Genomic DNA, 50,363 nt, shown 5'->3' with positions numbered 1-50,363 from the left:
CGGGAGGACCCACTCAACCGTTCGGGAGGACCCACTCAACGGTCCGGGAGGACCCACTCAACGGTCCGGGAGAGCGTCAGATGGCCGCGGACTCGGCGGCACGGCGGAGCTGCTCGCGCCGGGCGTGGGTGAGGGCCTCGACGGTGAAGGCGACCAGCGCCACCCAGACCAGCGCGAAGCCGGCCCACCGGCCGGGCGGCATGTACTCGTGGAAGTAGAGGACGCCGAGCAGGAACTGGGCGATCGGGGTGAGGTACTGCAACAGACCCAGCATGGTCAGCGGGATCCGGGTGGCGGCGGCACCGAAGCACAACAGCGGCACCACGGTCACCACGCCCGAGCCGATCAGCAGGGTCGTCAGCGTCGGTCCCTCGCCGACGAAGTGGCCACGCCCGAGGGCACCCAGCCAGGCGACGTACGCGAGCGCGATCGGCGCGACCACGGCCGTCTCCACGGTGAGGCTCTCGATGGCGCCGGCGTCGGCGCGCTTCTTGAGCAGACCGTAACTGCCGAAGGAGAGGGCGAGGCCGAGCGCGATCCACGGCGGCCGGCCGAGATCGAGAGTGAGTACGACGACCGCCAGGGCGGCGACCCCCAGAGCGGCCCACTGCATCGGCCGGAGCCGCTCGCCGAGCAGCAGCACGCCGAACAGGACGGTGACGAGCGGGTTCACAAAGTATCCGAGGGATGCCTCGACGACGTGACCGCTGTTGACCGCGCCGATGTAGATCAACCAGTTGAGGCTGACGGCGACGGCAGCCAGCGGGAGGATCCGCATCCGGCGCCGATCGGCCAGCAGTGCACGCAGCCGGCTCCAGCGGCGTAGCGCGACAACCAGCACACCCATGACCACCAGGGACCAGAGCAAGCGGTGCGCGAGGATCTCGCCGGCCCCGGCCGGCTCCAGGAGCGGCCAGTACAGGGGGAAGAGTCCCCAGATGCCGTAGGCCGCGAAGCCGAATGCCACTCCCCTGCGCTGCTCCGACACCCGATGAGGGTACGCCGCACGGTCGGGGCCGCGGCCCCCAACCCCGATCCCCGCACGGTCTGAGTAACGTCTCGCGCGACACCGAGTCTTGAGGAGGCACTCATGCGACTGGCCACCATCGCCGCATCGCTGGCCGCCCTGGCAGCGGTCCCTCCACGAGGGCGACTACACCCTCCGGTACCACGACCAGACCAGGCTCACCCGGGTCGTGCGCTTCTGACCCTCTGGCCCACGTCCGGAAGGCCGCGAGCTGTCGCGGGTCGCGCCGTAAGCGCAGTTCAGTCGACCAGTTCGGACTCGCCTGCCGCGTCCAGGATGGTCTGGAGCATCCGGCGGAACTCGACCGCGTCGTCGTCGGTGAGACCGGCGGTGAGCACCGGTTCGAGCCCGTCCACCTTCGGACGCAGGTCGGCCAGCTTCGCCCGGCCGTCCGCGGTGAGGGTCAACACCTTGCGTCGCCGGTCGGTCGGGTCCTGCTCCCGGGCGATGAGGCCACGCCCGGTCATCCGGACCACGAGGTCGGCGACCGTCGAGCGGTCCAGCACCAGTTCGGCGCCGAGTTCGGCCTGACTCGCGCCGGGTCTGGCCCGCAGCACCGAGAGGACGGCGTACTGGACGCTGGTCACCTGGGTGGAGACGTCGCGCTGCCAGACCGCCGTGTGCACCTGCTGGGCACGTCGCAGCAGGTGCCCGGTGTGGCGGACGAGCGGCTCGCCGACCGGCTCTGCTGGGGTCATCGCGCGGCCGGAACGGTGAGCAGGTCCGCGAAGAAGGCGCTCAGCTCGGCGTACCCGTCGAGCGGGAGCACCTGGGCGACGTACTGGTCGGGGCGCACGAGGACCAGGGCGCCCTCGGCGCGCGAGACACCGCGCAGGTCGAAGATGTCCGGGCCCGACTTCAGGTCGGGCGCGAACGCCTTCTCGTAGTCGGTGAGGCCGAGCCGGCCGGTCGCCGGACGCAGGAGGTGCGGCAGGCCACCGAAGTCGATGTCCGCATGCGGCCGCTGCCAGATCCCGCGTACGTCGATCACGGCGTCGAGGTCCGCCCCCTTCGGGGAGTGCCGGACCACGGGCGACTCCTCGGCACTGACCAGCCACTCGCACAGCTCTTCGAGCCTGGTGCCGGCTGCGTCGGCGAAGGCGTAGAGACGCCAGCGACCGTCGGCCGCCGCACAGTGCCCCAGTTCCATCCTCTTGCCGTCCGCGACCCGCACGACCGGCGCGGAGTGGAAGCGGGTGCCGACCTCGAAGCCGGTCGCCAGCTGCTGATGCTCGCCGGTGCCGGTGAGCCGGGACGGGGTGTAGCGGACCGCGACCCCCGCGGTGTACCGGCCCTGCCGGACGAAGTAGTCGCTGACCTCCGCGGCCGAGGCGCTGTCGACGGCCCCGCCCGCGAGCATGGCCGACCACTCCTTGTCGAAGTCGATCAGCTCCTGGGCCACCGGCTGACGCTCGGCGGAGTAGGTCTCCAGCAGGCTGGCGTCGCTGCGCCCCTCGAGCACCGCGGCCAACTTCCAGCCCAGGTTGAACGCGTCCTGCATGGACACGTTCATGCCCTGGCCGGCCTTGGCACTGTGCGTGTGGCAGGCGTCGCCCGCGATGAAGACGTGCGGCCCACGGTCGCTACCCCGGCCCGCGACGTCGTCGAACCCGTCGGTGAGCCGCTGGGCCACCTCGTAGACGGAGAACCACACGGTCTCCTTCACCTCGAGGGAATGGGGGTGGAGCGCCCGGTTGGCGACCTCGGCCACCTGCTCCGCGCTCATCCCCCGGATCTCCTCGCGGTTGTCCTCGGTCACGACGCCGAGGTCGACGTAGAGGCGCACCAGATGGCCGCCCTCACGAGGGATGAGCAGGATGCTGCCGCCCGCGGCGGACTGGATCGCCGCCTTGAACCGGATGTCGGGGAAGTCGGTGGAGGCCAGGATGTCCATCACGCCCCAGGCGTGGTTGGCCCGGTCGCCGACCAGTTCGCGGCCGATCGCCTTCCGAACGCCGCTACGGGCGCCGTCGCAGCCGATCACGTACGACGCGCGGACGGTGCGGGTGGTGTCGTCGGTGACATCACGCAGGGTGACGGTGACCGGGTGGGCGCCGTCCTCGGCCACCTCCAGGTCGATGAACTCGAGCCCGTAGTCGGGCGCCAGCCTCGTCGGCGAGTTCCGCATCGCCTGGAGGAGATACTCATGGATCCGGGCCTGGTTCATGATGACGTGCGGCATCTGGCTCAGCCCGTCCTCGACGTCCTGCACCCGGCCGGTGCGCACGATGTGGTCGCGCCGCCCCTCGGCCGGTCCCCAGAAGACGGTCTCGTTGACCCAGTAGGCCTCGTGCAGCAACTGCTCGGCGAAGCCGAAGCCCTGGAACATCTCGATGGTGCGGCACGCCACGCCGTCCGCCTGGCCCATCTCGAGCGGTCCGGTACGCCGCTCGACGATCCGGGTGGTGATGCCCGGGAACCGGGCCAGTTGGGCGGCGAGTACCAGACCGGCGGGGCCGGTGCCGACGATCAGCACATCCACCGAGTCGGGGAGGAGGGTGGGCGCCGGCCGGTCGGCGGGCACCACCGCCGGGTCGCCAGGGTGGAATCCGTCTCGGTAGTACTGCATCGCGCTGCTCCTCCGGGTGTGGTGACCGACAAATATAGTCAGTACACCAACGATTCTGCCAACGAGGGTGACGAAGCCCCTCGGCACCGGCCTCAGCTGGTGCGCACCGCGACGATGTCGGCGAAGGCCTCCAGGGCGGACCGGACCGGCCCCTCGGGCAGCGCGCCGAGGACCTGCTTGGCCTCGGCGGCCCGGGCGACGACGTAGGCACGGGCCTCGGCCATGGCGGGGTGCGCACGCAGCAGGATGAGCGCCTCGGCGAGGTCGGCGTCCTCGGACAGATCGGTGTCGAGCAGCTCGATCAACCGAGCGTCCTCGGCGCGCGCAGCACGCCGGGCGAAGAGCACGGGCAGGGTGGGCACGCCCTCGCGCAGGTCGGTGCCGGGGGTCTTGCCCGACTCCTCGGACTCGGAGGCGATGTCGAGGATGTCATCGGAGATCTGGAAGGCGGTGCCCACGATCTCGCCGTACGCCGTCAGGGCCCGCGTGATCTCCTCCGACGCACCGGAGAACATCGCGCCGTAGCGGGCCGAGGTGGCCAGCAGCGCGCCGGTCTTGCCGGCCACCACCTCCAGGTGATGGGCGACCGGGTCGGCGTCGGGACCGGGCGCCACGGTCTCGAGGATCTGGCCCTCGACCAGCCGGGCGAAGGTCTCCGCCTGGATCCGCACACCCTCCGGGCCCAGCTCGGCGGTCAGCTCCGAGGAGCGGGCGAAGAGGAAGTCGCCGGTGAGGATCGCGACGTGGTTGTCCCACCGCGCGTTGGCGGTGTCGGCGCTACGGCGTACGAGCGCCTCGTCCATCACGTCGTCGTGGTAGAGCGAGGCCTGGTGCACCAGCTCGACCGCGCAGGCCGCGGTGAGCACCTCCTCGGCGTCGGGGTGCGGGCCGGTCTCCGCCGCGAGCAGCACCAGCAGCGGCCGGAACCGCTTGCCCCCCGCGGCCAGCAGGTGCGTCGCCGCCTCGGTGACGAAGGGGGCCCGGCTCTGCACGTGGCCGGCCAGGGCCTTCTCCACCAGGTCGAGTCGGCTGCGCAGACGCTGCTCGACCTCCGGGTCGGTGACCGGGAGGGCGAGCGCGGCGGTCGAGGGAGTACTCACCTGATGAATGATCCCGCATCGGCCAGCAGAGCGAGAACCGGGCCGGGCAGGACACCGAGCAGCACGGTGCCCAGCGCGCACACGCCGATCACCAGCGAGGTGAGCGGGGAGGGCACGGTGACCGCCGCCGGCTCCACGCCGTCGACGGGATCGGTGAAGAACATCAGCCAGATGAACCGGACGTAGAAGAAGACCGCGACCACGCTGGCGGCGATCGCGACCAGCACCACCGGCCAGGCCCCGGCCGCGAGGGCGACCTCGAAGACCGCCCACTTGCCGACGAAGCCGGCCGTCAGCGGGATGCCCGCCATCGAGAGCAGCAGGAACCCGAACACACCCGCCAGCACCGGCGCCCGCTTGCCCAGGCCCGCCCAGCTGGCGAATCGGGTCGCCTCTCCCCCGGCGTCGCGCACCACCGTGACGATGGCGAATCCGCCGACCGTCGCCAGCGAGTACGCCGCCAGGTAGAACAGCACCGCCTGGAGCGAGCTGATCTCGGAGGGCCCGAGGTCCGCCGGGGCCTGGACCCCGAGCAGGCCGGTCAGCAAGAACCCGGTGTGCGCGATCGCCGAGTAGGCCAGCATCCGCTTGACGTCGGTCTGCACGATCGCCAGCGCGGACCCGAGCAGCATGGTCAGGATCGCGACCACCCAGATCATCGGCTGCCAGCTCCACCGGTCGTCTCCGAGCGCCACGTAGAAGAGCCGCAGGAGGGCACCGAAGGCGGCGATCTTGGTGCAGGCCGCCATGAACGCCGTGACGGCGGTCGGGGCGCCCTGATACACGTCCGGGGTCCAGGCGTGGAACGGCACCGCACCCACCTTGAACAGCAGCCCGACCGACATCAGGCCCACCCCGAGCAGCAGCAGGTCGTGGTTGCCGATGTCGGAGTTGATCGCCTCACTGATCGCGGCCAGGTCCATCGACCCGGCGTACCCGTAGACCAGCGCCATGCCGTAGACGAAGAAGCCGGAGGAGAAGGCGCCGAGCAGGAAGTACTTGAGCGCCGCCTCCTGGCTGAGCAGCCGGCGGCGGCGCGCCAGCCCGCACAGGATGTAGAGCGGCAGCGAGAGCACCTCGAGGGCGACGAACATCATCAGCAGGTCGCTGGAGGCCGGGAAGAGCATCATCCCGCCCACCGCGAACAGCATCAGCGGGTAGACCTCGGTGTGCTCCAGCCCGCGACTCGACGCGTCGCGCTCGGCCGCGGTGCCCGGAAGCGCCGCGGCCTGACCTGCGAAGACCGAGACCCCGGCGTGGACCCGCCGCTCGGCGAAGAGCATGGCACCGGCCAGTGCGAACACGAGGGTGAGCCCCCACAGGAACACGCTCGGACCGTCGACCGCGAGCGACCCCTGGGAGGTGATCAGCCCGCGGGCGGCCCCGTCGGCCACCACCTGGAGGCGTACGCCGACCACGACCGTGCCGACCAGGGCGACCCCGAGGGCACCGATGGCGAGCACCGCCTGGGTCACGAAGCGGCGTTCGCGGGGCACGAAGGCCTCCACCAGGATGCCGACCAGTGCCACCCCGAGCACGACCATCAGCGGCCACAGCTCGGCGTACTCCAGGCCGGGTGCGGAGAACGGCTCCATCAGTGCCCCTCCTCGGTGGTGGTGTCCTCAGCGATGGCGACGGTGGGGCCGTCCTGTTCCACGCCGACGTGCTCGATGAGCTGGTCGACGGTCGGATTGACCACGTCCAGCAGCGGGCCGGGCAGGAAGCCGAACAGCACCAGCGCCAGTGTCAACGGCGCCAGGACGCCGATCTCCCGACGGCCCAGGTCGTTGACCGCGACCGGTTCGGCCGAGGCCGGTTCGGCACCGATCCCGGGCGGGGAGGTGCCGTCGGCCTGGCCGGCAGGACCCCCGCCACCGGCGGCGCGGCCGCCCCAAGGTCCGGTGAAGATGCGCTGGTAGGCCCAGAGCACGTAGATCGCGGCGAGCACGATGCCGGTGACGGAGACGACGCCTGCCAGCCAGTGGTAGTCGAAGGCGCTGATCATCACCATGATCTCGGAGACGAACTGGGAGAGCCCGGGGAGACCGGCGGTGGCCAGACCGGCGACGAGGAAGAGCCCGGCCAGGATCGGGGCCCGGCTCTCCACACCGGTCATCTCCGAGATCAGGCTGGTGCCGCGGCGCTGGATCAAGAACCCGGCCGCCAGGAAGAGCGCGGCGGTGGCGACACCGTGGTTGACCATGTAGAGGACCGAGCCGGAGCCACCCTCGGGCGTGAGCGTGAAGATGCCCAGGGTGATGAAGCCGAAGTGGCTCAGCGAGGTCAGGCCGATCAGGCGGAGCAGGTCGTCCTGACCGATCGCCAGGAACGCGCCGTACACGATCGAGATCAGCGCCAGCACCACCACGACCGGGGTCGCCCAGGCGCTCGCGTCGGGCAGCAACCCGAGGCAGAAGCGCAGCATGCCGAAGGTGCCGATCTTGTCCAGGATGCACACCAGCAGCACGCTGGTCGGCGGGGTGGCCTTCTCGGTGGTGTCCGCCAGCCAGGTGTGCAGCGGGAAGATCGGCGCCTTGACCGCGAACGCGATGAAGAACCCGATGAAGAGCCACCGCTGGGTGGTCTCGGAGATGTCCAGGGCGGCCAGGTCGTCGATGAGGTAGGACGGCGACCCGGCGTTGGCGGAGACGACGTAGAGGCCGATCACCGAGGCGAGCATGACCAGCCCGCCCCCGAGCTGGTACATCAGGAACTTCAGCGCCGCCGCACCGGACCCGGAGCGGCCGTAGCTCCCGATCAGGAAGTACGCCGGCACCAGGGTGGCCTCGAAGAAGACGTAGAACAGGAAGACGTCGGTGGCACAGAAGACCACCAGCGAGAACGCCTCCAGCGCGAGCGCCCAGGCGAAGAAGCCGGCGCGATCCGTGTCGCGCCAGGAGGCCAGCAGTACGATCGGCACCAGGACCACGGTGAGCGCCACCAGCAGGACGCCCAGACCGTCGAGCCCCAGGGCGTAGTGGACGCCGAAGGCACCGATCCACTCGTGCGTCTCGGTGAGCCGGAAGCCTTCGCCGTCGCCGGAGTTGTACGCCGCCACCGCGACGACGCCGAGCACCAGGGTGAGCAGGGCGCCGCCCATGGCGACCGCCCTGGCGCGCGCGCCGGCGAACGCCGTCGCCAGCGCCGCGACGAACGGGACCACCCAGAGCAGGGTCAGCAGCGGAAAACTCATCGGATCCCCCTCGTGAGGGTCACAGCGGAGGGTCGCCGACCCGCTCGCCCCACCTCATGGCTCAGGTTGGACGGCACCGCGCGACAGCGGGTCGCGCGCCTCGACACGGCACTCATGCGAGATTCACCGCCAGCAGGGCCGCGATCACGACGACCGCGCCGGTCAGCACGGAGAGCGCGTAGCTGCGGACGTAGCCGTTCTCGAGGCGGCGGAGCACCCCCGCGATCGCGCCGACCGCGACCGGGCCCCCGGTGAGGACGCCGTCGACGACGTGCTTGTCGACGTCGACGACGGTGCGCGTCACCGTGGCTCCGGGACCCACCACGAGCGTGTCGTTGATCTGGTCGCCGTAGAGGTCGTTGCGCCCGGCGGTGACCGCCCAACCGAGCGGGCCGTGCGGTTCGGGCGGAGCCTCCGGGACACTGCGGCGGCCGAACATCAGCCAGGCGCCGGTCACGCCGACCGCCACCACCGCCACGGTGAGTACCGAGACGGCCCACGCCGGGATCGGCGGTGCCGCGTGCTCGGCATGGCCGACCACGGGGGTGAGGAAGTCGGAGATCCAGTTGCCCAGGATGAGGACGCCGCCGAGTACGGAGAGCGCGGCGAGAGCCACCAGCGGACCGGTCATCACCGCCGGCGACTCGTGCGGGTGCACCCCGTCACGCCAGCGCCTCTTCCCGAAGAAGGTCATCAGCATCAGCCGGGTCATGTAGAAGCCGGTGATCCCGGCACCCAGCAGCGCGAGCGATCCGACCAGGAGGTTCTCGGCCAGGGCGGTCTCGATGATCTTGTCCTTGGAGAAGAACCCCGAGAAACCCGGGAACCCGATGATCGCGAGGTACCCCATCGCGAAGGTGAGGAAGGTGACCGGCATCGGCAGCCGCAGTCCGCCGTACCGTCGCATGTCGACGTCGTCGTCCATCGCGTGCATCACCGAGCCGGCGCCGAGGAACATGTTGGCCTTGAAGAAGCCGTGCGTGAGCAGGTGGAAGATCGCGAAGGCGTAGCCCGCGACGCCCAGGCCGGCGCCGAGCATCATGTAGCCGATCTGACTCATCGTGGAGCCGGCGAGCACCTTCTTGACGTCGTCCTTGGCACATCCGATCACCGCCCCCCACAGCAGGGTGACGACGGCGACCACGACGACCACGGTCTGGGCCGCCGGGGCGAGTTCGAAGACGAAGTTGGAGCGCACCACGAGGTAGACGCCGGCGGTGACCATGGTCGCGGCGTGGATGAGTGCCGACACCGGGGTCGGGCCCTCCATCGCGTCCAGCAGCCAGGCCTGCAGCGGCACCTGGGCGGACTTGCCGCAGGCGCCGAGCAGGAGGAGCAGCCCCAGGATCGTCATCGTCGTCTCGGAGGCCTCGGGCGCGCCGGCGCTGATCACCGCGAAACTGGTCGACCCGAAGGTGACGAAGGCGAGCATGATCGCGGTCGAGAGGCCCATGTCGCCGACCCGGTTGATCACGAAGGCCTTCTTCGCCGCCGCTGCCGCCGACGGCTTGTGCTGCCAGAAGCCGATCAGCAGGTACGACGCCAGGCCGACCCCCTCCCAGCCGAGGAAGAGCACCAGGTAGTTGTCCGCCAGCACCAGGGTGAGCATCGCGGCGAGGAAGAGGTTCAGATAGGCGAAGAACCTGCGCCGCCGCGGGTCGTGCGCCATGTAGCCGATCGAGTAGACGTGGATCAGGCTGCCGACGCCGGTGATGAGCAGGACGAACAGGATGCTCAACGGGTCGAGCAGCAGGTCCATGCCGACGCTCAGATCGGAGGTCTCGAACCAGGTCCACAGGTGCTGACCGACCTGCCGGTCGTCCTCGGCCCGGCCGAGCATCGCCACGAACATCGCCACGCCGAGCACGAAGGAGACGATCGGCAGCGCGGTGGCCAGCAGGTGCCCCCAGGCGTCGGTACGCCGGCCGCCGAGTAGCAGGACGACGGCGCCGAGCGCGGGCAGGGCGATGATCAGCCACATCAGCCCGAAGACGCCGGAGGCCTCGGTAGGAGCGACCACCGGGACGTGCTCGGCGGCGGAGAGGATCACGGTGTTCATCGCGCGCTCACCACTTCAGCAGACTGGCGTCGTCGACCGAGGCCGAGTGACGGGTGCGGAAGATCGTCATGATGATCGCCAGTCCGATCACGACCTCGGCCGCGGCGACCACCATCACGAAGAAGGCGGCGACCTGACCGTCGAGCCCGCCGTGGTGGTAGGCGAAGGCGACCAGCGCGAGGTTGCCGGCGTTGAGCATCAGCTCGACGCACATGAACACCACGATCGCGTTGCGTCGGATCAGCACCCCGACGGCCCCGATGCTGAACAGGATCGCGCTGAGCACGACGAAGGGGGTCACGCTGTCCATCAACTCTCCTCTCCCTGCTCACCCGCGTCACCGGTCACGGCTGCGTCCTCGTGCCCGTCATCGGGGTCGGATACGCCCGGCGGGGCTGCGGCCCGGCCGTCGGCGTCGTCGGCCGGACGTGTCCAGGCCCGCTCCTCGATCTGCGCCTCGACGAGCTCGGCGGCCGGACTCTTCGGCCCCGGCCCCTGCTCGCCGCCGTCGCCCGAACCGGGCGAGGACGCGAACCCGCCGACGTCCCGGACGCTGCCGCGGGCGACCAGCACCCGCGGCACCGAGCCGGGGACGGTGCCGCCGTCGGGCAGCAGGGCCGGAGTGTCGACGGCGTTGTGACGGGCGTAGGTGCCGGGGGCGGGCAGGTTGCCGAGGTGAACGCCGCGCTGACTGAAGTCTCGGACCCGCTGCGCGGCCAGGTCGGCCTGGGAACGCTTCGGCTCCAGCCGCTCCTTGTGGGCCAGCACCATGGCGCCGACCGCGGCGGTGATGAGCAGGGCCGCGGTGACCTCGAAGGCGACGACGTACCGGCTGAACAACAGATCGGCGATCGCGCGGATGTTGTCGCTGCCACCGGCCGCCCCCAGCGACTGGGCGGCTCCCAGACCGAGTTGGCCGAATCCGAGCAGCAGCAGCACGAGCAGGAGGATTCCGACGACGCCGGCGCTGAGTCGCTGGCCGGGGATGGTCTCGACCAGCGAGTCGGAGGCGTCGACGCCGACCAGCATCACGACGAACAGGAACAGCATCAGGATCGCGCCGGTGTAGACGACGATCTGGACGGCGAAGAGGAACGGCGCCTCGAGCACCGCGTAGAGCACGGCGAGGCTGATCATCACGACCGCGAGCAGGAGCGCCGCATGCACGGCTTTGCGCACGAACAGCAGACCGAGAGCGGCCAGCACCAGCACCGGTGCCAGCACCCAGAACGCCGTCATGCGCCGGTCTCCGTGGCGTCGACCGCCGGATCCTTGGGCCACTCCTCCCCCGGCGCAGCACCGGCCGCCGCGGGCGTCCACCGCGTGCCCGGTTCCTCCCGTTGCGCGCGGGTGGCGTCGCGGTAGTAGTCGCTCTCGTCCTCACCGAGCCGCATCGGGTGCGGCGGCGACTCCATGCCGGGCAGCAGCGGTGCGAGCAGATCCTGCTTCTCATAGATCAGGTCGGCCCGGTTGTCGTCGGCGAGTTCGTATTCGTTGGTCATCGTCAGGGCCCGGGTCGGGCACGCCTCGACGCACAGTCCGCACAGGATGCAGCGCAGGTAGTTGATCTGGTAGACGCGGCCGTACCGCTCGCCGGGGCTGAAGCGCCCCTCCCCGTCCTCGGAGTCGTCGTTGTCGGCCCCCTCGACGAAGATCGCGTCCGCCGGACAGGCCCAGGCACACAGCTCGCAGCCGACGCACTTCTCCAGCCCGTCCGGCCAGCGGTTGAGCTGGTGACGGCCGTGGAAGCGGGGGGCGGTGGGCTGCTTCTCGAAGGGGTACTGCTCGGTGACGGGCTTCTTGAACATCGTCGAGAAGGTGACGCCGAACCCGGCGACCGGGTCCCAGACGCTCTCCTTGACGCGCTGCCCGACGCCTGGCTTCTGCTCCTCGCTCATCGGGGGTCCCCGTTCGGAGCGGAGCGGAGCGGGCATTCGAATGGCGTGTTCATGGGGTCTCCTCAGCTGTCGCTGTGGTGGTACTGGTGCGCTCGCGGGCCGGCTCGGGGGGGAAGGTGAGCGGCGGCGCCACACCCTGGACGGCGCCGCCGGCGGGCATCGGCGGTACCGGGAAGCTGCGTGCTCCCTGCTGGCCGGGGGCGGTGGCCGGCACCGGGGTCCTGTCACCGGCCCCGGCCTCCGGCGTACTCGCGGGTCTGTCCTCGCCGCCCACGAAGAACAGGGCGATCAGGGCCACGAGTGCGATCCCGGCCAGGATCAGGCTGGTCTGAGTGGAGAAGCCGTCGAGCTCGTTGCGCGCCACCCGGACCACGGCCACGCCCACGATCCAGACCAGCGAGACCGGGATCAGGACCTTCCAGCCGAGCGCCATGAACTGGTCGTAACGCATCCGGGGCAGGGTGCCCCGCAGCCAGATGAAGACGAAGATGAAGAAGAGCACCTTGCCGAAGAACCAGAGCACCGGCCAGTAGCCCTGGTTGGCGCCGGCCCACACCTCGTCGATCCAGAACGGCGCGTGCCAGCCACCGAGGAACAGGGTCGTCGCCAGCGCCGAGACGGTCGCCATGTTGATGTACTCGGCGAGGAAGAAGAGGGCGAACTTGAGGCTGGAGTACTCGGTGTGGAAACCGCCGACCAACTCGCCCTCGGCCTCCGGGAGGTCGAACGGGGCGCGGTTGGTCTCGCCCACCATCGCGATCACGTAGATGACGAAGCTGGGCATCAGCGTCAGGCCGAACCAGACGTTGTCCTGAGCGGCCACGATCTCGCTGGTCGACAGCGACCCGGCGTGCATGAAGACGGCGATCAGGGCGATGCCCATCGCGACCTCGTAGGAGATCATCTGGGCGCTGGACCGCAGACCACCGAGCAGGGAGTACGTCGACCCGCTGGCCCAGCCGCCGAGCACGATGCCGTAGATACCGATGCTGGCCACCGCCATCACGAACAGCACCGCGACCGGCAGGTCGGTGAGCTGCAGCGGGGTGGTGACACCGAACAGGTTCACCTCGGGGCCGAACGGGATCACGCTGAAGGTCACGAAGGCGGGCACGCAGGCGATGATCGGCGCGAGGACGAAGACCACCTTGTCGGCGGCCCGCGGAACGATGTCCTCCTTGAAGGCCAGCTTCACGCCGTCGGCCAGGCTCTGCAACAGCCCGAACGGACCGTTGACGTTGGGGCCGATGCGGTGCTGCATCCGCGCCACCACCCGGCGCTCCCACCAGATGTTGAACAGGGTCAGCAGCACCAGCACGACGAAGATCGCCAGCACCTTGATCCCGATGATCCACCACGGGTCGTGGCCGAACATCTCCAGCATCAGCGCTCACCTCCGGTCAGGGACACCCGGGAGCCCGGGCTCGCCAGCCCGGCCAGCACCCCGGTGCCACAGGAGTTGGCCGGCACCCAGACGGTGCCCTCGACCATGCCGTCGACCACCTCCACCGGGAGGGTGAAGGAGCCTCGATCGCCACTGACGGTGACCAGGCCCTCGTCGGGCGCTGGGTCGAGGGCGGCGTACGTCGCTGGGCTGACCCGGGCCACCGCCGGCCGGGCGGTGGCGGCGAGGTGCTTGTCGCCCTCCTGCATCGACCCGTTGTCGAGCATCAGCTTCCAGGTGGCCAGCGCGAGGACGCCGCTCTCGGCGCCCGTGTCCCGCACCGAGCGGCCGGGGATGTCCGCCGACCGGGCGGGGTCTGCGGATCGGGCAGGGGCAGCGGTCGGCAGTTCGGCGGGGAGGGCGGCCAGTTCCTTGCGGATCTCGTGGAGGACCCGGGCGTCGGAGAAGCAGGCCGGCCGATCGAAGACCTGCGGGAACGGACGCGGTCTGCCCTCCCAGGTGAGGAAGGTGCCGGACTTCTCGCTGGCCGCGGCCACCGGCAGGACGACGTCCGCGGCACGGGTCACGTCGGTGTCGCGCAGTTCGAGGCTGACCACGAACTCGGCCGCCTCCAGCGCCGCGCGGAACGCCGCCGGGTCGCTCACGTCGTCGGGGTCGACACCCCCGACCACCAGGCCGCGGATCTCACCGGCCAGGACGGCGGCGATGATCTGGTCGGCGTCGCGGCCACCATCGGCGGGCAGCAGTCCCGCTTCGAGGGCACCTCGATCACCGGCCCGGCGCGGCACCCATGCCCAGCGTGCGCCGGTGCAGGCCGCCAGGTCGCTGACGGCGGGCAGGGCGCCCGGCGAGGTCGCCAGCCGCTCCCCGGCCAGCACGACCGTCCCGTCGGGGACGTCGAGCGAGGCCAGCGCCGTCGCCTCCTCACCCGGCACGGTGGCGACCAGTTCCGCGCCGAGCTTGGCCGCGCCCCGGCTGAGGTACGGCGCCACGGCGAGCACGCGGGCGCCGCGGCGCGCGGCCTTGCGCAGGCGCAGGAAGATGGTGCCCGCCTCGTCCTCGGGCTCGAGGCCGACGAGGACGACGACCGGCGCGGCTTCCAGGTCGGCATAGCCGAGGTCGCGGTGCCCGGCGACCCGGTCGCGCAGGAACTCGGTCTCCTCGGCGGAGAGTGGGCGAGCCCGGAAGTCGACATCGGCGGTGCCGAGGTCGCGGGCCAGCCCGGCGTACGCCTCGGCGTCCTCACGGGTGACCCGCCCGCCGCTGAGCACCGCCACGCTGCCCGCGGCACGCAGCCCGCGCGCGGCCAGGGCGAACGCCTCCAGCCAGGAGGCCATCCGCTGCTCGCCGACCGTTCGCCCCGAGCCTGCCTCCGTCTCGCGGACCCGCGGGTCGACCAGCCGGTCGCGGGCGGTGGCGTAGCGGAAGGCGAAGCGGTCCTTGTCGCTGATCCACTCCTCGTTGACCTCGGGGTCCTCACCGGAGAGGCGTCGCATCACCTTGCCGCGGCGGTGGTCCACCCGGATCGCGGCCCCGCAGGCGTCGTGCTCGGCGACCGAGGCGGTCGAGATCAGGTCGAAGGGGCGGGAGCGGAAGCGGTACTGCTCGGAGGTGAGCGCTCCCACCGGGCAGATCTGGATGGTGTTTCCGGCGAAGTAGGAGAGGAACGGCGACCCCTCGGCGATCCCGATCTGCTGTTGCGCCCCCCGCTCGATCAGCGAGATGAACGGGTCGCCCGGGATCTCGGCGGCGAAGCGGGTGCAGCGCTGGCACACGATGCAGCGCTCCCGGTCGAGCAGGATCATCGGGGAGAGGTTGATCGGCTTGGGAAAGGTGCGCTTGACGCCCTCGAAGCGGCTCTCGCCGCGGCCGTTGCTCATCGCCTGGTTCTGCAGGGGGCATTCGCCGCCCTTGTCGCACACCGGGCAGTCGAGCGGGTGGTTGACCAGCAGGAACTCCATGATCCCCTGCTGCGCCTTGTCGGCGACCGGGCTGGTGGCCTGGGTCTGCACCACCATCCCCTCGGCGACCGGAATGGTGCAGGAGGCCTGCGGCTTCGGGAAACCCCGGCCGTTGCCGGCGTCGGGGATGTCGACCAGGCACTGCCGGCACGCCCCGGCCGGCTCCAGCAGCGGGTGGTCGCAGAACCGCGGGATCTGGACGCCGATCCTCTCCGCCGCCCGGATCACCAAGGTGCCCTCGGGGACGGTCACCTGTTGGCCGTCGATGGTCAGGGTCACGGTCTTCTCGACCTGCTGCTCGCTCACCGGTGGGCCTCCGTCCGTGCCCCGGCCTCGACGGACCCGGCCGGCGTCACGCCACTCGCCGAGGCCGCGCCGGAGTCGGCCCACACCGTCGAGGCCGCGGGGTCGAAGGGGCAGCCGCCCTGGATCAGATGGGCGAGGTACTCGTCGCGGAAGTACTTGATCGAACTGGTGATCGGGCTGGTGGCACCGTCCCCCAGGGCGCAGAACGCGCGGCCCAGGATGTTGTCGCACTGGTCGAGCAGCAGGTCGAGGTCGGCCTCACTGCCCTGCCCCTTCTCCAGGGCGGTGAGGGTCTGGACGAGCCACCAGGTGCCCTCCCGGCACGGGGTGCACTTGCCGCACGACTCGTGTTTGTAGAACTCGGTCCAGCGCAGCACCGCCCGCAGCACGCACACCGAGTCGTCGAAGATCTGCAGGGCCCGGGTGCCGAGCATCGATCCGGCCGCGGCCACACCTTCGAAGTCCAGGGGCACGTCGAGATGCTCGGAGGTGAACATCGGGGTCGATGAGCCACCCGGGGTCCAGAACTTCAGCTCGTGGCCGGGTCGGATGCCGCCGGCGAGGTCGAGCAGTTCGCGCAGGGTGATGCCGAGCGGCGCTTCGTACTGCCCCGGCCGGACGACGTGCCCGGACAGGGAGAAGATGCCGAACCCGTTGCTCTTCTCGGTGCCCATGCCTGCGAACCACTCGGCGCCGTGGTTGAGGATGCTGGGCACCGAGGCGATCGACTCGGCGTTGTTGATCACCGTCGGGCTGGCGTAGAGGCCCGCCACCGCGGGGAACGGCGGGCGCAGCCGTGGCTGGCCGCGGCGGCCCTCCAGGGAGTCGAGCAGCGCCGTCTCCTCGCCGCAGATGTAGGCGCCGGCGCCGGCGTGGACCACCAGCTCCAGGTCGAACCCCGAGCCGTGGATGTCCTGCCCGAGGTGGCCCGCGGCGTACGCCTCCCGGACCGCGGCCCGCAGCCGGCGGATCACGTGCAGCACCTCGCCGCGGACGTAGATGAAGGCACGGTTGGCGCCGATCGCGTACGAGCTCACGATCACCCCCTCGACCAGGGTGTGCGGGCTGGCCATCATCAACGGGATGTCCTTGCAGGTGCCGGGTTCGGACTCGTCGGCGTTGACCACCAGGTAGGTGGGGTTGGGGTTGTCCTTGGGGATGAAGGACCACTTCATCCCGGTCGGGAAGCCGGCCCCTCCCCGACCGCGCAGGCCGGCGTCCTTGACCATCGCGACGACGTCGTCGGGCGCCATCGCGAAGGCGCGGTCGAGGGCGTCGTACCCACCGCGGGACTCATAGGCCGGCAGCGTCCAACTGCGCTCGTCGGCCCAGTTGGCGGTCAGGACCGGGGTGAGGGTGTCCACCGGCTCAGTCATCGCTCTCCTCCTGGACCGTCTCGCTCTCGGCACGGTGGGTGTCGGCCTCGCGCACCGCCCGGTGCTTGTCGTCGGGGGTGCCCTCGCGCTCCGCTCCGCGCTCCCGCACCGAACCGGCCTGCCCGTCGCCCGACAGCTCGGCCCGACCGGCCCGATCGGCCCCCGGTGGTTGCAGCCCCGGTGCCGACCAGGCGTGCTCCTGGGCCAGACGGAGCCCGGCCAGGGATGCCTCTCCCGCGGAGGGCCCCTCGTCCACCCGGTCGTCCTCGAAGCCGGCGAGCACCCGCTCGGCCTGACGCCAGGTGCACAGCCGCGCCCCCCGGGTCGAGGTCCGCTCCGCGCCCTGGCGAAGGTCCTCGACCAGGTCGACGGCGGAATCGGGAGTGACCTCGTCGACGAACTCCCAGTTGACCATCATCACCGGCGCGTAGTCGCAGGCCGCGTTGCACTCGATGTGCTCGAGGGTGATCCGGCCGTCCTCGGTGGTCTCGTCGTTGCCGACCCCGAGATGCTGCTGGAGCCGCTCGAAGACGGCGTCCCCGCCCATCACCGCGCACAGGGTGTTGGTGCACACCCCGACCAGGTAGTCGCCGACCGGCCGGCGCTTGTACATCGTGTAGAAGGTGGCCACCCCGCTCACCTCGGCAGGACTGAGGCCGAGGACGTCGGCGCAGGCCTCGATCCCCTCAGGGGTCACCTTCCCCTCCACGCTCTGCACCAGGTGGAGCATGGGCAGCAGTCCGCTCCGGGCCTGCGGGTAGCGCGCGCCGATCTCCCGGAGCTCGGCGTAGGTGTCTTCGTCGAGGGCCATCAGCGCCGTCCTTCCGCGGCCGCCGCTGCGCCGACTCGATCCCCGCTCGTCACGGGTCGTGGGAGGTTCATCGGTCCACGCCTCCCATCACGGGGTCGATGGAGGCGATCGCGACGATCACGTCGGCGATCATGCCGCCCTCGCTCATCACGCTGGTGGCCTGGAGGTTGGTGAAGGAGGGATCGCGGAAGTGCACCCGGAACGGGCGGGTGCCGCCGTCTGAGACGACGTGCGCGCCGAGTTCGCCGCGGGGGCCCTCGATGGCGGCGTAGGCCTGGCCGGCCGGCACCCGGAAGCCCTCGGTGACCAGCTTGAAGTGGTGGATCAGGGCCTCCATCGACTCGCCCATGATGTGCCGGATGTGATCCAGGGAGTTGCCCAGTCCGTCGCTGCCCACGGCCAGCTGGGCGGGCCAGGCGATCTTCTTGTCGGCGACCATCACCGGCGCGCCCACCAGCCCGGCCAGCCGGTCGGTTGCCTGCTCCACGATCCGCAGGCTCTCCCACATCTCGGCGAGCCGGATCCGGAAGCGGCCGTAGGCGTCGCAGGTGTCCCAGGTGATCACGTCGAAGTCGTAGTCCTCGTACCCGCAGTAGGGCTGGGTCTTGCGCAGATCCCACGGGTAGCCGGTGCTGCGCAGCACCGGGCCGGAGAGCCCCAGCGCGAGGCAGCCTTCGAGGTCCAGGTGACCGACCCCCACGAGCCGCCCCTTGAAGATCGGGTTGGCGTTGCACAGCGCGGCGTACTCGGGCAGGCGCTTCTTCATCAGGGTGATGAAGTCGCGGATCTCCTCCAGGGCGCCGTCGGGGAGGTCCTGGGCCACTCCGCCGGGGCGGACGTAGGCGTGGTTCATCCGCAGGCCGGTGATGAGCTCGAACAGGTCGAGCACGAGCTCGCGCTCGCGGAACCCGCAGGTCATCACGGTGAGGGCCCCCAGTTCCATCCCGCCGGTGGCCAGGCAGACCAGATGGGAGGAGATCCGGTTGAGCTCCATCAGCAGGACCCGCAGGACCTGCGCCTTCTCGGGGATGTCGTCCTCGATGTCGAGCAGGCGCTCGACCCCGAAGCAGTACGTCGCCTCGTTGAACAGCGGCGCGAGGTAGTCCATCCGGGTCACGAACGTGGTGCCCTGGGTCCAGGTGCGGTATTCGAGGTTCTTCTCGATGCCGGTGTGGAGGTAGCCGATGCCGCAGCGTGCCTCGGTGACCGTCTCGCCCTCGAGCTCGAGGATCAGCCGCAGCACACCGTGCGTCGAGGGGTGCTGGGGACCCATGTTGACCACGATCCGCTCGTCCGCGTGGTCGGAGAGCTCCTCGGTCAGGGTGTCCCAGTCCTGGCCGCTGACGGTGAAGACCCGGCCCTCGCTGGTGTCGAAGCCGGCCTCGGTGAAATCGGTGCCGGGGTGCGTCTCGGTGGTCACTGGTAGGCCCTCCGCTCGTCGGGCGGCGGCACCGTTGCTCCCTTGTACTCCACGGGGATGCCGCCCAGGGGGTAGTCCTTGCGCTGGGGATGACCCGGCCAGTCATCGGGCATGAGGATCCGGGCCAGCCCGGGATGCCCGTCGAAGACCAGGCCGTACATGTCGTAGGTCTCCCGCTCGTGCCAGTCCAGGGTGGGGTAGACCCCGACCAGGCTGGGCAGATGCGGGTCGACGTCCGGGGCACTGACCTCGATCCGGATGCGCCGGTTGTGGGTCATCGACAGCAGGTGATAGACGGCGTGCAGCTCGGCGCCGGCCTCATCGGGGTAGTGCACCCCGCTGACCCCGCCACAGAACTCGAACCTCAGCCGCGGGTCGTCGCGGAGCTGCCGGGCGACCTCGACCAGGTGCTCGCGGTGGACGTGGAAGGTCACCTCCCCGCGATGGATCACCACCCCCGGCTCGGCGCCCACGACCTCGACCAGCGCGTCGGCCGCGGCATCGACCCAGCCGCCGTACGGGCGCTCCTCGGCGCCGGGGCGGACGAGGCTGCGGACCAGGCCGCCGTACCCGCTGGTGTCGCCGCTGCCGCTGACCCCGAACATGCCCCGCGCCGGCCCGGCTCCCTCGCCGGTGCCCACGGTGGCACTGGCGGGGGTGCGGTCCTCGCCCTCGGTCGCCCGCTCCGGCTCGGTCATCGCAGCAGCCCCCGCATCTCGTGGGTGGGCGGGGCCGCGAGGGCGGCGTTCTCCAGCGCCTCGACCTCGGCCTCGCGGCGTACGCCGAACTTGGTCGCCTGCACCTGCTCGTGGAGCTTGGTGATCGCGTCGATCAGCATCTCCGGCCGCGGCGGGCATCCGGGGAGGTACATGTCGACCGGGACGACGTGGTCGACCCCCTGGACGATCGCGTAGTTGTTGAACATGCCGCCGGAGCTGGCACACACGCCCATCGCCAGCACCCACTTGGGGTTCGGCATCTGGTCGTAGATCTGGCGCAGGACCGGAGCCATCTTCTGGCTCACCCGGCCGGCGACGATCATCAGGTCGGCCTGCCTCGGGCTGGCGCGGAACACCTCCATGCCGAATCGGGCCAGGTCGTACTTCGGCCCGCCGCTGGTCATCATCTCGATGGCACAGCAGGCCAGGCCGAAGGTGGCCGGCCAGAACGACGCCTTGCGCATGTAGCCGGCGAGGCCCTCGACGGTGCTGAGCAGGACCCCGCTCGGCAGTTTCTCCTCGATACCCATCGGTCTCCCTTTGTCCTCAGTCCCAGTCGAGTCCGCCGCGACGCCACTCGTAGACGTAGGCGAGGGTGATGTTGAACAAGAAGAGGAGGACCGCGACCAGTCCGAACCAGGCGAGCTCGTCGATGTAGACCGCCCACGGGACCAGGAACATGATCTCGACGTCGAAGATGATGAAGGTCATCGCGACCGTGTAGTACTTCACCGGGAAGCGGCCACCGTCGATCGCCTGGGGGGTCGCCTCGACACCGCACTCGTAGGCGTCGATGCGCACCTTGTTGTAGCGCTTGGGCCCGACGACAGCACTGACCACGACCGAGAAGATCGCGAACCCCGCGGCCAGCGCCAGCAGCGCCAGGATCGGGATGTAGAGCTCCATCGGGCTCCTCCTCTCAGACGGCAGGACCCCGAAATGTGAACTTGTGAATCAGATCACAATCGGGGTGATGTGGCTCACCATGCCACTCGAGCACGCCCCTGTCACGCACTCTTCGCGATTCCGTGACCAAGTCGTGAGAACGCGTTTCACTTGCGCCGACTGGCCGCGCCGGCATCCGAGCCACCCGAGGTGCGAGTGGAGTCGACCGACGGACGGGGCCTACCCCGTTCGCGACTCGAGCCTCCGCGTGGGCGGAGGCGTTGACGGGGTGACGCGCGCCACCCTAGGGTCGCGTATCGATCGTTCGATCAGTAGTGAAAACTGCGATCGGGTCGACACCCGGTTCGACCACGTGATGGACGGATCGACAGTCCCCGGGCCCGGGCAGCACCGCCTCGGCCCACCCCGCAGCGCCAGCGGCGCCGTCCGGCCCCGCCTCCCGAAGGGAATCGTCTTGGACTTCCGTATCCCCGAAGCTCTCCAGGATCTGCTCGACGAACTCGACGAGTTCATCGAGCGCGAGATCAAGCCGTTGGAGAACGCCGATGACAACATCCGGTTCTTCGACCACCGGCGCGAGTTCGCCCGGACCGATTGGGACAACGGCGGCGTGCCGAGCGAGGACTGGGAAGCACTCCTCGCCGAGGCGAAGCGCCGTGCGGATGCGGCCGGCTACTACCGGGCCCAACTGCCCAAGCACCTCGGCGGGCGCGGGCTGAGCAACCTCGACATGGCGGTCATCCGCGACAACTTCGCGGCCAAGGGGCTCGGCCTGCACTGCGACCTGCAGAACGAGCACATGATCATCGGCAACAACGTCGGCTTGATGCTGCTCACCAACTACGGCTCCGACGCGCAGATCGCCGAGTGGAAGGAGAAGATGGGGGCCGGCCAGGCCGGCTTCGCCTTCGGGATCACCGAGCCGGACCACGGCTCCGACGCCACCCACATGGAGACCACCGCGACCAAGACCGACAACGGCTGGGTCATCAACGGCGAGAAGATGTGGAACTCCGGGGTGCACAAGGCCTCGCGCGACATCGTGTTCGCCCGCACCCACGGTGAGCCCGGCGACGCCGAGGGCATCACCGCCTTCCTCGTCCCCCTAGACGCGCCCGGGGTCGACATCGCGGAGTACGTGTGGACCTTCAACATGCCCACCGACCACGCCCACGTCCGGTTCCAGAACGTCGAGGTCGACGAGTCCCAGATCTTCGGCGAGTTCGGCCGCGGCCTGCAGATCGTCCAGCACTTCTTCAACGAGAACCGGATCCGGCAGGCCGCCTCGAGCCTCGGCGCCGCGCAGTACTGCATCGACCAGTCGGTCCAGTACGCCAAGGAGCGCAAGCCGTTCGGCAAGCCGCTGTCCAGCAACCAGGCGATCCAGTTCCCGCTGGTCGACCTGCAGGCGCGCGCCGCGATGCTCCGCTCGTTCATCCGCGAGACCGCCTGGCTGATGGACCAGGACGGCGCGTTCACCGTCTCCGACCGGATCTCGATCGCCAACTACCAGGGCAACCGGCTCGCGTGCGACGCCGCCGACCAGGCGATGCAGGTCCACGGTGGCCTCGGCTACTCCCGGAAGAAGCCGTTCGAGCACATCTACCGTCACCACCGCCGCTACCGGATCACCGAGGGCTCCGACGAGATCCAGATGCGGCGCGTCGCCGGCTACATGTTCGGATTCATGTCGCAGAAGGCACCCAAGGGCGTCAACACCGACCGTTACGCCACCCAGCAGGGCTGACCGTGGCCACATCGTCGCTGCGTGCCCGGCTGACCACTGCCGGCACCGCCCTGGCCTCGGTCCTGGCGCTTGCCGGCTGCGCCGGTTCGGTGGGCGGGGACGACGCGAGCGCAGGTGACTCGGGAGACGGGTTCGCCTACGGCGCGAGCCAAGAGGAGGTCGACGCCGCGATCGAGGGTCTCGACCCGGTCGAGATCGTCTTCCAGGCCTCGGCCGCCTCACCCAACTCCGAGATCGCCACCTCGAACATCGCCTTCGCCGAGGAGGTGGAGCGTCGATCCGGCGGCCAGATCGACGTGGAGGTCCTGTACGGCCACCCCATCGCCGGGTACGACGAGGTGTACGACGCCCTGGTCGATGGTCGGGTGGACATCTCCTACACCAACCCGATCTATGACCCGGACCTGTTCGACGGGTTCGACGCGCTGACCTCGATCACCAGCTCGCTGCCGGAATCACCGATGGCCGGCGAGCTGGTGGCCATCGCGGCGCTGACCGAGACCGCGTGGAACTCCGAGGAGATCATGGGGGACTTCGAGGCCGAGGGACTCGTGCCGCTGGTTCCCGTCAATCCCCCGGGCGCGTACTTCTCGTTGTGCAACGAGCCGGGCAACAGCCTGCCCGATTGGAAGGGCCGACAGGTCCGGATCGGCAGCACGGTCCACTCCGATCTGGTCTCTGCGATGGGCGGAACCCCGGTCTCCCTGGAGTACGTCGAGACCTACGAGGCACTGCAGCGCAAGACGATCGACTGCACCATGATCGTGATGAGCGCCGCGCTGGAGGCCGGCTATTTCGACATCGCTCCGAACCTGCAGTACACCGGCGGGATGGCGCTGCCCCGGAACTTCGGTGCGATGCTCGCCGGCTCGAAGTACCAGTCCCTGCCAACGGCGTACCAGCAGATCATCTTCGATGCCTGGCAGGTCTCCCACTACGAGGGACTGGTCCGGGTGCCCACCGACAACATGAACGCGGTGAAGCAGGCGCGAGCGGCCGGTGGCGAGGTGGCGCCCTTCGGGGATGACGTCCTCGAGACCATCGAGACCAACCGGGAGGATGCGATGGCCAAGGCCGTCGACGGCGGCCTCCTGGGCGAGGACATCGACACCGAACTGGCCGAGACCATCGAGAAGTGGCAGGGCATCGTCTCGGAACTCGGCTACGAGGACGGCGGCAGTCTCACCGAGATGGAGGACTGGTTCGACCCGGAGACCTTCGACGCCAAGCCGTTCGTCGACCGGCTCTACGCAGAGGTCGTCAGCAAGCACCGTCCCAGCTGATCCGGCTGGAGGCCGCCCCCATGGTCGGGGGCGGCCTCCTCACGAAGGAGACCCATGAGCAGCGAGCTCGAGGCAGCACTGCAGGCCCGCATCAGGTCGCTCGGCCACTCCGGGGCGAGCGTCACCGGCATGGAGATGCTGACGGGGGGTGCGAGTCGCCAGATGTGGCGGGTCGCCACCGACGCCGGGGGCGAATGGAGCCGCTTCGTGCTGCGCCGGGACCACCCCAGCGACCCCGCCCCGGACGCCAACACCCGGGAAGCGCTCACGCTGATCGCGGCTCACGCCGCCGGCGCCCCCTGCCCGAGCGTCCTCGACCACTCCTCGGACCCGGCCGTGCTCGGCACGCCGTACCTCATCCTCGGGTTCGTCGAGGGCGAGACGATCGCGCGCAAGATCCTGCGCGACGAGCGCTTCGACGCCGCCAGGGCGAGGCTCCCGCGGCAGCTCGGCGACGCGATCGGGACCGTGCACGGGGTGAGTCCCGAGGGGCTTCCCCTCCCCCTGTTGGAGGACGCCGTGGCCAGTCTGCGCGACAAGTACGCCGCCCTCGGGGTGGATCGGCCCGCGTTGTTGCTCGGCCTGAGGGAACTCGACCGGCGCCGTCCCGAGCCGGCTCCCCGACGTACGCTCGTGCACGGTGACTTCCGCCTCGGCAACCTGATGGTCGACGAGTCCGGTCTCGCCGCGATCCTCGACTGGGAGATCCCGCACGTGGGCGACCCGATCGAGGACCTCGGCTACATCTGCATGCGGGCCTGGCGCTTCGGTGGACCGGGCCGGGTGGCGGGGGTGGGCGATGCCGCGGAGTTCCTGGACGCCTACGCGGACCGGACCGGTTTTCGGCCCAGCGAGGAGCAGCTCACCTGGTGGGAGGCGAAGGCCACGGCGACCTGGGGCATCGGCTGCCTCACCCAGCTGCGACGTTCGGTGCCGGGTCACACCAACGAGCTCGAACTCCTGGCGATCGGCAGACGAACCGCCGAGCAGGAGCACGACCTGCTCGAACTCCTCTACCCGGAGGTGACCGCCGCCCCGATGCCGGACCCGTCGAGCGCGCCGGGCCGGACCGGCCGGGCCGCTGGCCTCTACACCCAGCCCAGCTCCGCCGATCTACTGCAGGGGCTGGAACGGTTCCTCGATCCGACCGCGGAGGTCCCCCGCAACGACTTCAAGCTCCGCGTCGCCAAGAACGTGGTCAGCCTGCTCCGCCGCGAACAGGAGTGGGGGCCGGTGGCCACCCGGTGGTACGCCGACCAGTTGGCCCGGCTCGGCCTGGCCGACGAGTCCGCCTTCGCCGAGCGGGTCCGGAACCTCGCGGACACCTCCGCCGAGACGCCCGGGGTCAGCGAACTCGTGGCCGTGCTCAAGACCGCCGCCCGGCTCCGCCTCGAAGTGTCGAACCCGAAGTACCTGCAGAACGCCCAGCCCACCCGGGTCACGGCGTAGAACCGACCGGCCGGCCTGCGGCCGCGTGTCGTCCGGTCACGACTCACGGGGAGGAACTCCCATGCTCCTGGGACACGTCATCGAGAACACCGCCCTGCGCCATCCCGACCACCCCGCGATCATCTCCGGTGAGACGACCCTGAGCTACAGCCAGCTCGCCGAGCGGGTACGCCGGGCGGCCGCCGGGCTCGCGGGGATCGCCGCGGCCGGGGACCGGATCGCCGTCCTCGCGCACAATCGGCACGAAGTGATCGAACTCCAGTACGGCGTACCCACCGCCGGGATGGGGTGCGTCTTCGTCAACCATCGCCTCAGCCCGCGGGAGATCCGCTACATCCTGGCGGACTCGGGGGCCACTGCGATCGCGGTCTCCGCGGAGTTCGAGGCGCTGGTGAGCGACCTGCTCCCGGACCTCCCCGACCTGCGCACGGTCATCGCGCTGGACGGCCCGTCCGAGAAGTCGGCCGGGGCGATGACCTACCAAGAACTCCTCGACGCCGGCCAGGGCACCTCGGCCGCCCCCGACGTAGCACCGGACGACCTGGCGTGGCTCGTCTACACCTCGGGCACCACGGGCCGCCCCAAGGGCGCGATGCTCAGCCACGCGAACCTGCTGGCCGCGGTCGCCAACTCCCTGAGCGGGGCGCCCTCGGAGCCCTTCGGGCGCTTCATCAATCCCTTCCCGCTGTGCCACATCGCGGCGTACGCGGTCACGACCCACTTCGCGAACAAGTCGACCGTCGTCCTCATGCGGGCCTTCGAGGCCGAGGAGTACCTGCGCACGATCCAGGATCTGCGGATCACCCACTCCTCGATCGCCCCGGCGATGCTCGGGCTGATCCTGAGCCGCCCGGAGCTCGACGGGTACGACGTCAGCAGCCTCACCCACATCGCCTACGGTGCGTCCAGCATCTCCCCCGATCTGCTGCGCCGCTCGATGGCGCGCTTCGCCAACGCCAGCTTCGTCCAGGCGTTCGGCATGACCGAACTGGCCGGCAACGTCGCCTGGATGAACCACGACTGGCACCTTCGCGGCCTCGAGGATCCGGACCTGCTCTCGGCGGCCGGACTGGCGGCCCCGTTCGCGGGGGTCCGGATCGGCGACCAGGACGGGGAGTCCGTGCCGAACGGCACGGTCGGCGAGATCCTGGTCCGCGCCGACCAGGCCATGCTGGGGTACTGGCGCAACGAGTCGGCCACCCGCGAGGCCTTCGTCGACGGCTGGCTGCGCACCGGCGACCTCGGGCGGATGACCGACCAGGGGCTGCTCTACGTCGTGGACCGCAAGAAGGACATGATCCTGACCGGAGGGCTGAACGTGTACAGCCGGGAGGTCGAGGACGTCCTCGCCGAGCATCCGGACATCGTGGAGGCCGCGGTCGTCGGCATACCCGAGGAGATCTGGGGGGAATCGGTGTGCGCCGTGGTGGTGCCGCGTCCGGGCGCGGAGCTGACCGAGACCGACGTGATCGCGTTCGTGAAGGCGAACCTGGCGTCGTACAAGAAGCCGAAGTACGTCCGGTTCGTCGACGCCCTGCCGCGCAACCCCACCGGGAAGGTGCTCAAGCGGGATCTGCGCGAGACCTATCAGCACGTGGCCGAGCACAACACCGGAGCGGAGACAGGAATGGGTGCCCGATGAGCGATGAAGTGACCATGGACGTGCGCGAGGACGGGGTCGCCGTCCTCACCATCCGCCGGCCGGAGAAGCGCAACGCGCTGCGGTTCGAGGACCTCGCCGCGCTGGAGCACCACCTCGGTGTGGCCGCGAGGTCCGCGGAGGTGCGCGCCCTGGTGATCACCGGCAGCGGCGGGTCCTTCTGCGCGGGGATAGACCTCGCCGATCTCGCCGGCCGGGGTACCGGGGACCGGGGCGGCGCGGCCCGCGAGGAGTCGATCGCCCGCTGGCGCCTGGTCGACCTGCCGAAGCCGGTGGTGGCGGCCGTCGACGGACCCGCGGTGGGGATGGGGGTCGAGCTCACCTGTCAGGCCGATGTCCGGGTCGCCTCCCCGGAGGCGTGGTTCTCCTGGAACTTCGGGCAGCGCGGCCTGGTGCCCGACATGGGGGTGAGCTCCCTGGTCCTGCCCTCGATCGTCGGGCTCCCGACGGCTCTGGAGCTGATGTACTCCGGACGCCGGCTGGGCGCCGAGGAGGCCAAGACGCACGGGTACGTCGCCGAGGTGACCGCCGACCCCGTCGGACGGGCCGCGGAACTGGCCGTCGCGATGTCCCGGTTCTCGCCGTTCGCGCTCCAGCAGACCAAGCGGTTGGTGTACCGCGGCCTGGTCGATCCCGAGGACCACCTGCAGCGGCACGACGAGGCGCTGCGCGCCTGCTTCGCCTCGGCGGATCACCACGAAGGGGTGACGGCGTTCCTCGAACGTCGCGAACCCCGATTCGCCGGGCTGGGTTCAGCGACGCCGGAGGCGCAGGCGAGCACGCCCGGCTGAGCCGACTGCGGTCGGACCGTGACCCTCCGGACTCAGGCGGTGGCGCGGTGCAGGGCGACGATGCCGCCGGTCAGGTTGCGCCACTGGGGGCGCTGCCACCCGGCGTCCCGGATCAGCCGGGCCAGCCCCTCCTGGTCGGGCCAGGCGCGGATCGACTCGGCGAGGTAGACGTAGGCGTCCGGGGACGAGGAGACCGCGCGCGCCATCGGGGGCAGCGCCTTCATGAGGTACTCCAGGTAGGCGACCCGGAACGGCTTCCAGGTGGGATGGCTGAACTCGCACACCACCAGCCGGCCCCCGGGCTTGGTGACCCGGTGGAGCTCGGCGAGCCCCCGGCCCGGGTCGACGATGTTGCGCAGCCCGAAGGAGATGGTCGCCGCGTCGAAGGTGCTGTCGGCGAAGGGCAGCTTGGTGCCGTCGCCGGCGGTGAACGGAAGCTCCGGCCGCGCCGACTTGCCCACCTGGAGCATCCCGAGGGAGAAGTCGCACGGCACCACCGTGGCGCCGGCGTCCGCGAAGGGCTGCGTCGAGGTGCCGGTACCGGCAGCGAGGTCGAGGACGATCTCGCCGGGCTGGGGGTCCACGGCCTCGATCACGTCGCGGCGCCAGCGTCGGTCCTGACCGAGGGAGAGGACGTCGTTGGTGAGGTCGTAACGCCGGGCGACCGCGTCGAACATGCGACGCACCTCACCGGGCTGCTTGTCGAGTTCCGCGCGAGCCACGGCGGTCAGCCTAGCCGCCGCCCACCGGGGGGCCGGCAATCGGCCACCCCATCCGGACCCCAGCCGGCGGACGGGGACCGGTCAGCTCGGGAAAGCCCAGGAGCGGCCGGTGCTGCTGTCGATCAGCGCGGCCCTGTCCGCCTCGATCTCCAGCGGCAGGACGTCGGTGAGGGCCTTGACGACGAGGGGCAACTGCCCCGCGGCCGCGCGGGTGGCGATCGAGATGTGCGGCACCCACTCCCCCGGCCGGTAGTGCTTGTGCAGGTCGGCCCGCCACTCCTGCAGGGTCCGGACCAGCCCGTCCTGCTGTGCCATCAGGGTCGCCCCGACCGCCGGAGCGAGGGCCACCCGTCCACGCGGGAAGATCAGGGTGCCGCGGCAGGCCATCCGCTCCGGGCCGGGCGCCACTCCTGCGCCGAGCAGACGCTCGATGTCGTGGGGCTCCCAGCTCCGGAGTACGGCGAGCGAGAGGTGCGGCAGATGCCGGCCATGGGTGTGGGTGGCCAGGGTGGCGACACCCTCGTCCTCGAGCCGTGCCCACAGCTCCCGGAGCAGCCGCTCCGAGCGCGGGTCGAAGAGCAGGCAGACCGCGAGGGACACCAGTCCACTGTGACACCGGCCGGGGACTCCCCACGAGGTCCGTGGGGCCGGGAGCGCGAGGGAGCCCGGCCCTGGCCGGTGAGGGCGTCGGGCTCGGCCCACGCCCTCCCGCGCGAGCGGTCAGGCCTGTGCGGCCAGCTCGTCCCAGAACCGGTTGGTCAGGTCGGTCATCACGTCCACCTCGGCCTGACCGGCGACCTGCAGGGTGAACTCGCCGTCGGTACGCCGGCAGGTGACACCCGCCGGGACGACCTGACCGACCTGCTGGTTGACGTCGGCGTGGGTGATGCAGGTGACCTCGTCGTCGGTGGCGAGGGTCTCGACCCGGGCGCCGGGGAGGACGCCCAGGCTGGGGTCGATGAGGACGTCGGGGGCGAAGGCCTCGCCGTCGGCGCGCAGCGCGGTCACGTAGGCAACGGTGGACCCGTCCGCGCTGACGTAGTTGCGGGTGACCGCCGGGAACTCGTACGCGTCGTCGAGCTGCTTGTCGCCGTACTCCCGCTGCGCGGCGAAGGTGTCCGCGGTCTGCTGCGCCTGCTTCTCGGTGATCTGCTGGTCCTCGAACGCGGTGAACGTCTCCGCCTGGTCCAGGGCGTGGTAGCCGCCGGGCAGCTCGTCGGGCAGCTCGATCGCGGCGTTGTTGCCGGTCGCCTTGGGGAGCAGGACGGCGAAACCGATCAGCACGGCCAACACGACGAGACCGGTCACGAGACCGGCAGCGATGACGGGGGTCTTCTGGCCCTTCACGGGACACTCCTTGCAACAGCTACGGGGAAGGCGCCCGGGACAGGCGAGCGCCCGGGCGAGGCTACCGCCCGTACCTGAAAAATCTCAGCTCAGGGCGGGGCGGGGCTACTCTCGTGCCGTGATGAGAGCTTCCGAGGCGCCGGACCACGGCCTGTCCGCCGTCACGGTGGCGGTGCCTGCCGAGGCCGCCGACCAACTGCTCGCGCTCGTGCCTGACGACCAGCCGGTCTCGTGGGTACGCCGGGGCGAGGGCCTGGTCGGATGGGGCGTCGCCGCCCTGCTGCGCACCTCGGGCGCCACCCGCTTCGCCGACGCCGCCAAGTGGTGGACCGAACTGGTCGCACGCAGCACGGTCGAGGACCCCGTCGGCGAGCCCGGCACCGGTCTGGTCGCCTTCGGCTCCTTCGCCTTCGCCGACTCCCCCGGCGACTCGGTGCTCCAGGTCCCCGCTGTCGTGGTCGGCCGCCGGGGCAAGACCGCCTGGGTCACCCGGATCTCGACAGCGGGCGCGACGGACCTCTCGCCGGACGCCACCGACCTCCCGCCCGACCTGCTCGAGCACGCCGAGCGTGCCCTGGATCCGCGCGAGGTGGTCTTCGGCGACGGCGCCCTGGACGGGGAGCGCTGGATGTCTGCGGTCACCGAGGCGGTCTCCCGGATCAGCCGTGGCGACCTGGAGAAGGTGGTGCTGGCCCGTGATCTGATCGCCACCTCCGCGACCCCGGTCGACGTGCGTGCTCCGCTGACCCGGCTGGCCGCGACCTACCCGATGTGCTGGACCTTCCACGTCGACGGCCTCTTCGGCGCCACCCCGGAGCTGCTGGTCCGTCGCGAGCGCGGTCTGGTGACCTCGCGGGTGCTCGCCGGCACCATCCGTCGTACCGGCGACGACGAGCACGATCTCGCCCTCGCCGCCACCCTGGCCCGCTCCAGCAAGGACCTGGAGGAGCACGAGTACGCCGTCCGGTCGGTCGCCGACGCCTTCGAGCCGCACTGCTCCTCGATGAATGTGCCCGAGGCCCCGTTCGTGCTCCATCTCCCCAACGTCATGCACCTCGCCACCGACGTGACCGGCGTGGTGCGCGACGGGATCTCCTCGGTCCAGCTCGCCGAGGCGCTGCACCCCTCGGCCGCGGTCGGCGGCACGCCGCGCGAGGACGCCGTCGCCCTGATCGCCGAGATCGAGGGCATGGACCGCGGCCGCTACGCCGGCCCGGTCGGCTGGCTGGACGCCAGCGGGGACGGCGAGTGGGGCATCGCGCTCCGTTCGGCCTCGATCTCCGAGGACCGGCACACCCTGCGGCTCTACGCCGGGTGCGGCATCGTCGGCTCCTCCGACCCCGCGGCCGAGCTGGCCGAATCCCAGGCCAAGCTGGTCCCGATCCGGGACGCCCTCACCAGCTGAGCAGCCCACGCCACCGACCGTGGACCCTCACCCGCGCCCGTCGCGACCCCCTCAGCGGGGGTTGGGGGCGGAGAGCATCGCGGCGCCGGTCGCGATGATCACCTCGAGGGTGTCGGGCGCGGCCCAGGTGGCATGCTCGCCGCCGTCGACGAGCTTGGCCTCGCGTGCCCCGAGCACGATCGATACGTAGTTGCCGAGGAACAGCAGCCGGCGGCTCTGCTCCCACGCCGACTGCTCTGGCAGCAGCCGGCGTAGATGCGCCAGGCTCCGCTGGTATCCCTCGTTCCAGCGGCCGGCGAGGGCGCGGTCGACGAAGTGCGGGTCACCGAGCGTGATCTGGAGCAGGAAGCGGTTGAAGTAGGAGCCGTACTCGAGGTCCTCGTCGGCGAACGCCGCCGAGGGCACGACGATGGTGGCGACCGCGTCGTGCAGGGTGTGCGGTCCGCCGTCGGACTCGAGTCGCTCCAGGAGAGCGAGCCGGCGGCCCTCGATCCGCTCCGCCGCGTCGGTGAGCAGCTCCAGGATCAGAGCCTCTTTCGAACCGAAGTGGTAGGCCACCGCGCCACGGTTGCCCTGACCGGCCTCGCGGGCGATCTCCCGCACCGTCACCGCCCGCACACCACGCTCGGCGAACAGCCGCCGGGCGACCTGCTTGAGGGCTCGCCGGGTCTCGTTCCCGACCGGTCCGGGCGCCTCGGATCCCTCGAGGCCAACAGGGTTGACTCCCATGACGACGGGACTATAGCTTCCTGAGTCGTATGACCTAAGTCACACGACTTAGGTGCCCCTCGCGGCGTCGCTCCGACTGGGAGGTCAGGACTTGGACAAGCTCTTCGAACCGTTCGAGGCGGGGGGTCTGCGGTTCAAGAACCGGATCATCCACGCGCCCACGACACTCAACATGTCCGACCCGGCGGGGTATGCCACCCGCCGCCTCGCCGCCGCCTACGGGACGCTCGCGGCCGGCGGCTACTCGGCGGTGATCGTGGGCGCCACCTGCGTACGACGAGACGGCCTGATCAACGAGCGCATGCTCGGCCTCTACGACGAGGACTACGTGATCGACCTGCGCGACACGGTCTCCGCGATCAAGAACAACGACGCCCTCGCCGGGATCCAGCTCTTCTACGGGGGCCTCATTCCAGGACTGGGCACCTCGGTGCCGCTGGAGCCCGGCAAGGGGTGGATCCCCGGCACCACCGCGTGGGGCCCGAGCGACAAGTACGTCATCGGCAACCCCCGCAGCGGCGTCGTACCGACCGAGGTCTACGACGACATCGTCGAGAGCTTCGCGCAGGCCGGGCGCCGTGCGAAGGAGGCGGGATTCGACTTCCTCTCCTTCCACTTCTGCCACGGGTCGCTCCCCCACACCAACCTGTCCCTCCTGTCCAACCAGGGGCGCACCGACAAGTACGCCGACCGCTTCTACCTGTGCGAGGCGATCATCGAGCGGACCCAGGAGCTGTGTGGCAAGGACTTCCCGCTCATCCCCCGCCTGTGCTGCGACGAGAACCTCGAGGGCGGCTACGACATCGAGTACTTCGCCGAGCACTACGCCCCTCGGCTGCACGCCCTCGGCATCGCCGCCCTGGACTGCACCTTCGGTTCGATGCTGGGCGCGCCGAGCCGGCGTCCCGACGTCCACTCGACCGAGTTCATCGGTCCGTCCTTCTACACCCCGAAGGTCGTCAACAAGGACAACATCGCGACCCTGCGCGAGGAACTCCGCAAGCGCGGGATCGACATGCCGCTGATCGGCTCTGCCAACCTGATCACCCCCGACCACCTGCGCACGATGGTCGACGAAGCCGGGGCCGACTTCGCCGCGGTGTGCCGACTCTCCCTGGACGACCCCGACTTCCCGATCAAGATGGAGCAGGGCCGCGAGGACGAGATCCGGCTCTCGACCCACACCGGGGCCTCCCTGCTGCAGGGCAACATCTTCGGCAAGGGGTGGGCCGGGTCGGCCCAGAACCCCTCGTTCGGCCGCGACGACGAGTACCGCATCGTGCGGACCACCCGGCCGCGGAAGGTCGTGGTCGTGGGCGGCGGCTCGGGCGGGATGGAGTACGCCCTGACCGCAGACGAGATCGGCCACGAGGTGGTGCTGTTCGAGAAGGGCCAGTCCCTCGGAGGCGTCATGGACTGGGCGGGCAACTATCCGGGACTGCCCAACATGGAGATGCTGGCCTACCAGCCCGCCTACCACCGCACGATGATCGCCAAGTCGGGCGTGGACCTGCGGCTCGGGACGACGGCCGACACCGACACCGTGCTCGCGGAGAAGCCCGACGTGGTGGTGGTCGCCACCGGTGCCAGACCCGTCGAGCTCAGCGTGCCCGGCCTGGCGCAGGCGCGGGCGACCGGATTCGCGGTGAGCATCGACGAGGCGATGCGGCACACCGATCCGCCGAGAATCGGCGGACGCGTCCTCGTGTACGGCGCCGGCGAGGGCGCCGAACTGGCCCTCGACTATCAGCGGCGGGGTCACCAGGTGCGCCTGATCGACCCCGGACCCGCCTATGCGCCGGCCAACTACATCGGCTCCCGCGCTCTAGCGATCGCGGGCATGCTCGCCGCGCTCGGCCTCGCCGTGGAGCCGGGACTGGAGCTGACCGCCGCCGAAGAGGGGGCCGCCGTGTTCACCGGCGCCGACGGCGAGCTCCGGATCGAGGCCGACACCCTGGTGATCTGCGCGGGTCGGGAGCGCGACACCACGTTCGAGCGTGCCTTCCACGGCCTGCCGATCACCGTGCACGTCATCGGGGATGCCCGCACCCCGCGGTCCTACGCCAACGCCATCCATGAAGCCGCCTACCTCTCCAGGAGCATCGCATGAGCAACCGGTTACACGAGAAGATCGCCCTGGTCACGGGCGGCGCATCAGGGATCGGCCTGGGCATCGTGGAGCGATTCGTCGCCGAGGGCGCCCGGGTCCTCGTGGCCGACGTCCAGGACGACAAGGCCACCGCCCTCGAGGAGCGCTTCGGAGACCGGATCGCGTACCGACACTGCGACGTCACCGTCGAGGCCGAGATCGCCTCGGCCGTCGCAGCCGCAGCGGAGGTGTTCGGCGGGCTCGACGTCCTGGTCAACAACGCGGGCGCGAGCGGGCCGCCGATGACCGCTCTCGACATGGACGGCGACGCGTGGGACCGGACCCAGGCCCTCCTGCTGCGTGCGCCGATGTTGGCGACCAAGCACGCGGCCCCCCTGATGGCGGCGCGAGGTGGCGGCGCGGTGGTGAACATGGCCTCGATCGCCGGGCTGGAGGCAGGCTGGGGCCTCGCGTACGGCGTGGCCAAGGCGGGCCTGATCCACCTCTCGAAGCTCTCGGCCGCCGAGCTCGCCGGACTCCAGATCCGGGTCAACGCGATCTGCCCGGGAGTGGTCGTGACGCCCATCTTCGGGATGGCCGCCGGCCTCGACCGCGCTGCCGCGGAGTCGACGACCGACGCGCTGAGCAGCGGTGCCGAACAGATGCAGCCGCTGCGCCGTGCCGGCGTCCCCGCCGACATCGCCGGAGCGGCGCTCTACCTCGCCAGCGACGACGCCTCCTTCGTCACCGGCACGCATCTGGTCGTCGACGGCGGGCTCACCGTCGGGCAACGCATCTCCTGGAACCCCGAGGCGCTGCTGCCGATCCACCTCGCCCTGCTCTCCGAGCTCGCACCCGAGGAGGCCTCCGCATGAGCGAACCACTGGTCCCCATCATCGAGCGCGACGACAGCGGCCCCTATCTGGTCGGCACCCGCTGCCGGGCCTGCGAGCACGTGTTCGTCGGGCCGCGGGAAGCGTGCGCCCGATGCACCGAGCGGGAGTCGCTGGAGTCGCTGCGCCTGGCCGACAGTGGCCGGGTCTACGTCTGGACCGTGGTCCACCGCAGCTTTCCCGGGGTGGCGACCCCCTTCATCGACGCCATCGTCGACCTGGACGATGGGTCGCACCTGAAGGGCACCCTGGCCGACATCGACCCCGACGCCGTGACCTTCGACCTGCCGGTGCGGGTCGAGTTCCGCGAGGAGATCCCCGCCGGGGAGACCCTTCCCTACCTCACCTACGTGTTCGTGCCGTCGAAGGAGACTGGCGATGAGTGACGTCTACATCGTGGGCACCGACATGATCAGGTTCGGTCGCCTGCCCGAACGGACCGTGCCGAGTCTCGCCGCCGAGTCCGCGCTGCTGGCCCTGGACGATGCTGGCCTGGGGATCCGCGACGTCGAGGCGCTCTATTGCGGCAACCTCGGTCAGGCCGGAGGCATGGTCGCCCAGCGCATCCTGGCCGAGATCGGTCAGACCGGGATCCCCGCCACGAATGTGGCGAACGCCTGCGCCACCGGGGCGACCGCCTTCCACAACGCCTGGATGTCGGTGAAGGCAGGGGCCTACGACACCGTGCTCGCGGTCGGCGTGGAGCAGATGGGCAAGGGCCTGCTCGGGGGAGGGCGCAGTGGCCCGTCGCCCGAGGGCCTGATCGGCTCGAACACGATGCCGGCGATGTTCGCCCAGATCGGGGTCGAGCACATGCGCAAGCACGGCACGACGGTGGAGCAGTTCGCCAAGGTGTCGGTGAAGAACCACCACCATGCGACCTTGAACCCCAAGTCGATGTACCGCCGGGAGACTCCGCTCGAGGAGGTCCTCGGTGCGGAGATGATCGCCTGGCCCAACACCAAGCTGATGTGCTCGGTCAACGTCGACGGATCCGCCGCCGCCGTACTCATGTCCGAGTCGAAGGTGCGCAGCCTGGGGCTGATGGACCGCGCGGTGCGGATCCGCGCCTCCGAGATGAGCAGCACCCCGTTCGCCGAACGGCAACTCGCGATGCCCGACTTCAGTGCCGCGACCCGGGTCGCCGCCGAGCGGGCCTACGAGCGGGCCGGCGTGGGGCCCGAGGATCTCGACCTCGTCGAACTGCACGACTGCTTCGCCACCGCCGAGCTCGTCCACTACGAGAATCTGGGACTGTGTGCCGACGGGGAGGCCGGCAAGCTCATCGACAGCGGTGACACCGCGCTGGGCGGCCGCATCCCGGTCAACGTCTCCGGCGGGCTGCTCTCCAAGGGCCACCCCCTCGGCGCGACGGGCATCGCCAACATCTACGAGATCTCGACCCATCTGCGCGGCGAGGCCGGGGACCGGCAGGTCGCCGGGGCGAGGTTGGGTCTCACCCACGTCGTCGGCGGCGGCCCCGGCATGGGCACCTCGTGCGCCATCCACATCCTCGAGAGGGTCTGAGCGGTGAAGGACTTCGAAGGCGCCGTCACCGTCGTGACCGGAGGCGCGGGCGGGCTCGGGCTCGCGCTGGCCAAGGCCGCTCAGGCCCGTGGATCCCAGCTGGTGATCGCCGACCTGCGCGAGGACGCCCTCGAGTCCGCCGAGGCCGAGTTGAGTGCCGGTGGCGAGGTACTGGCGGTACGGACCGACGTGTCGCAGGCCGAGGACGTCGAGGCTCTCGCCGCAGCGGCCGTGCAGCGCTTCGGCAAGGTCAATCTGCTGTTCAACAACGCTGGGGTCTTCGCCTCCGGTGTCTCCTGGGAGACCAGCGCCGAGGAGTACAACTGGGTCGTCGGCGTCAACCAACTCTCCGTCGTCCACGGCATCCGGAGCTTCGTGCCGCGGATGATCGCCCAGGGCGACGAGTGCCACGTGGTCACCGTGTCCTCCGGGGCCGGGATCACGGTCAACCCGGGATTCTGTACCTACTCGATGACCAAGCACGCGGCGCTGGCACTGACCGAGTCGTTGTGGCTCGACCTGCGCGCCCAGGAGGTGCCCAACATCGGGGTGACCGTGGTGCTGCCCGGCATGTCCCGGTCCGGGATCATGACACCGGAGAAGACCGCGCCCCCCACCCTGCAGGACGACGTCGCCCGCCGTAGGGACAACTCGATGCTCACCTCGCTGGAGCTGATGATGCAGGCCGGCGTCTCGGCCGGCCTGCCGGCGGAGGAACTCGCGGAGCGGGTGTTCACCGCGATCGAGGAGGACGCGCTCTACGTCCTCCCCGCCCACGACGACGAGGGCAGCCGCGCCTTCGCCACCGCGATCGGAACCGGCCGGGCCAACGGGGTCAATGCCTATCCCCCGTTCGTGGACGCCCTGCTCGACACCCTGCGCGGAGTCCCCGCCAATGACTGACCCTCTTCGCAAGCACAGGAGCCCAGACATGTCCCACCTCCTCACCTCCCCCCGCACGAAGGGCACCCGATGAGCGCGCTCCAGGCACCCCGCCACCCCGCGACGTACGCGCAGTCGCCGGTGGTCAACGCCCTGGCCCGGGACCGGGACCGGACCGTCGTGGAGATGGTGGGTGGCACGGCCTGGACCGGCGGGGACCTGCTGCGCCGGATCAGCCAGCTCCATCAGGCGCTCCGGGCCGCCGGCGTCGGTGAGGGGATGCGCGTCGCGCTCTTGTCCGGCAACTCCATCGAGGTGCTGCTGCTACACAACGCCCTCGGCTTCGCCGGCGGTTGCCTGGTGGCGCTGCACCCGATGGGATCCGCGGACGACCATCTGTTCGCGATCGAGGACGGCGAGGTGGAGGTCCTCATCTACGACCCCCGCTCCTTCGGGGACCGCGCCGTCGAACTGGACGGACGACACAGCTTCAAGGCGATCCTCTCGCTGGGTGAGGGCGAGGTCGGGAACGACCTGCTCGCAGCAGCCGACGGCTTCGAGGAGGCCGAACTCGTCCCACCGGTGGTCTCACCGGACGCGATCACCCGGCTGTCCTACTCCGGGGGCACCACCGGCACCCCCAAGGCGATCCCGGGCTCACCGCGGGTCTCGGCCACGGCGCTGTCGATCATGCTCAGCGACTGGGAGTGGCCGATCGAGCCACGGGTGCTGGCCGTCGTACCCCTCAGCCATGCGGGGGGCAGCCTGTTCGCCCCGACCGTGATCAAGAACGGCAGCATGGTGGTGATGTCGCACTTCGATCCCGGCAGCGTCCTGAAGGCGATCGAGGACCATCGGATCACCTGCATGATGCTGGTCCCGACGATGATCTACGCCCTGCTGGACCACCCCGATTTCGATTCCTACGACCTGTCCAGCCTGGAGACGGTCTTCTACGGCGCCTCCCTGATGTCGCCCACCCGGCTGAAGGAGGCCATCGAGCGGATCGGACCGGTGTTCTTCCAGTTCTACGGGCAGGCCGAGTCACCGATGACCGTGACGGTGATGCGCCGCTCCGAGCACGACCCGAACGACCTGCGGCGCCTCGCCTCCTGCGGGCGACCCGTGCCCTGGCTCGATGTCCAGCTGCTCGACGACGCCAACCGGCCCGTGCCCGACGGGGAGCCCGGCGAGATCTGCGTGCGCGGCCCCCTGGTGATGGACGGGTACCTGAATCGGGAGGAGTTGAACCGCGAGGTCTTCGCCGACGGTTGGCTCCACACCGGTGACGTCGCGGTGAAGGACCCGGACGGGTTCCTCCGGATCGTCGATCGCAAGAAGGACATGATCGTCACCGGCGGCTTCAACGTCTTCCCCAGCGAGGTGGAGAACGTGATCGCCGAGCATCCCGCGGTCGGCCAGGTGGCGGTGTTCGGCACGCCCGACGAGAAGTGGGGCGAGGCCGTGACCGCCGCGGTGGTGCTGCGCCCCGGTGGCTCCGTGGACGCCGATCACCTCATCTCCCTGGTGCGCACCCACAAGGGCCCGGTCCAGGCACCCAAGCGGATCGAGTTCCTCGACGCGCTGCCGCAGACCGCGGTCGGCAAGTTGGACAAACGGGCGCTGCGCTCGCAGTTCGCCCAGCAGTAGGGCAGGCGCTCCCGTCAGGAGATCACGGTGCCGGGGATCCCGGCCGCCTCGCCGGTACGGCGAGAGCCCTTCCGGGGTCCCACCCCGGAAGGGCGAACCGGACACCCCGCCGACTGCCGCGCTCCGCGTCAGTCAGGTTGATCGCGCAGCGAGCCGAGGACGGGCTCCGGCTAGATCCGGGTCAGCCCAGGTGATCGCGCAGCGAGCCGAGGACGGGGTTCCAGGCGGCGGTGCTGCGCTCGACGACGAGCCCGGCAGCGTAGAAGGGGTCTTGGTCGAGCAGTCCCTCGACCGCCTCCCGGCTCGCGCCTTCGAAGACCAGCAGGGCGCCGTTGTCGTCGGTGGGACCACTGAGCAGGAGGTCGGGCTGGTCGGCGAGGAACCGGCGATGCTCCGGCCGGACCCGGTCGAGCGAGTCGGTGTCGGAGGTGTAGGCGTAGGTCACGGCGAAGATCGGCATGGGTCCATCGTGCCGCAGGCCCCATGTGCCCCGGGACCGGGTGGTCCGGCGACGGGTGGCCCGGGACCATCTGCCCCGGGACCGGGTGGGTCCTGGACGATCCCGTGGTGCCCCGTGCTGGTCCGGTCAGGACCCGACGTGCGCCGTGGCCGAACCGGTCCGGGCCGCGTCACAGGTCCTGGCCGGAGGCGAGGCGGGTGTAGCTGAGCCCGTCCTTCTCCAGGAACGGGACGACCTGCTTGTCGAAGACCGCCGAGCCGATCTCGGAATAGATCGCGTCGTGGACGGCGAGGTTCCGTGGCGCTCCGACCGAGCGGGCGAACTCGATGAGGTCCATCGACCGCGCCCACGGTGCGCTGACCGGCAGCATCAGCAGGTCGATCTCCCGGCCCGGTCCGTCGAGGGCATCCCCGGGGTGGAAGAGCCGCTGCCCCTCGACCTCGAGCAGGTAGCCGGAGTTGTCGAAGTGCGGCAGTTCGGGGTGGATGATCGCGTGCTTCTCGTTGAGCACGCTCACCGCGACCCCGGCGGCGGTGAACGACTCCCCCGGGTCGACCACCGTCGTACGCTCGGCGACCTCGGGTGCCTGCTCCCTGATCTGCCGGGCGACCGCGCCGATGGTGAAGACCGGGGCGGAGGTGGCGCGCAGCATCTCGGGGGTCCAGTGGTCGGCGTGCTCGTGGGTGATCAGCACGGCATCCGCGCCGTCGACCGCCTCCGGTTCGGTGAACCCGCCCGGGTCGATCACCACCGTGGTCCCGTCGCTCTCGATCCGCACGCAGGCATGGCCGAACTTGGTGATCCGCATGCCGCCAATCTAGGCCAGTTCCGTCCCGGCGGGTTCTGCCTGGCGGGTTCTGCCCTGGCGGGTTCTGCCTGGCGGGTTCTGCCTGGCGGGCGGGTGCGGGCCGGCGAGTTCCGGCTGGGCCGATTCCACGAAGGCGGGCCGGGGACCCGGAACCGCCGCGACGGAAGGATATTCAACCGGACGGTTGACAATGATGGAGGGCGGTCGTAGCGTCGAGATCAACCAGTTGGTTGAGGAAAGGTTGGACGTGGACGACGAGCGACTGAACCGGGTGTTCTCGGCCCTGGCCGACCCGACCCGGCGCGACCTGGTGGCCAGGCTGGCCACGCGGGACGCGACCGTGGGCGAGCTGGCGGCGCCGTACGACATCAGCCTGCAAGCGGTCTCCAAGCACCTCAAGGTGCTCGAGGACTCCGGCCTGGTGACCCGTTCCCGCGAGGCGCAGCGTCGCCCCGTCCACCTCGAGGCGGAGGTGTTCGACCTGATGACGAAGTGGATCGAGCGCTACCGCCAGGAGGCCGAGGCCCGCTATCGACGCCTCGACGCCCTGCTCGACGAGCTTGCCGAGCAGGAGGATCCAGCAGGACAGACGACCGCACCGCCCCTTCGAGACGAGGACGCATCATGAGCACCACGACCCATCACGAGACCGAGATCATCGCCGGCCAGGACACCCCGACCATCACCATCGTGCGCGAGTTCGACGCCCCTCCGGAGCGGGTGTTCCGCTGCTACGCCGACCCTGCCCTGTACGCCCGCTGGGTCGGTCCGCGGTCGGTGACCACCGACGTCGGGCACTGGGACTTCCGCCGGGGCGGCAGCTACACCTTCGAGAACTCCCGGGACGGCGAGGTGATCGCCTCCTTCTACGGCAGCTTCCACGAGGTGCGCGAGGCCGAGCGGATCGTGCAGACCTTCACCTGGGAGGGAGCACCGGACGGGGTGAGCCTGGACACCCTGACCCTCGAGCCGCTGCCCGGCGGACGCACCCGGTCGGTCGCCCTCTCCGTCGTCGACTCCTTCGAGACCCGCGACGCCATCCTGTCCAGCGGCATGGACACCGGCGTCGAGGAAGGCTACGAGAAGCTCGACGAACTCCTCCAGGAACTCCGATGAGTCCCGCCGAGCAGCATGAGTACGACGCCGCGCGGTTCGCCGGCGTGGCCTCGTCCGCGACGGCCGAGCAGTGGTCCGCTCCCAGCCCGGTGAAGGAGTGGCGGGCGGTGGACGTCGTGGAGCATCTGATCACCTGGCTGCCCGGCTTCCTGGACCGGGCGGAGGTCGAACTCCCGGAGATCACCCCCGCGGAGGTGGCCGCCGCCCCGGCCGCCGCCTGGGAGCGGCGGGCCGCAGACGTGCAGCGGCTCCTGGTCGAACAGGGTGACCGGGAGTTCGAGAGCCCGATGTTCGGCACCACCACCGTGGCCGCCGCGGTCGACCGGTTCTACACCGCCGACGTCTGGATGCACACCTGGGATCTCGGCCGGGCCCTCGGCGCCCCGGTCGACCTGGGCGAGGAGCGGTGCGCGGCGGCACTGGCCGGGATGGAACCGCTGGACGACGTCCTGCGGCAGAGCGGCCAGTTCGGCCCCAAGGTCGAGGTGGCGAGGGAGGCGTCGGCTCAGGACCGACTCATGGCCTTCATCGGCCGCGACCCGGGCTGGCGCCCGCCCGGCTGAACGACGGCACCGGCTCAGCCGGACCCCGGCCCGACCCAGCGGGACCCAGCGGGACCCAGCGGGACTCAGCCGGTGATGTTGTGCAGGTAGCACCAGCGCCAGTCCTCGCCGACCTCCGCGGACTGGATCACCGGATGTCCGGTCTCGCGGAAGTGCCGGGTGGCGTCCTGCCGCACCGAGGAGTCGCAGCAGCCGACGTGTCCGCAGGTCAGGCACTGTCTCAGCGAGATCCACGGTCGGCCCTCGGCGACGCACTCCGCGCACACCGCATCCGGGTCGGTCTCGATCGGTGGGTGCCGGCCCAGGTCCTCGCAGCCGTCGCCCGGCCGGTGCTCCTCTCGGGTCACCCGCAGTCCCTTCCGCTCCTCGGTGGCCACGTCGAGCATCGACTCCTCGACGTCGAAGGTGGCCAGGACGTCGGCGATCACCGAGGCGGGCGCGGCCCGGGTGCCGCGGATCTCGAGCACCTTGCTGCGCTCGACCCCGAGGAGTTCGAGCCGGATCCGGTTGTAGAGCTCGCTGGGCGACTCCTCGCCCGGGGTCGTCGACAACCGCTCCCAGGCCGCGAAGGTGCGCTCCTGGAGCCGGCGGCGTACCAGGTCGCGCACTCCGTGCGGGTCCTCGAACTCCATCGTCTCCAGTTCCGCCTCGGCCGCCTGGGCCGCCTGCTGGAGCAGGTTGGCCCGAGCCAGCGCGTCGGCCGCGGGATCGGGTGCCGGGACCCGCAGGCGCCGGGCCAGCCAGGGCAGGCTCATGCCCTGGAGGAACAGGGTGCCCGCCACCACAGTGAAGGCCATCAGCAGCATGACCTCGCGGTACGGCGCGTCGTCGGGGATCAGGAACGCCGCGGCCAGGGTGACCACGCCGCGCATCCCGGCCCACCCGATCAGCAGGGTGTGCCGCCACGGGGTCTTCTGCCCGGTCAGCGGGTCGGGGCGGCTGATCGCCAGCCGGAACACGAACAGGTAGGCCAGCCGGACCACGATGACCAGGCCGAGCGTCGCCGTACACACCAGCACCAGGTGACCGACGCTGAGTCCGCTGTCGAGCGCTCCCTCCACGATCCACCAGGCCTGGAGACCGATCAGCAGGAAGACGAGGTTCTCCAGGACGAAGGAGATCGTCTCCCAGTTGAGCCGCTCCGCGATCCGGGACTCCGCGCTCTGGAGCACCGGTGCCCGGTGGCCGAGCAGCAGCCCCGCCACCACGACGGCGATCACACCGGAGGCCTCCATCTCCTCGGCCGCCAGGTACGCGACGAAGGGCACCACCAGGGACACCGCCGTCTCCAACACACGGTCGCGCAACAGCCGGCGTCCCCAGGCGACCACGAGGTAGACCCCCACGCCGACCAGCACCCCGCCTCCGGCGGCGATCACGAAGTCGAGGCCCACCTCCCAGGCATCCACGGCGTGCCCCGCCGCCAGGCCGAGGGCGACCCGGAGGCTCACCAGCGCGGTCGCGTCGTTGAACAGCGACTCGCCCTCCAGGATCGTCACCACCCGCCGGGGCAGGCCGATGCGACGCCCGATGGCCGTGGCCGCGATCGCGTCCGGCGGCGCCACCACGGCCCCGATCGCCAGTGCCATCGCCCAGGACAGCCCCGGGAGGAGCCAGTGGGCGATCACGCCGACCGCCACCGTCGTGATCACGACCAGCCCGACCGAGAGCCACAGGATCGGCCGCTTGTGGGCGGTGATGTCGATCAGCGAGGTCTGCACCGCCGCGGCGTAGAGCAGCGGCGGCAGCAGCCCGAGCAGCACCACCTGCTCGTGCAGGTAGATCTGCGGCACCGGCGGGGCATAGGACGCCGCCACGCCGACCGGGATCAGGATGAACGGCGCCGGGATCTCGAGCCGCTCGGCCACCGCCGTACACACCAGCACGCCCACGGCCAGGCCCACCAGCAGCAGCGCGATCTCCACCGGGTCATCGTGCCAGTGCCGCGGGTACGGCGGGGCGCCGGCACGGAATCCCGATCGGATTCAGCCGGGCGCTCCGCAGCCGCGGCCCTCAGCCCCGGCCGTCCGGGTCACGGTCAGGGCCGGAGGGCGCGGATCCTGGCGTCGAGGGTACGGCGGTCCGCACGACCCACGACCGCCTCGATCACCTCGAGGCCGCCGGCCGGGTTGGCCAGGGCGTGTTCGAGCTCGGCGAGGTTGTCCAGGCGCCAGTGCGGGGTGCGGGTGGCCGCGCACAGGCTGGCCAGGTCGGCGCCGTGCGGCGTGCCGAAGAGCCGCTCGAACGGGCCGGCCAGGTCCTCGGCACCCTGCTCGAGGGTGGCGAAGATCGACCCGCCGTCGTCGTTGACCACCACCAGGGTGAGGTCGGGGCGGGCCTCCTCCGGCCCGAGCAGCAGCCCGTTGATGTCGTGCAGGAAGGTCACATCACCCAGCAGTGCCAGTGCGCGGGAGGTGCGGGGACGCCCGAGTGCGGCACCGACCGCGGTCGAGACGACGCCGTCGATGCCGGCCAGGCCACGGTTGGCGATCACCTTGCGCCGATCGCCCACGCGGTACCGGGCGACCATCAGGTCCAGGTCGCGGATCGGGTTGGACGCGCCGACCACCAGCAACCCCTGGGGCGGCACGGCGCGGCTGACCGCCCCGGCGACGTCGTACGGCGTCATGACCGGCTCCTGCGCCAGGAGCTGGTCGAGCTGCCGGCCGACGCTTCGGTCGGCGTCCCGCCAGCGTTCCAGCCATGCCGGGTCGTCGGGGCCACCCACCTCGGGCGGCCCGGGGAGCACCCGGTCGACCCGGAAGGGTCGGTCCGACCAGACGCCGGTGCCGGGCGCGGCGAGGACCTCGACATCGGTCCGCTCCAGGAGTCGGGACACCGGCCGGGAGAGCGTGGGGTGGCCCATCACGACGACCCGCTCGATCTCGGCCGCCAGCCCGCTCTCGTCACCGAGCAGCAGCCGGTAGGTGCGCACGGCGTGGGTGCCGGTTCGCGACCCGGAGGTCGGCTCGGCGAACAGCGGCCAGCCGGCCTGCTCGGCGAGGACCCGCGCCGGCGGGCCGGCGTCGTCACCGGCGACCACGACGGTGCGCGGTCCGAGCGGCAACTGCTCCAGGAACTGCGGCCGGCCGCGCTCGGCCGACTCGACCGGGGCCGGGGTCGCGGGCTCCCAGGTGTCCTCGGGCACCAGCGGCTCGTCGAAGCGGAGGTTCCAGTGCGTCGGTCCGGTGGCGGCCGCCATCTCCTCGGCCCTCGGACCGATCAGCTCCTCCGGATCCGCCAGGTCCGCGGTCTCCACCAGCGGGCCGAAGATGCCGACCTGGTCGGTGGTCTGGTTGGCGCTGGTGCCGTCCAACCGATGCGGACGGTCCCCGGTCACCACCACCAGCGGTACGCCGGAGTGGGCCGCCTCGAGGACGGCGGGGTGGAGGTTGGCGACCGCGGTGCCGCTGGTGCACATCACCGCGGCGCGGGAGCCGACCCGGGTCAGCCCGAGGGCGAGGAACGCCGCCGAGCGCTCATCGACCCGGGTGTGCAGCCGGACCAGCCCGGCCCGGGCCGCGGCGTACACGGCGTAGGAGAGCGGGGCGTTGCGGGAGCCCGGTGAAAGCACCACCTCGGCGACACCGGCCTCGAGGAGCGCCGAGACGGCGGCACGGGCCAGGGCGGTCGAGGGGTTCATCACCGCCGATCATCCCTCAGCGCGAGCACGTCCAGCAGACGGGCCTCCCAGTGGGCCACTCGGTCGGGGTCCGCGGCACACCTCTCGAGGGCGTCCGCGCGCACCGTCGGCAGGGACACCGGCAGGGCGCCGTCGACGGGGAGCAGCGGCTCGACGACCAGGTCGTCGGTCAGCAGCGCGACGGTGGCCAGACCGGCGGCGTAGGGCAGTTCGGGCAGAGCCGCCGCCAGGGCGACCCCGGCGGCGATCCCGACCGAGGACTCCAGCGCGGAGGAGACCACCACCGGCAACCCGATGTCCTCGGCGATCCGCAGGCAGGCGCGCACGCCGCCCAGCGGCTGGACCTTGAGCACCGCGACGTCGGCGGCCTCCAGGTCGCGCACGCGGTAGGGGTCCTCGGCCCGCCGGATCGACTCGTCGGCGGCGATCGGCACCTCGACCCGACGGCGTACGGCGGCCAGGTCCTCGACCGCGGCACAGGGCTGCTCGACGTACTCCAGTCCACCGGCGGCGCGGTCGAGCACCGGGATCCGCGTCACCGCGGTGTCGAGATCCCAGAGTCCGTTGACGTCGATGCGGACGGCGGCGTCCGGTCCCAATGCGTCCCGGACCGCCTCGAGTCGGGCCTGGTCCTCGGCCAGGCTCTGTCCCGGCTCGGCGACCTTCACCTTGGCGGTGCGGCAGCCGGAGGAGGCCGCGATCTGATGGGCCTGATCGGCGCCCACCGCCGGGACGGTCACGTTGACGGGCACCCGGTCGCGCAGCGGGTCCGGCCAGTCGCCCGCGGCGGCCTCCTCCGCGGCCCGCAGCCACGGCTCCGCCACCGCGGGGTCGGTGTAGTCGAGGAAGGGACTCCACTCCCCCCATCCGGCCTCCCCGCGGATCAGCATCCCCTCACGGACGGTGATGCCGCGGAACCTGGTCGTCATCGGGATCGACCACACCCGACGCTCGCCGGTCACCCGCGTGCTCCCTCGGCACGGGTGCGCTGCGGGGAGCGCTCGCCGACGGGCTCATCGGCGTGCTCCTCGGCGAGGGCGCGCAGGCGCAGCCGGTCGGGCTTGCCGTTGCCGAGGAGGGGAAGCTGCGCCAGGTGCACCACCTGCCGCGGCGCCCACGCCCGCGGGCGCTCGGCACCCACCCACTCGCGCAACTCGGCGAGCGTGGGCGCGCCCGTCCCGGCACCCTCGGCCGGGGCGTCGACGGCGACCACGAAGGCGACCAGGCGGTGGCCCCATTCGTCGTCGGGTATGCCGAGCACCTCCGCCTGATCGACGGCGGGATGCGCGCGGAGGCGGGCGGCGACCGCGGGAGCGGGCACGTTCAGGCCGCCGGTGACCACGACGTCGTCGAGGCGACCGAGCACCTGAAGTGCACCCGCCTCGGTCAGCCGGCCCGCATCGCTGGTGAGGAACCAGCCGTCCACGAGCGAGGATGCGGTGAGGTCCGGGTCGCCGTCGTAGCGCTCGAACAGGGTGGTGCCGGCGAGCCTGATCCGGCCGTCGTCGGCGAGACCGACCCGCACCCCGTCGAGCGGCACCCCGTCGTAGACGCAGCCGCCGCAGGTCTCAGCGGACCCGTAGGTCGCCACCACGGTGACCCCGGCCGCCTCGGCGCGCGCACGCAGGGCCGGGTCGATCGGGCCGCCGCCCAGCAGCAGGGTGTGGAACCGGGCCAGCGCGGCGGCGTCGGCCCGGTCGTCCAGGAGGCGGTGCAGTTGGGTGGGCACCAGCGAGACGAAGCAGTCCCCGCCGCCGGCCAGAGTCGCCTCCGCCGCGGCCGCGAAGGAGGGGTGCTCCTCGAGGAGGACCGGCTCGTGACCGGCGTACAGCGAGCGCACCACGACATTGAGCCCCGCCACGAACGACGCCGGTACGGCGAGCAGCCACCGGCCGGCGCCGCCGACCCGGGCGGCCGAGGCGTCCGCGGAGGCGAGCATCGCCTGCCGGGAGAGGACCACCCGCTTGGGCCGCCCGGTGGAACCCGACGTCTCGACCACCCACGGCTCCGGGTCGGTCGCCGCCAACCAGGCTGAGACCTGCCTCACCACGTCGCGGGCACCGCGATAATCCATGCGACGAACGCTAGACCGTCGTGGTCGAATTCGGATCATGCCCACCCGCTCCGGGGCGCGGTGGGGTGCCGGTCTGGCTCGCCTGATCCCGCCCACCGCACTGTCACGACGTCTCGCCCTCCAGTCGCTCATCTTCGCGACCGCCGAAGGCACGTTCCTGACCGGGAGCGCGGTCTACTTCACCCAGATCGTGGGGCTGAGCGCGGCCCAGGTCGGGCTGGGACTCACCGTCGGGAGCGTGGTCGCGTTCCTGGCGGCGTACCCCGCCGGGCGGCTCGCCGACCGGATCGGCCCCAAGCGGATGTGGTGGTTCGGCGCGCTGCTCCAGGCACTGTGCTTCATCGCCTGGCCCTTCGTCGACGGGCTGTGGGGCTACATGGTGCTGGTCCTGGTCTTCGAGGTGGTGCAGAACGCCGCCAACGCCGGCCGGCAGGCCTACGTCCTCGACGTCCTCCCTGACGACCAGCGGGTGGCGACGCAGGCCTACATGTACTCCTCGCTCAACGTCGGCTACACCGCCGGCGCGCTGATCGGCGGCATCGCCCTGGCGACGGGGAGCCTCACCGTGCTGCGCTGGATGCCGATGTTCACCCTCGGGCTGGGCCTGTTCAACGCCTGGTGGATCAGGCGTCTCCCGCATGCGCCGCACGACCTGCGCGCGGCCGCTCGCAAGCGCGGCGAGCGCCGGGAGAAGGTGCCCGGCAAGGGTCCCCTGCGCAACCCCGGCTGGCTGCTGCTGAGCTTCTTCACGGGCACGTTGTGGAGCAACCAGACCCTGCTGCACACCGTGATCCCGCTGTGGCTGGTCGTTGCGACCGACTCCCCCACCTGGCTGCTGGCCTGGCTGTTCGGCACCAACACGGTGATGTGCATCTTCCTGCCCGCCTACACCTCCCGGGGCATCCACGACGTCTCCGGCGCGCTCAGGGCCACCCGGATCTCGGCGGCCTTCTTCCTGGTCTCCTGCCTGATCACGATGCTCACCCACGAGACCGTCGGCCTGGTCACCGTGCTGCTGGTCTGGCTGGGGCACGTCACCGTGACCGGCGCGGAGCTGGCGATCTCCGCGGGCGGCTGGGCCTTCCAGGCGGAACTGATGGACCCGCGACGGCGCGGTGAGTACGGCGGCGCCAAGGAGGTCTTCAACATCCTCGGCCGCGGCTGGTCGCCCGCGCTCTACACCTGGCTGGCCCTGGAGTGGGACGGCCCGGGCTGGATCGTGATCGGCGCGATCGTGGTCGCTGCCGCGATCGGCATGCATCCCGCCGCCCGGATGGCCGAACGCTTCCTGCGTCGCGAGGTCCCCGCCTCCGCGTTCACCCCCGCCCGTCCGTCGGCGACCACCTGAGCGCCCTGCCCCCGCACCGGGCGGCCATCCGGTGCGGGTGTTGAATAGCCCCTTGTGGCAACAGCAGCACAGTGGATCGCCGGGGCGCGGCCCCGGACCCTTCCGGCCGCGGTGAGCCCGGTGATCGCCGGCACCGGGGTGGCGGGGTACGCCGGGGCGTGGAGCGACCCCGCCGACATCTGGTGGCGGGCGGCGCTGGCCATGGTGGTGGCGCTGGCGCTGCAGGTGGCGGTCAACTACGCCAACGACTACTCCGACGGGATCCGCGGCACCGACGACGATCGGGTCGGTCCGCTCCGGCTGACCGGCTCCGGACTGGCCTCGCCGAGCGCGGTCAAGCGGGCCGCCTTCCTCGCCTTCGGCGTGGCCGGACTGGCCGGGCTCGGCCTGGCCGCCGCGACCGCCTGGTGGCTGTTGGCCGTCGGGGTCCTCTGCATCCTGGCCGGCTGGTTCTACACCGGGGGCCGACACCCCTACGGCTACTACGGCCTCGGCGAGGTGATGGTCTTCGTCTTCTTCGGGCTGATCGCCGTCGTGGGCACCACCTACGTGCAGACCCTCAGCTGGGAGCCGGCGGCCTGGTACGCCGGCGTCGGCATGGGCGCACTGGCCTGCGCGATCCTGGTCGCCAACAACCTGCGCGACATCCCCACCGACATCGAGGCCGGGAAGCGCACCCTGGCGGTGCGGCTCGGCGAGCGGCGTACCCGCATGTTCTACGCGCTGCTGATCGCGCTGGCGGCGGTCGCGCTCCTTGCCGTCGCCGCCGTCACGACCTGGTGGGCCCTGGTCGCCCTGCTCTTCCTGGTCCCTGCCGGTCGCGGCGCGGCCACCGTGCTGCGCGGGGCGGTCGGTCCCGCCCTCATCCCGGTGCTGCAGAAGACCGGCAGCGCCGAACTGCTGTGGGGCGTGCTTGTCGCCGTACCCCTGTTCCTGGCCTGACCCGGTCTGACGCCGAGCGGACGCTCGGGCGAGGCGCTCAGTCCTCGTCCTCCCTGGAACGCATCTTCTCGATGGCGTTGGAGGCCCGCTTCTCGACCCGGGTGGCGAACTCGACGCGCTGCCGCTCCAGGAGCACGAAGGAGGCGATCCCGCTCAGGATCAGCGCGATCACCAGGGTCCAGAAGAACGGCGCGGCGTCCTGGGTCACCACCAACCAGATCCCGGCGACCAGGGCGTAGGCCACGACGAAGAACAGGAGCCGGAGGCCGGAGTAGACGAGGAACTGCTTCACCCGACCAGGGTAGAGGTTAGCCGTGCTGGATCTATGATCGAGACGTGTGGATGTTCCTGCTGGTGGTGATGGTGATCGCGGCGGTCACCTACGTCATGGTCCGGGCCATGGACCAGCGGAGTACGCCGAGATCCGAGGGGCGTTACCAGGCCCCGTTCGAGCGCATGCAGCGCCAGGTCCAGAGCCGTCTGCC

The 50,363-nt window shown here is 70.9% G+C and carries 47 protein-coding genes (1 of these 47 running past the window's edge); 18 read left to right on the top strand and 29 right to left on the bottom strand.

What is annotated here, in order from left to right:
• Positions 1–76 precede the first annotated feature (76 nt).
• The 18 genes from rarD to G515_RS0112190 all read right to left on the bottom strand — a co-directional run bounded on the left by rarD (position 77) and on the right by G515_RS0112190 (position 20,750).
• Positions 77–988 carry an EamA family transporter RarD gene (rarD, locus tag G515_RS21205; protein ID WP_036555481.1) on the bottom strand — a complete coding sequence of 304 codons (912 nt, stop codon included), beginning with the start codon at positions 986–988 and terminating at the stop codon, positions 77–79.
• Between the two features lie 278 nt (positions 989–1,266).
• Entirely contained in the window at positions 1,267–1,725 is a 459-nt protein-coding gene (locus G515_RS0112270) for a MarR family winged helix-turn-helix transcriptional regulator (protein WP_028660363.1), read from the bottom strand.
• Positions 1,722–3,596: an FAD-dependent monooxygenase gene (locus G515_RS0112265; RefSeq protein ID WP_028660362.1), complete on the bottom strand. Its 1,875-nt coding sequence runs from the start codon at positions 3,594–3,596 to the stop codon at positions 1,722–1,724. Before G515_RS0112265 ends, G515_RS0112270 begins: the two co-directional genes overlap by 4 nt.
• A gap of 92 nt (positions 3,597–3,688) precedes the next feature.
• A complete protein-coding gene (locus G515_RS0112260) occupies positions 3,689–4,696 on the bottom strand; it encodes a polyprenyl synthetase family protein (protein ID WP_028660361.1) in 1,008 nt (335 codons plus the stop codon).
• A complete protein-coding gene (gene nuoN, locus G515_RS0112255; RefSeq protein ID WP_028660360.1) occupies positions 4,693–6,291 on the bottom strand; it encodes an NADH-quinone oxidoreductase subunit NuoN in 1,599 nt (532 codons plus the stop codon). The genes G515_RS0112260 and nuoN overlap by 4 nt, the downstream gene beginning before the upstream one ends.
• Positions 6,291–7,889 (bottom strand): NADH-quinone oxidoreductase subunit M, encoded by a 1,599-nt coding sequence (locus G515_RS21200; protein WP_051218333.1) that lies wholly within the window; start codon positions 7,887–7,889, stop codon positions 6,291–6,293. Before G515_RS21200 ends, nuoN begins: the two co-directional genes overlap by 1 nt.
• A 112-nt stretch (positions 7,890–8,001) precedes the next feature.
• Positions 8,002–9,948, bottom strand: coding sequence for an NADH-quinone oxidoreductase subunit L (gene nuoL, locus G515_RS0112245; protein WP_169570594.1), 1,947 nt, complete (start codon positions 9,946–9,948; stop codon positions 8,002–8,004).
• Between the two features lie 7 nt (positions 9,949–9,955).
• Positions 9,956–10,258, bottom strand: coding sequence for an NADH-quinone oxidoreductase subunit NuoK (nuoK, locus tag G515_RS0112240; protein ID WP_028660358.1), 303 nt, complete (start codon positions 10,256–10,258; stop codon positions 9,956–9,958).
• Positions 10,258–11,187: an NADH-quinone oxidoreductase subunit J gene (locus G515_RS21195; RefSeq protein WP_084653515.1), complete on the bottom strand. Its 930-nt coding sequence runs from the start codon at positions 11,185–11,187 to the stop codon at positions 10,258–10,260. Before G515_RS21195 ends, nuoK begins: the two co-directional genes overlap by 1 nt.
• Positions 11,184–11,846 (bottom strand): NADH-quinone oxidoreductase subunit NuoI, encoded by a 663-nt coding sequence (gene nuoI, locus G515_RS21190; RefSeq protein WP_051218332.1) that lies wholly within the window; start codon positions 11,844–11,846, stop codon positions 11,184–11,186. Before nuoI ends, G515_RS21195 begins: the two co-directional genes overlap by 4 nt.
• A 49-nt stretch (positions 11,847–11,895) precedes the next feature.
• Positions 11,896–13,230: an NADH-quinone oxidoreductase subunit NuoH gene (nuoH, locus tag G515_RS21185; protein ID WP_051218331.1), complete on the bottom strand. Its 1,335-nt coding sequence runs from the start codon at positions 13,228–13,230 to the stop codon at positions 11,896–11,898.
• On the bottom strand, positions 13,230–15,518 hold the full coding sequence (locus G515_RS0112220; RefSeq protein ID WP_028660357.1) for an NADH-quinone oxidoreductase subunit G: 2,289 nt from the start codon (positions 15,516–15,518) through the stop codon (positions 13,230–13,232). The genes nuoH and G515_RS0112220 overlap by 1 nt, the downstream gene beginning before the upstream one ends.
• The gene (nuoF, locus tag G515_RS21180; RefSeq protein WP_051218330.1) at positions 15,515–16,894 is read right to left on the bottom strand and encodes an NADH-quinone oxidoreductase subunit NuoF; all 1,380 of its coding nucleotides are present in this window, start codon (positions 16,892–16,894) and stop codon (positions 15,515–15,517) included. The genes G515_RS0112220 and nuoF overlap by 4 nt, the downstream gene beginning before the upstream one ends.
• Complete coding sequence (gene nuoE, locus G515_RS21175) at positions 16,887–17,705, bottom strand: NADH-quinone oxidoreductase subunit NuoE (protein ID WP_036555477.1); 819 nt, start codon at positions 17,703–17,705, stop codon at positions 16,887–16,889. Before nuoE ends, nuoF begins: the two co-directional genes overlap by 8 nt.
• Before the next feature lie 67 nt (positions 17,706–17,772).
• On the bottom strand, positions 17,773–19,125 hold the full coding sequence (locus G515_RS0112205) for an NADH-quinone oxidoreductase subunit D (RefSeq protein ID WP_028660356.1): 1,353 nt from the start codon (positions 19,123–19,125) through the stop codon (positions 17,773–17,775).
• On the bottom strand, positions 19,122–19,823 hold the full coding sequence (locus G515_RS0112200) for an NADH-quinone oxidoreductase subunit C (RefSeq protein ID WP_028660355.1): 702 nt from the start codon (positions 19,821–19,823) through the stop codon (positions 19,122–19,124). Before G515_RS0112200 ends, G515_RS0112205 begins: the two co-directional genes overlap by 4 nt.
• Entirely contained in the window at positions 19,820–20,374 is a 555-nt protein-coding gene (locus tag G515_RS0112195) for a NuoB/complex I 20 kDa subunit family protein (protein WP_028660354.1), read from the bottom strand. The genes G515_RS0112200 and G515_RS0112195 overlap by 4 nt, the downstream gene beginning before the upstream one ends.
• A 16-nt stretch (positions 20,375–20,390) precedes the next feature.
• Positions 20,391–20,750: an NADH-quinone oxidoreductase subunit A gene (locus tag G515_RS0112190; RefSeq protein ID WP_028660353.1), complete on the bottom strand. Its 360-nt coding sequence runs from the start codon at positions 20,748–20,750 to the stop codon at positions 20,391–20,393.
• A 454-nt stretch (positions 20,751–21,204) separates the two neighbouring features.
• Here G515_RS0112190 and G515_RS0112185 point away from each other — a divergent pair, with 454 nt between their 5' ends.
• The 5 genes from G515_RS0112185 to G515_RS21165 all read left to right on the top strand — a co-directional run bounded on the left by G515_RS0112185 (position 21,205) and on the right by G515_RS21165 (position 27,680).
• Positions 21,205–22,497 carry an acyl-CoA dehydrogenase family protein gene (locus tag G515_RS0112185; protein ID WP_028660352.1) on the top strand — a complete coding sequence of 431 codons (1,293 nt, stop codon included), beginning with the start codon at positions 21,205–21,207 and terminating at the stop codon, positions 22,495–22,497.
• Positions 22,498–22,499: 2 nt separating this feature from the next.
• On the top strand, positions 22,500–23,780 hold the full coding sequence (locus G515_RS0112180) for a type 2 periplasmic-binding domain-containing protein (RefSeq protein ID WP_028660351.1): 1,281 nt from the start codon (positions 22,500–22,502) through the stop codon (positions 23,778–23,780).
• 54 nt (positions 23,781–23,834) lie between these two features.
• Complete coding sequence (locus G515_RS0112175) at positions 23,835–25,229, top strand: phosphotransferase (protein WP_028660350.1); 1,395 nt, start codon at positions 23,835–23,837, stop codon at positions 25,227–25,229.
• Positions 25,230–25,290: 61 nt separating this feature from the next.
• Positions 25,291–26,871: an AMP-binding protein gene (locus G515_RS21170; protein WP_051218329.1), complete on the top strand. Its 1,581-nt coding sequence runs from the start codon at positions 25,291–25,293 to the stop codon at positions 26,869–26,871.
• Positions 26,868–27,680, top strand: coding sequence for an enoyl-CoA hydratase/isomerase family protein (locus G515_RS21165; RefSeq protein ID WP_084653510.1), 813 nt, complete (start codon positions 26,868–26,870; stop codon positions 27,678–27,680). The genes G515_RS21170 and G515_RS21165 overlap by 4 nt, the downstream gene beginning before the upstream one ends.
• A gap of 32 nt (positions 27,681–27,712) precedes the next feature.
• Here the strand turns inward: G515_RS21165 and G515_RS0112160 are convergent, their stop codons facing one another.
• From G515_RS0112160 to G515_RS0112150, 3 genes are all read right to left on the bottom strand, one after another.
• Positions 27,713–28,402 (bottom strand): demethylmenaquinone methyltransferase, encoded by a 690-nt coding sequence (locus G515_RS0112160; protein WP_028660349.1) that lies wholly within the window; start codon positions 28,400–28,402, stop codon positions 27,713–27,715.
• A gap of 81 nt (positions 28,403–28,483) precedes the next feature.
• A complete protein-coding gene (locus G515_RS0112155; protein ID WP_028660348.1) occupies positions 28,484–29,002 on the bottom strand; it encodes a 2'-5' RNA ligase family protein in 519 nt (172 codons plus the stop codon).
• A gap of 120 nt (positions 29,003–29,122) precedes the next feature.
• A complete protein-coding gene (locus G515_RS0112150; protein ID WP_028660347.1) occupies positions 29,123–29,749 on the bottom strand; it encodes a hypothetical protein in 627 nt (208 codons plus the stop codon).
• Between the two features lie 121 nt (positions 29,750–29,870).
• Between G515_RS0112150 and G515_RS0112145 the strand changes: the two genes are divergently transcribed.
• Complete coding sequence (locus G515_RS0112145) at positions 29,871–31,154, top strand: isochorismate synthase (RefSeq protein ID WP_028660346.1); 1,284 nt, start codon at positions 29,871–29,873, stop codon at positions 31,152–31,154.
• A 51-nt stretch (positions 31,155–31,205) separates the two neighbouring features.
• Here G515_RS0112145 and G515_RS21160 read toward each other — a convergent pair whose 3' ends face one another.
• A complete protein-coding gene (locus G515_RS21160; protein ID WP_084653508.1) occupies positions 31,206–31,883 on the bottom strand; it encodes a TetR/AcrR family transcriptional regulator in 678 nt (225 codons plus the stop codon).
• A gap of 91 nt (positions 31,884–31,974) precedes the next feature.
• On the opposite strand from G515_RS21160, the gene G515_RS0112135 reads away from it, so the two are divergent.
• From G515_RS0112135 to G515_RS0112110, 6 genes are all read left to right on the top strand, one after another.
• Positions 31,975–33,993, top strand: a complete 2,019-nt coding sequence (locus tag G515_RS0112135) for an oxidoreductase (protein WP_169570585.1) — start codon at positions 31,975–31,977, stop codon at positions 33,991–33,993.
• Positions 33,990–34,847, top strand: coding sequence for an SDR family oxidoreductase (locus G515_RS0112130; RefSeq protein ID WP_028660344.1), 858 nt, complete (start codon positions 33,990–33,992; stop codon positions 34,845–34,847). Before G515_RS0112135 ends, G515_RS0112130 begins: the two co-directional genes overlap by 4 nt.
• Positions 34,844–35,251: a Zn-ribbon domain-containing OB-fold protein gene (locus G515_RS21155; RefSeq protein ID WP_051218327.1), complete on the top strand. Its 408-nt coding sequence runs from the start codon at positions 34,844–34,846 to the stop codon at positions 35,249–35,251. Before G515_RS0112130 ends, G515_RS21155 begins: the two co-directional genes overlap by 4 nt.
• The gene (locus tag G515_RS0112120) at positions 35,244–36,392 is read left to right on the top strand and encodes a thiolase family protein (RefSeq protein WP_036555475.1); all 1,149 of its coding nucleotides are present in this window, start codon (positions 35,244–35,246) and stop codon (positions 36,390–36,392) included. Before G515_RS21155 ends, G515_RS0112120 begins: the two co-directional genes overlap by 8 nt.
• A 3-nt stretch (positions 36,393–36,395) precedes the next feature.
• Entirely contained in the window at positions 36,396–37,295 is a 900-nt protein-coding gene (locus G515_RS21150) for an SDR family NAD(P)-dependent oxidoreductase (protein WP_051218326.1), read from the top strand.
• 69 nt (positions 37,296–37,364) lie between these two features.
• Positions 37,365–38,924, top strand: a complete 1,560-nt coding sequence (locus G515_RS0112110; RefSeq protein WP_028660342.1) for an AMP-binding protein — start codon at positions 37,365–37,367, stop codon at positions 38,922–38,924.
• A 181-nt stretch (positions 38,925–39,105) separates the two neighbouring features.
• Here the strand turns inward: G515_RS0112110 and G515_RS0112105 are convergent, their stop codons facing one another.
• On the bottom strand, positions 39,106–39,384 hold the full coding sequence (locus G515_RS0112105) for a YciI family protein (RefSeq protein ID WP_028660341.1): 279 nt from the start codon (positions 39,382–39,384) through the stop codon (positions 39,106–39,108).
• A 169-nt stretch (positions 39,385–39,553) separates the two neighbouring features.
• Entirely contained in the window at positions 39,554–40,192 is a 639-nt protein-coding gene (locus G515_RS0112100; protein ID WP_028660340.1) for an MBL fold metallo-hydrolase, read from the bottom strand.
• Between the two features lie 247 nt (positions 40,193–40,439).
• Between G515_RS0112100 and G515_RS0112095 the strand changes: the two genes are divergently transcribed.
• The 3 genes from G515_RS0112095 to G515_RS0112085 are packed head-to-tail and all read left to right on the top strand — an operon-like array spanning position 40,440 to position 41,871.
• Positions 40,440–40,820 carry an ArsR/SmtB family transcription factor gene (locus tag G515_RS0112095; protein WP_245565376.1) on the top strand — a complete coding sequence of 127 codons (381 nt, stop codon included), beginning with the start codon at positions 40,440–40,442 and terminating at the stop codon, positions 40,818–40,820.
• On the top strand, positions 40,817–41,308 hold the full coding sequence (locus G515_RS0112090; protein WP_028660338.1) for an SRPBCC family protein: 492 nt from the start codon (positions 40,817–40,819) through the stop codon (positions 41,306–41,308). Before G515_RS0112095 ends, G515_RS0112090 begins: the two co-directional genes overlap by 4 nt.
• The gene (locus tag G515_RS0112085) at positions 41,305–41,871 is read left to right on the top strand and encodes a TIGR03086 family metal-binding protein (protein WP_028660337.1); all 567 of its coding nucleotides are present in this window, start codon (positions 41,305–41,307) and stop codon (positions 41,869–41,871) included. The genes G515_RS0112090 and G515_RS0112085 overlap by 4 nt, the downstream gene beginning before the upstream one ends.
• A 65-nt stretch (positions 41,872–41,936) precedes the next feature.
• Here the strand turns inward: G515_RS0112085 and G515_RS0112080 are convergent, their stop codons facing one another.
• The 4 genes from G515_RS0112080 to G515_RS21140 all read right to left on the bottom strand — a co-directional run bounded on the left by G515_RS0112080 (position 41,937) and on the right by G515_RS21140 (position 47,588).
• A complete protein-coding gene (locus tag G515_RS0112080; RefSeq protein WP_028660336.1) occupies positions 41,937–43,796 on the bottom strand; it encodes a Na+/H+ antiporter in 1,860 nt (619 codons plus the stop codon).
• Positions 43,797–43,909: 113 nt separating this feature from the next.
• A complete protein-coding gene (menD, locus tag G515_RS0112075; RefSeq protein WP_028660335.1) occupies positions 43,910–45,514 on the bottom strand; it encodes a 2-succinyl-5-enolpyruvyl-6-hydroxy-3-cyclohexene-1-carboxylic-acid synthase in 1,605 nt (534 codons plus the stop codon).
• Positions 45,514–46,476 carry an o-succinylbenzoate synthase gene (locus tag G515_RS21145; RefSeq protein ID WP_036555473.1) on the bottom strand — a complete coding sequence of 321 codons (963 nt, stop codon included), beginning with the start codon at positions 46,474–46,476 and terminating at the stop codon, positions 45,514–45,516. The genes menD and G515_RS21145 overlap by 1 nt, the downstream gene beginning before the upstream one ends.
• Positions 46,473–47,588 (bottom strand): AMP-binding protein, encoded by a 1,116-nt coding sequence (locus G515_RS21140; protein ID WP_051218325.1) that lies wholly within the window; start codon positions 47,586–47,588, stop codon positions 46,473–46,475. Before G515_RS21140 ends, G515_RS21145 begins: the two co-directional genes overlap by 4 nt.
• 37 nt (positions 47,589–47,625) lie before the next feature.
• Here G515_RS21140 and G515_RS21135 point away from each other — a divergent pair, with 37 nt between their 5' ends.
• Positions 47,626–48,936, top strand: a complete 1,311-nt coding sequence (locus tag G515_RS21135; RefSeq protein WP_051218324.1) for an MFS transporter — start codon at positions 47,626–47,628, stop codon at positions 48,934–48,936.
• 54 nt (positions 48,937–48,990) lie between these two features.
• Positions 48,991–49,878: a 1,4-dihydroxy-2-naphthoate polyprenyltransferase gene (locus tag G515_RS0112055; protein ID WP_028660334.1), complete on the top strand. Its 888-nt coding sequence runs from the start codon at positions 48,991–48,993 to the stop codon at positions 49,876–49,878.
• Positions 49,879–49,915: 37 nt separating this feature from the next.
• Here the strand turns inward: G515_RS0112055 and G515_RS0112050 are convergent, their stop codons facing one another.
• Positions 49,916–50,170, bottom strand: a complete 255-nt coding sequence (locus G515_RS0112050; protein WP_028660333.1) for a DUF4229 domain-containing protein — start codon at positions 50,168–50,170, stop codon at positions 49,916–49,918.
• A 44-nt stretch (positions 50,171–50,214) separates the two neighbouring features.
• On the opposite strand from G515_RS0112050, the gene G515_RS21130 reads away from it, so the two are divergent.
• Positions 50,215–50,363 carry the 5' portion of a hypothetical protein gene (locus G515_RS21130; protein WP_036555472.1) on the top strand. It continues 97 nt past the right edge of the window, so 149 of the gene's 246 nt are visible here — the first part of the coding sequence; its start codon is at positions 50,215–50,217; the stop codon falls past the right edge of the window.

This window comes from Nocardioides insulae DSM 17944 (assembly GCF_000422825.1).
In the GTDB taxonomy this organism is placed as follows: Bacteria; Actinomycetota; Actinomycetes; order Propionibacteriales; family Nocardioidaceae; genus Nocardioides; species Nocardioides insulae.
This window is presented reverse-complemented; position numbering and strand designations above follow the sequence as displayed.

Bases quoted from the DNA above. Each gene is read 5' to 3' on its own strand.
- nuoN (WP_028660360.1), bottom strand. From the start codon at position 6,291: ATGGAGCCGTTCTCCGCACCCGGCCTGGAGTACGCCGAGCTGTGGCCG.
- G515_RS0112265 (WP_028660362.1), bottom strand. From the start codon at position 3,596: ATGCAGTACTACCGAGACGGATTCCACCCTGGCGACCCGGCGGTGGTG.
- G515_RS0112145 (WP_028660346.1), top strand. From the start codon at position 29,871: ATGAGAGCTTCCGAGGCGCCGGACCACGGCCTGTCCGCCGTCACGGTG.
- G515_RS0112195 (WP_028660354.1), bottom strand. From the start codon at position 20,374: ATGGGTATCGAGGAGAAACTGCCGAGCGGGGTCCTGCTCAGCACCGTC.
- nuoK (WP_028660358.1), bottom strand. From the start codon at position 10,258: ATGGACAGCGTGACCCCCTTCGTCGTGCTCAGCGCGATCCTGTTCAGC.
- G515_RS0112085 (WP_028660337.1), top strand. From the start codon at position 41,305: ATGAGTCCCGCCGAGCAGCATGAGTACGACGCCGCGCGGTTCGCCGGC.
- G515_RS21160 (WP_084653508.1), bottom strand. From the start codon at position 31,883: ATGGGAGTCAACCCTGTTGGCCTCGAGGGATCCGAGGCGCCCGGACCG.
- G515_RS21195 (WP_084653515.1), bottom strand. From the start codon at position 11,187: ATGACGGCGTTCTGGGTGCTGGCACCGGTGCTGGTGCTGGCCGCTCTC.
- G515_RS0112090 (WP_028660338.1), top strand. From the start codon at position 40,817: ATGAGCACCACGACCCATCACGAGACCGAGATCATCGCCGGCCAGGAC.
- G515_RS0112130 (WP_028660344.1), top strand. From the start codon at position 33,990: ATGAGCAACCGGTTACACGAGAAGATCGCCCTGGTCACGGGCGGCGCA.
- G515_RS21170 (WP_051218329.1), top strand. From the start codon at position 25,291: ATGCTCCTGGGACACGTCATCGAGAACACCGCCCTGCGCCATCCCGAC.
- nuoL (WP_169570594.1), bottom strand. From the start codon at position 9,948: ATGAACACCGTGATCCTCTCCGCCGCCGAGCACGTCCCGGTGGTCGCT.
- G515_RS21140 (WP_051218325.1), bottom strand. From the start codon at position 47,588: ATGGATTATCGCGGTGCCCGCGACGTGGTGAGGCAGGTCTCAGCCTGG.
- G515_RS21200 (WP_051218333.1), bottom strand. From the start codon at position 7,889: ATGAGTTTTCCGCTGCTGACCCTGCTCTGGGTGGTCCCGTTCGTCGCG.
- nuoF (WP_051218330.1), bottom strand. From the start codon at position 16,894: ATGACTGAGCCGGTGGACACCCTCACCCCGGTCCTGACCGCCAACTGG.
- G515_RS21135 (WP_051218324.1), top strand. From the start codon at position 47,626: ATGCCCACCCGCTCCGGGGCGCGGTGGGGTGCCGGTCTGGCTCGCCTG.
- nuoE (WP_036555477.1), bottom strand. From the start codon at position 17,705: ATGGCCCTCGACGAAGACACCTACGCCGAGCTCCGGGAGATCGGCGCG.
- G515_RS0112175 (WP_028660350.1), top strand. From the start codon at position 23,835: ATGAGCAGCGAGCTCGAGGCAGCACTGCAGGCCCGCATCAGGTCGCTC.
- G515_RS0112105 (WP_028660341.1), bottom strand. From the start codon at position 39,384: ATGCCGATCTTCGCCGTGACCTACGCCTACACCTCCGACACCGACTCG.
- G515_RS0112200 (WP_028660355.1), bottom strand. From the start codon at position 19,823: ATGACCGAGCCGGAGCGGGCGACCGAGGGCGAGGACCGCACCCCCGCC.
- G515_RS0112120 (WP_036555475.1), top strand. From the start codon at position 35,244: ATGAGTGACGTCTACATCGTGGGCACCGACATGATCAGGTTCGGTCGC.
- G515_RS0112100 (WP_028660340.1), bottom strand. From the start codon at position 40,192: ATGCGGATCACCAAGTTCGGCCATGCCTGCGTGCGGATCGAGAGCGAC.
- G515_RS0112270 (WP_028660363.1), bottom strand. From the start codon at position 1,725: ATGACCCCAGCAGAGCCGGTCGGCGAGCCGCTCGTCCGCCACACCGGG.
- nuoI (WP_051218332.1), bottom strand. From the start codon at position 11,846: ATGAGCGAGGAGCAGAAGCCAGGCGTCGGGCAGCGCGTCAAGGAGAGC.
- nuoH (WP_051218331.1), bottom strand. From the start codon at position 13,230: ATGCTGGAGATGTTCGGCCACGACCCGTGGTGGATCATCGGGATCAAG.
- G515_RS21155 (WP_051218327.1), top strand. From the start codon at position 34,844: ATGAGCGAACCACTGGTCCCCATCATCGAGCGCGACGACAGCGGCCCC.
- G515_RS0112110 (WP_028660342.1), top strand. From the start codon at position 37,365: ATGAGCGCGCTCCAGGCACCCCGCCACCCCGCGACGTACGCGCAGTCG.
- G515_RS21165 (WP_084653510.1), top strand. From the start codon at position 26,868: ATGAGCGATGAAGTGACCATGGACGTGCGCGAGGACGGGGTCGCCGTC.
- menD (WP_028660335.1), bottom strand. From the start codon at position 45,514: ATGAACCCCTCGACCGCCCTGGCCCGTGCCGCCGTCTCGGCGCTCCTC.
- G515_RS0112190 (WP_028660353.1), bottom strand. From the start codon at position 20,750: ATGGAGCTCTACATCCCGATCCTGGCGCTGCTGGCGCTGGCCGCGGGG.